At 40.5% G+C, this 57,671-nt stretch carries 51 protein-coding genes (1 of these 51 running past the window's edge); 37 read left to right on the top strand and 14 right to left on the bottom strand.

The window, feature by feature from the left end; translation table 11 throughout:
- The 3 genes from K339_RS0117425 to K339_RS0117415 form a co-directional block, all read left to right on the top strand.
- Positions 1–105, top strand: the final stretch of a protein-coding gene (locus tag K339_RS0117425; protein WP_028524735.1) for an EVE domain-containing protein. The gene continues 312 nt to the left of window position 1, outside the view; the window shows 105 of its 417 coding nt (coding positions 313–417); its start codon lies off the left edge, out of view; it ends in the stop codon at positions 103–105.
- On the top strand, positions 92–1,693 hold the full coding sequence (locus K339_RS0117420) for a hypothetical protein (RefSeq protein WP_028524734.1): 1,602 nt from the start codon (positions 92–94) through the stop codon (positions 1,691–1,693). The genes K339_RS0117425 and K339_RS0117420 overlap by 14 nt, the downstream gene beginning before the upstream one ends.
- A 119-nt stretch (positions 1,694–1,812) precedes the next feature.
- On the top strand, positions 1,813–2,694 hold the full coding sequence (locus tag K339_RS0117415) for a class I SAM-dependent methyltransferase (RefSeq protein WP_028524733.1): 882 nt from the start codon (positions 1,813–1,815) through the stop codon (positions 2,692–2,694).
- Positions 2,695–2,741: 47 nt separating this feature from the next.
- Here the strand turns inward: K339_RS0117415 and K339_RS0117410 are convergent, their stop codons facing one another.
- A complete protein-coding gene (locus tag K339_RS0117410; protein ID WP_028524732.1) occupies positions 2,742–4,127 on the bottom strand; it encodes a Gfo/Idh/MocA family protein in 1,386 nt (461 codons plus the stop codon).
- A gap of 170 nt (positions 4,128–4,297) precedes the next feature.
- On the opposite strand from K339_RS0117410, the gene K339_RS0117405 reads away from it, so the two are divergent.
- The 3 genes from K339_RS0117405 to K339_RS0117395 all read left to right on the top strand — a co-directional run bounded on the left by K339_RS0117405 (position 4,298) and on the right by K339_RS0117395 (position 8,751).
- Positions 4,298–6,019 (top strand): GMC oxidoreductase, encoded by a 1,722-nt coding sequence (locus tag K339_RS0117405; protein ID WP_028524731.1) that lies wholly within the window; start codon positions 4,298–4,300, stop codon positions 6,017–6,019.
- A gap of 85 nt (positions 6,020–6,104) precedes the next feature.
- The gene (locus tag K339_RS0117400; RefSeq protein ID WP_028524730.1) at positions 6,105–6,773 is read left to right on the top strand and encodes a hypothetical protein; all 669 of its coding nucleotides are present in this window, start codon (positions 6,105–6,107) and stop codon (positions 6,771–6,773) included.
- Between the two features lie 265 nt (positions 6,774–7,038).
- Positions 7,039–8,751, top strand: coding sequence for a GMC oxidoreductase (locus K339_RS0117395; protein ID WP_028524729.1), 1,713 nt, complete (start codon positions 7,039–7,041; stop codon positions 8,749–8,751).
- A 262-nt stretch (positions 8,752–9,013) separates the two neighbouring features.
- On the opposite strand, the gene K339_RS36070 is transcribed toward K339_RS0117395, so the two are convergent.
- Genes K339_RS36070 through K339_RS0117375 form a run of 4 tightly spaced genes read right to left on the bottom strand, consistent with a single transcriptional unit; the run spans position 9,014 to position 11,690 of the window.
- Complete coding sequence (locus K339_RS36070) at positions 9,014–9,781, bottom strand: c-type cytochrome domain-containing protein (RefSeq protein ID WP_051398079.1); 768 nt, start codon at positions 9,779–9,781, stop codon at positions 9,014–9,016.
- A 4-nt stretch (positions 9,782–9,785) separates the two neighbouring features.
- A complete protein-coding gene (locus K339_RS0117385) occupies positions 9,786–10,337 on the bottom strand; it encodes a YceI family protein (protein ID WP_028524728.1) in 552 nt (183 codons plus the stop codon).
- Between the two features lie 8 nt (positions 10,338–10,345).
- Complete coding sequence (locus K339_RS0117380; RefSeq protein WP_028524727.1) at positions 10,346–11,248, bottom strand: DUF5777 family beta-barrel protein; 903 nt, start codon at positions 11,246–11,248, stop codon at positions 10,346–10,348.
- Positions 11,249–11,261: 13 nt separating this feature from the next.
- Positions 11,262–11,690: a QcrA and Rieske domain-containing protein gene (locus tag K339_RS0117375; protein ID WP_028524726.1), complete on the bottom strand. Its 429-nt coding sequence runs from the start codon at positions 11,688–11,690 to the stop codon at positions 11,262–11,264.
- Positions 11,691–11,859: 169 nt separating this feature from the next.
- On the opposite strand from K339_RS0117375, the gene K339_RS0117365 reads away from it, so the two are divergent.
- The 3 genes from K339_RS0117365 to K339_RS0117355 all read left to right on the top strand — a co-directional run bounded on the left by K339_RS0117365 (position 11,860) and on the right by K339_RS0117355 (position 14,322).
- Positions 11,860–12,459, top strand: a complete 600-nt coding sequence (locus K339_RS0117365; RefSeq protein WP_028524725.1) for an RNA polymerase sigma factor — start codon at positions 11,860–11,862, stop codon at positions 12,457–12,459.
- On the top strand, positions 12,434–13,753 hold the full coding sequence (locus K339_RS0117360) for a hypothetical protein (protein ID WP_157607635.1): 1,320 nt from the start codon (positions 12,434–12,436) through the stop codon (positions 13,751–13,753). Before K339_RS0117365 ends, K339_RS0117360 begins: the two co-directional genes overlap by 26 nt.
- 62 nt (positions 13,754–13,815) lie before the next feature.
- A complete protein-coding gene (locus K339_RS0117355; protein WP_028524723.1) occupies positions 13,816–14,322 on the top strand; it encodes a DUF3592 domain-containing protein in 507 nt (168 codons plus the stop codon).
- A 147-nt stretch (positions 14,323–14,469) separates the two neighbouring features.
- Here K339_RS0117355 and K339_RS0117350 read toward each other — a convergent pair whose 3' ends face one another.
- The 3 genes from K339_RS0117350 to K339_RS36065 form a co-directional block, all read right to left on the bottom strand.
- Complete coding sequence (locus tag K339_RS0117350; RefSeq protein ID WP_051398078.1) at positions 14,470–15,642, bottom strand: efflux RND transporter periplasmic adaptor subunit; 1,173 nt, start codon at positions 15,640–15,642, stop codon at positions 14,470–14,472.
- Positions 15,643–15,655: 13 nt separating this feature from the next.
- Entirely contained in the window at positions 15,656–19,987 is a 4,332-nt protein-coding gene (locus tag K339_RS0117345; RefSeq protein WP_028524721.1) for a CusA/CzcA family heavy metal efflux RND transporter, read from the bottom strand.
- A gap of 102 nt (positions 19,988–20,089) precedes the next feature.
- Positions 20,090–20,437 carry a hypothetical protein gene (locus K339_RS36065; RefSeq protein WP_051398077.1) on the bottom strand — a complete coding sequence of 116 codons (348 nt, stop codon included), beginning with the start codon at positions 20,435–20,437 and terminating at the stop codon, positions 20,090–20,092.
- 171 nt (positions 20,438–20,608) lie between these two features.
- On the opposite strand from K339_RS36065, the gene K339_RS0117335 reads away from it, so the two are divergent.
- The gene (locus tag K339_RS0117335) at positions 20,609–21,868 is read left to right on the top strand and encodes an aminotransferase class V-fold PLP-dependent enzyme (RefSeq protein WP_028524720.1); all 1,260 of its coding nucleotides are present in this window, start codon (positions 20,609–20,611) and stop codon (positions 21,866–21,868) included.
- Between the two features lie 61 nt (positions 21,869–21,929).
- On the opposite strand, the gene K339_RS34030 is transcribed toward K339_RS0117335, so the two are convergent.
- From K339_RS34030 to K339_RS0117315, 3 genes are all read right to left on the bottom strand, one after another.
- On the bottom strand, positions 21,930–22,403 hold the full coding sequence (locus tag K339_RS34030) for a CHRD domain-containing protein (protein WP_064750988.1): 474 nt from the start codon (positions 22,401–22,403) through the stop codon (positions 21,930–21,932).
- Positions 22,404–22,487: 84 nt separating this feature from the next.
- Positions 22,488–23,246: an SH3 domain-containing protein gene (locus tag K339_RS0117320; RefSeq protein WP_051398075.1), complete on the bottom strand. Its 759-nt coding sequence runs from the start codon at positions 23,244–23,246 to the stop codon at positions 22,488–22,490.
- Positions 23,247–23,256: 10 nt separating this feature from the next.
- Positions 23,257–24,030: an SDR family NAD(P)-dependent oxidoreductase gene (locus K339_RS0117315; protein ID WP_028524718.1), complete on the bottom strand. Its 774-nt coding sequence runs from the start codon at positions 24,028–24,030 to the stop codon at positions 23,257–23,259.
- Between the two features lie 151 nt (positions 24,031–24,181).
- Between K339_RS0117315 and K339_RS0117310 the strand changes: the two genes are divergently transcribed.
- Positions 24,182–25,108 (top strand): alpha/beta hydrolase, encoded by a 927-nt coding sequence (locus tag K339_RS0117310; RefSeq protein ID WP_028524717.1) that lies wholly within the window; start codon positions 24,182–24,184, stop codon positions 25,106–25,108.
- A gap of 48 nt (positions 25,109–25,156) precedes the next feature.
- Here K339_RS0117310 and K339_RS0117305 read toward each other — a convergent pair whose 3' ends face one another.
- Positions 25,157–27,391: a T9SS type B sorting domain-containing protein gene (locus K339_RS0117305; protein WP_028524716.1), complete on the bottom strand. Its 2,235-nt coding sequence runs from the start codon at positions 27,389–27,391 to the stop codon at positions 25,157–25,159.
- Positions 27,392–27,503: 112 nt separating this feature from the next.
- Between K339_RS0117305 and rlmD the strand changes: the two genes are divergently transcribed.
- Complete coding sequence (gene rlmD / locus K339_RS0117300) at positions 27,504–28,916, top strand: 23S rRNA (uracil(1939)-C(5))-methyltransferase RlmD (protein WP_028524715.1); 1,413 nt, start codon at positions 27,504–27,506, stop codon at positions 28,914–28,916.
- Between the two features lie 285 nt (positions 28,917–29,201).
- Positions 29,202–30,572: a sugar transferase gene (locus K339_RS0117295; RefSeq protein ID WP_028524714.1), complete on the top strand. Its 1,371-nt coding sequence runs from the start codon at positions 29,202–29,204 to the stop codon at positions 30,570–30,572.
- Between the two features lie 6 nt (positions 30,573–30,578).
- On the opposite strand, the gene K339_RS0117290 is transcribed toward K339_RS0117295, so the two are convergent.
- On the bottom strand, positions 30,579–31,313 hold the full coding sequence (locus K339_RS0117290) for a tyrosine-protein phosphatase (protein ID WP_028524713.1): 735 nt from the start codon (positions 31,311–31,313) through the stop codon (positions 30,579–30,581).
- An 87-nt stretch (positions 31,314–31,400) separates the two neighbouring features.
- Between K339_RS0117290 and K339_RS0117285 the strand changes: the two genes are divergently transcribed.
- The 23 genes from K339_RS0117285 to rfbA all read left to right on the top strand — a co-directional run bounded on the left by K339_RS0117285 (position 31,401) and on the right by rfbA (position 54,737).
- Complete coding sequence (locus tag K339_RS0117285; RefSeq protein ID WP_028524712.1) at positions 31,401–32,216, top strand: polysaccharide biosynthesis/export family protein; 816 nt, start codon at positions 31,401–31,403, stop codon at positions 32,214–32,216.
- A gap of 17 nt (positions 32,217–32,233) precedes the next feature.
- A complete protein-coding gene (locus K339_RS0117280; RefSeq protein WP_028524711.1) occupies positions 32,234–34,549 on the top strand; it encodes a GumC family protein in 2,316 nt (771 codons plus the stop codon).
- 201 nt (positions 34,550–34,750) lie between these two features.
- Positions 34,751–35,044, top strand: a complete 294-nt coding sequence (locus K339_RS37900; RefSeq protein WP_028524710.1) for a GDP-mannose 4,6-dehydratase — start codon at positions 34,751–34,753, stop codon at positions 35,042–35,044.
- A 299-nt stretch (positions 35,045–35,343) separates the two neighbouring features.
- Positions 35,344–35,826: a UpxY family transcription antiterminator gene (locus tag K339_RS0117270; protein ID WP_028524709.1), complete on the top strand. Its 483-nt coding sequence runs from the start codon at positions 35,344–35,346 to the stop codon at positions 35,824–35,826.
- Positions 35,827–36,223: 397 nt separating this feature from the next.
- Entirely contained in the window at positions 36,224–37,261 is a 1,038-nt protein-coding gene (gene pseB, locus K339_RS0117260) for a UDP-N-acetylglucosamine 4,6-dehydratase (inverting) (protein ID WP_028524708.1), read from the top strand.
- 26 nt (positions 37,262–37,287) lie between these two features.
- Positions 37,288–38,436 carry a UDP-4-amino-4,6-dideoxy-N-acetyl-beta-L-altrosamine transaminase gene (gene pseC / locus K339_RS0117255; protein WP_037300857.1) on the top strand — a complete coding sequence of 383 codons (1,149 nt, stop codon included), beginning with the start codon at positions 37,288–37,290 and terminating at the stop codon, positions 38,434–38,436.
- Positions 38,437–38,992: 556 nt separating this feature from the next.
- On the top strand, positions 38,993–39,613 hold the full coding sequence (locus K339_RS0117245) for a pseudaminic acid biosynthesis-associated methylase (protein ID WP_028524706.1): 621 nt from the start codon (positions 38,993–38,995) through the stop codon (positions 39,611–39,613).
- A 17-nt stretch (positions 39,614–39,630) separates the two neighbouring features.
- Entirely contained in the window at positions 39,631–40,785 is a 1,155-nt protein-coding gene (locus K339_RS0117240; RefSeq protein WP_229598761.1) for an N-acetyl sugar amidotransferase, read from the top strand.
- A gap of 3 nt (positions 40,786–40,788) precedes the next feature.
- Positions 40,789–41,397 carry an imidazole glycerol phosphate synthase subunit HisH gene (gene hisH, locus K339_RS0117235; RefSeq protein WP_028524704.1) on the top strand — a complete coding sequence of 203 codons (609 nt, stop codon included), beginning with the start codon at positions 40,789–40,791 and terminating at the stop codon, positions 41,395–41,397.
- A complete protein-coding gene (gene hisF, locus K339_RS0117230; RefSeq protein ID WP_028524703.1) occupies positions 41,390–42,139 on the top strand; it encodes an imidazole glycerol phosphate synthase subunit HisF in 750 nt (249 codons plus the stop codon). Before hisH ends, hisF begins: the two co-directional genes overlap by 8 nt.
- A gap of 545 nt (positions 42,140–42,684) precedes the next feature.
- Positions 42,685–43,149: a GNAT family N-acetyltransferase gene (locus tag K339_RS0117225; protein WP_037300980.1), complete on the top strand. Its 465-nt coding sequence runs from the start codon at positions 42,685–42,687 to the stop codon at positions 43,147–43,149.
- A complete protein-coding gene (gene pseI, locus K339_RS0117220) occupies positions 43,146–44,177 on the top strand; it encodes a pseudaminic acid synthase (RefSeq protein ID WP_028524701.1) in 1,032 nt (343 codons plus the stop codon). Before K339_RS0117225 ends, pseI begins: the two co-directional genes overlap by 4 nt.
- Before the next feature lie 27 nt (positions 44,178–44,204).
- Positions 44,205–44,711: an acyltransferase gene (locus K339_RS34025; protein WP_051398073.1), complete on the top strand. Its 507-nt coding sequence runs from the start codon at positions 44,205–44,207 to the stop codon at positions 44,709–44,711.
- 15 nt (positions 44,712–44,726) lie between these two features.
- A complete protein-coding gene (locus tag K339_RS0117210) occupies positions 44,727–45,923 on the top strand; it encodes an oligosaccharide flippase family protein (protein WP_157607632.1) in 1,197 nt (398 codons plus the stop codon).
- A 22-nt stretch (positions 45,924–45,945) separates the two neighbouring features.
- On the top strand, positions 45,946–46,857 hold the full coding sequence (locus tag K339_RS36060) for a hypothetical protein (RefSeq protein WP_051398072.1): 912 nt from the start codon (positions 45,946–45,948) through the stop codon (positions 46,855–46,857).
- 7 nt (positions 46,858–46,864) lie between these two features.
- Positions 46,865–48,277: a capsular polysaccharide export protein, LipB/KpsS family gene (locus K339_RS0117200; RefSeq protein WP_028524699.1), complete on the top strand. Its 1,413-nt coding sequence runs from the start codon at positions 46,865–46,867 to the stop codon at positions 48,275–48,277.
- A 500-nt stretch (positions 48,278–48,777) separates the two neighbouring features.
- Positions 48,778–49,401 carry a hypothetical protein gene (locus K339_RS37730; RefSeq protein ID WP_028524698.1) on the top strand — a complete coding sequence of 208 codons (624 nt, stop codon included), beginning with the start codon at positions 48,778–48,780 and terminating at the stop codon, positions 49,399–49,401.
- Between the two features lie 786 nt (positions 49,402–50,187).
- A complete protein-coding gene (locus K339_RS0117190) occupies positions 50,188–50,472 on the top strand; it encodes a transposase (protein ID WP_169731871.1) in 285 nt (94 codons plus the stop codon).
- A 205-nt stretch (positions 50,473–50,677) separates the two neighbouring features.
- Positions 50,678–50,821 carry a transposase gene (locus tag K339_RS38125; RefSeq protein ID WP_157607630.1) on the top strand — a complete coding sequence of 48 codons (144 nt, stop codon included), beginning with the start codon at positions 50,678–50,680 and terminating at the stop codon, positions 50,819–50,821.
- Positions 50,822–50,907: 86 nt separating this feature from the next.
- The gene (locus tag K339_RS34015; RefSeq protein ID WP_051398071.1) at positions 50,908–52,017 is read left to right on the top strand and encodes a glycosyltransferase family 4 protein; all 1,110 of its coding nucleotides are present in this window, start codon (positions 50,908–50,910) and stop codon (positions 52,015–52,017) included.
- A 146-nt stretch (positions 52,018–52,163) separates the two neighbouring features.
- Entirely contained in the window at positions 52,164–53,300 is a 1,137-nt protein-coding gene (locus K339_RS0117180; RefSeq protein ID WP_028524696.1) for a DUF1972 domain-containing protein, read from the top strand.
- A 94-nt stretch (positions 53,301–53,394) separates the two neighbouring features.
- Entirely contained in the window at positions 53,395–53,856 is a 462-nt protein-coding gene (gene rfbC / locus K339_RS34010; protein WP_310586636.1) for a dTDP-4-dehydrorhamnose 3,5-epimerase, read from the top strand.
- A 23-nt stretch (positions 53,857–53,879) separates the two neighbouring features.
- Positions 53,880–54,737 carry a glucose-1-phosphate thymidylyltransferase RfbA gene (gene rfbA / locus K339_RS0117170; RefSeq protein WP_028524695.1) on the top strand — a complete coding sequence of 286 codons (858 nt, stop codon included), beginning with the start codon at positions 53,880–53,882 and terminating at the stop codon, positions 54,735–54,737.
- On the opposite strand, the gene K339_RS0117165 is transcribed toward rfbA, so the two are convergent.
- On the bottom strand, positions 54,734–56,209 hold the full coding sequence (locus K339_RS0117165) for a capsule assembly Wzi family protein (RefSeq protein WP_028524694.1): 1,476 nt from the start codon (positions 56,207–56,209) through the stop codon (positions 54,734–54,736). The two genes, rfbA and K339_RS0117165, sit on opposite strands and share 4 nt — an antisense overlap.
- Before the next feature lie 301 nt (positions 56,210–56,510).
- Between K339_RS0117165 and K339_RS34005 the strand changes: the two genes are divergently transcribed.
- Positions 56,511–57,632, top strand: coding sequence for an acyloxyacyl hydrolase (locus tag K339_RS34005; RefSeq protein ID WP_051398070.1), 1,122 nt, complete (start codon positions 56,511–56,513; stop codon positions 57,630–57,632).
- Positions 57,633–57,671 lie beyond the last annotated feature (39 nt).

Raw genomic sequence — 57,671 nt, 5'->3', positions numbered from 1 at the left:
TTGGATCAAATAGCGTTAATTAGGCAATCTCGATTGTCGGTAATGCCTATCCGACCCGAAGAGTTTGATGTCATACTAAGTTTAAGCCAAAATGAAAGCACATAAAAAAACGTCCATTGTGGACAACCCAAAATGGGTTTTTAGTACAGTTCTGATTGCGCTATTGGGAACACTTCTGTCGGGAGTTCAAGCCCAAACCATAAAACGCGTGGAGTTGCCAACGGTGGGAACGAGCGAGTCGTATCATACGATTTCGTTGGGTTCTCGTGGGGTGATTTTAGTGTCACAAATCGCGAAAAATGCCTTTAATCTCCAGAAACTAAACTCGAATTTAGAGCGAGATTGGAGTATAAACGGAACCATTGAAGATAACCTCGATTTTATCAAGTCATCATTTGATGGCCAATCGGTATATTTGTTGTTTACCCGTAGCCGTACTGATTTTTACCAAGTAGTGAAAGTTGGTTTGGCAGGGTATATGGAGACATTTTATCTGTCGTCGGTCGATAAGTTTCAAATTACCGATTTTCAAACCCTTGGTTATTCGGTCTTCATGGCAGGTACGGTTCGTGATGAACCCATGCTTTTATATACCAATTTAGCTTCTAAACAAAGCAAAGTACTGGCAGGCGTTACCCAAGCGAACACCGTGATTCAATCGGTGGATGTGGATACGCTCCATCATTTGGTGAATGTCTGCTATGCCGCTCGTAAGGGCAAGGAAATCAAGATTATTTTCCGAACTTTTGACGAATATGGGCAAGCAGTAGGGCAGGTGACTATCAGCCCCGAACCCGATTATTCTTTACTAAATGGTCGCTTGTTTATGCTCAACGACTCAACCAAACTGATGATTGGGACGTATGGCTTCCGCAATATGCAAGGCAATAACAACAGCGCTTCACAGGGCTTGTTTTTGAGTAAAATTGTGTATGATGAAGTCGAATTTACGCAGTACCATAGCTTCACTGATTTTAAAAACTTCTTCAATTTTATGTCGGAGCGGGAGCAAGAGCGAATGCAACGAAAGATTGAGCGGAAACGCGAAAATGGTGATGACGTTAAGTTGAATTACCGCCTTTTGGTACATGACATTATTGAACAGAATGGCAACTACCTGATTTCGGGCGAAATATTTTATCCAGAATACAAAAATAATAACATCGGGCCCTACGGCACGAGCTCGTGGTGGGGATCACCAATGATGTATGGTGGAATGGGAATGTATCCGACGATGGGACTTTTGAATCCGTTTTATTGGGATCCTTGGTACGGAGCTCGTCGGATGAATAATGGCCAGATTTTCAACGGATTTGTCTATACCCATGCCATCGTGGCAGGTTTTACGGCCAAAGGCGATTTGATTTGGGATAACTCGTTGCCTTTTGAGAATGTTCGTAGTATGGAGCTCAAGGAAAAAATGCGCATAAAACCCAACGATGACAAAACAGTTTCGATGTTTTACAGCAGCCGTGGCGCCATCAAAGCCAAAGTTTTTGACCGTGATAAAGTGCTCGAAGACCTTCGTCCGATTCCCATCATGACGGCTGATTTGGGTGATAAAGTACGTCAAACATCGACCGATGAAGTGGTGTATTGGTATGATAATTATTATTTGGCTTTTGGTTATCAGCGAATTACGGGTGACGACGGTCGCCGAAATGTCTTCTACTTAAACAAGATTTCTTTCTAATTTTGTTGGATAAATTAAAAGGTAACTCTGCAACGGAATGAAAATTCCAGTTTGCAGAGTTACTTTTGTGTTTGAATCATCCTAAAAAGCCCTTCGTACAATGGGCTGACGACTATTATATGCAACTTCTGACTCCTCTTCACTGGAAAGAATACGAACTGATTGACAGCGGAAATTTTGAAAAATTAGAACGCTTTGGGGCGTATGTGTTGGCACGGCCAGAGCCACAGGCCATTTGGGACAAATCCCTTTCTGATAATGAATGGAAACAAATGGCGCAGGCAACTTTTCTGCGTGATAAAGGTTCGCCAGAAAAAGGAGTGTGGAAACTTGCGCCCAATATGCCCGAAAAATGGTGGACGCAGTACCGCCACGGCGGATTAAATTTGCGCTTAAAGTGCTCACTGACTTCCTTCAAACACGTCGGAATTTTTCCTGAGCAGGCGGCCAATTGGGATTATTTAGATACTAAGCTCCGCGCAATGAAGGTGGAGCGCCCGACGGTGCTCAATTTGTTTGCTTATACGGGGGCAGCCTCGGTGGCGGCTCGCCAAGCAGGAGCCGATGTAACGCACGTTGATTCGGTAAAGCCCGTGGTGACTTGGGCGCGCGAAAACATGGAAGGCAGCGAAACGGACAACATCCGATGGATGGTGGAAGATGCCTTTAAGTTTGTGCAACGGGAAGTGCGCCGTGGTAAAAAATACAATGGTCTAATTCTGGACCCACCCGCCTACGGTCGTGGCCCTTCGGGCGAAAAATGGGTGTTGGAAGAGCAATTGAACGATTTGCTAAAATCGTGTGCGGAATTGCTTGATAATCAGGATTTTGTTTTTATTTTAAACTTATACTCACTCGGTTTCTCGGCGTTGATGGCCGAAAACTTGGTGCTTGATAGTTTCGGCGACGTTCCTAATGCGGAGAGTGGTGAACTCTTTTTGCCTGACCGTGCCAAACGAAAGCTACCCTTGGGTATTTTTTATCGTTTTGCGAGTGTGTAATATCAGAACCTTCCCGAAAGTTCAAAACTTTCGGGAGGAAGAGGTATTTACCCAATTTTAATCTCCATCGAACGGCCGTTTTTACGACTTTCTTCGGCCATAAAACCCATCAAATGACTCTCAATTGAGGCTTCGATGGTAGAGGTAAGCAATGCAGGATTATTTTGAGAAACGGCCTGCACAAAGTTTTGCATTAAGCCATGGTCACCACCGCCGTGCCCCGAGTTATTAAACTCTTTTTGAGCACTTGCTTTCCAAATCGTTACTTCTTTGGTTCGGAAATCAGTGACTCTAATGAGGTCGTTATCACCTTCTATTTCACCCATGCTGAACATAACGCGGGTTTTGCGCGCTTCCCAGCCCGTGAACGCTTCGAGCCCAAACGTGGCCAAAACGCCTTTGTCAAACTGATAAATGCTGGTATAATGGTCGGGTTGGTCGTTGTTCATTTTGTAAACACAACGGCCATAATTGGAGGTTTTTAAGCGTTCCAAAATCGCAGGCCCTTGTAAGGCGGGATCTTCAGGTACGTCCAAAACGTGAATTCTTTTTTTCTGTTCATAATACACCTTAATGGCCGAAAAAGGACACTCGCGTTCTACTTTACACCCTTCTACACATCGTTCGGTACTACCTGCGGGGGCGTTTTCGGCTTTAAACCACTTCAAATTACCATAAGCAGAAACTGTTTTGGCGGATTTGTTGGCAATCCAACGCATGATGTCGAGGTCGTGGCACGATTTGGCCAAAATAATGGGGTTCGTTTTTTTCGATTCGTGCCAATTTCCGCGTACGTAGGAGTGCGCCATGTGGACGTGCTCGATGCCTTCGAGGTGGTTGATGCTAATCATTTCCCCCAAATCTCCCGAGGCGCACAGCTCCTTTAGTTTTCGGAAATACGCGGTATAGCGCAAAACGTGACAAACCGCAATGATGCTTTTTGATTTTTTGGCAGCGGCCAATATCTCCAAACACTCTTGCATGGAGGGCGAAATTGGTTTTTCGAGCAATACGTGGTAGCCCATCTTCAACGCCTGAAGGGCAGGGCCATAGTGCAGCGTATCGGGCGTAGAAATGATGATGGCATCCGCAAACTTGGGGACTTTAAATACATCCTCCCAGGTGGTAAAGCGATGGTTGGCTTCTATCCCGTGGGTTTTGGAAAAACGCTCGTTTCTAAACTCGTTCGGTTCGGCCACGCCTACCATTTTAACGTCATTGGGGTACGCAACGGCATAACGTCCATAGACATTTCCACGGTTTCCTGCCCCCAACACGATGGCTGTAATGGGCTGGGCAATGGAAATATAATGAGGGTTAGGGGAGAACGTAATTTCTTTTACGGTGGTAGCTTCTGCGGAGGTTCCGACGGCGGTAGCACCTGCTGTGAGGCCAATGGCTTTTAAGACTGAACGACGATTAAGGGTTTGCATAAGAATCATCAAGTAGTAGATAGACTGGGAAATATGGTATCTAAAGTATCGAATTCTACGGGATTAACCAAAGAATGAGAAAAAAACAAAACCATCAGTAATAAACATCGGATATTGCTTTTCTAACGTAGTACTTATCAGAAAATCAGCAACTAAAACGCTTACTCATTATGTCTTTCCTTAACATTGATTCGGTCAAAGAACGTACGTTTGATGCCATTGTGGTGGGCTCAGGAATCAGTGGAGGTTGGTCGGCCAAAGAGCTTTGCGACCACGGCCTCAAAACGTTGGTATTGGAACGCGGTCGTGACGTCAAACACGTAACCGATTATCCAACCACCCTTAAAAATCCGTGGGAGTTTCCGCATTTAGGAACGTTGCCCAAAGAAGTTACCGACGCCAACCCTATTGCGAGCCGTTGTTATGCGTTCGGGGAAGAATCGGCGCATTTTTTTGTGAAAGACAACGAACACCCGTACATTCAAGACAAACCTTTTGACTGGATTCGGGGATACCAAGTAGGTGGAAAATCGTTGATGTGGGCACGGGGAACGCAGCGCTGGTCAAAGTATGATTTTGAAGGCCCTGCCCGCGATGGTTTTGCCGTAGAATGGCCGATTTCCTACGCCGAGTTGGCTCCTTGGTACAGTCATGTGGAAATTTTTGCGGGGATTTCGGGAAATAAAGATGGATTAGCACAATTGCCCGATGGGGAGTTTTTGCCACCTTTTGAACAAGCCTGCGTGGAGAAACACTTTGGTCAACAAATGGCCAAGTATTATAAGGGAGCTCGTCCCGTGATTGTGAGCCGTTGTGCGCATTTGACCAAGCCACAACCGATTCATTACAAACAAGGCCGAGCACAGTGTCAGCAGCGCGATTTGTGCGTGCGCGGCTGTCCGTACGGAGGGTATTTTAGTAGTAATTCTTCGACCTTACCGTGGGCAGCGCGAACGGGAAAAATGACTCTTCGGCCGCATTCAGTGGTACATTCGGTGATTTATGACGAAAAGCTGGGAAAAGCGACGGGCGTGCGGGTGATTGATGCCAACACCAAAGAGATGATTGAGTACTATGCCAAAATCATTTTCCTCAATGCTTCGACGTTGAATACCAACTTGATATTGCTGAATTCTACTTCGAGTCGCTTCCCGAACGGCTTGAGCAATGACAACGGCTTGTTGGGGAAATACATTTCTTTCCACAACTTCCGAACCACCATATTTGGCGAATACGAAGGGCTTTTGGATACGACTCAGGAAGGAACACGTCCTGGAAGTAGCTACATTCCTCGATTTAGGAACGTGTTTCAGCAAGAAAAAACGGACTTTTTGCGGGGTTATGCCGCAGGTTTTTCGGGCGAACGCGTGATGGATTATGACACATCGGGCATGGGTGAATCCCTGAAAACCAATTTGGCAAATCCCAAATACGGTAACTGGCGCGTAGGCTCTTGGATGATGGGCGAGACGATTCCGAAAGAAAGCAACTTTGTGACGTTGGACAAAAATCAGAAAGATGCGTGGGGGATTCCGTTGTTGAGAACTTCTGTCGCTTACGACCAAAACGACGATAACATGGTCAAAGATTTTCACGAACAAATGACCGAAATGCTGACGTTGGCAGGTTTTAAAAACATAAAAACGAACGACGTACCTAGCAAAGCTCCAGGGCTGGATATTCACGAAATGGGCGGGGTACGAATGGGAAAAGACTCCAAAACCTCGCAGTTGAACAAATGGAATCAGTTGCACCACTGTAAAAATGTTTTCGTGACCGACGGTGCTTGTATGACTTCCAATTCTACCCAGAATCCGTCGCTTACCTTTATGGCGATTACGGCACGAGCCACCAACTATGCTGTGAAACAGTTGAAGGCAAAGAATTTGTAATATGGAGGAGGAGCTCAATAAAATCAACCATTGTTACTTATCTTTGTAACAGTAACCCAGTAAAATTGGCTTTAAATGTAGTATTATGGCTCAAATTGATAAATCGTTTGGTGATTGTACTTTGCTCTATCTCGAAAAAACATTTGGATTAGTGCAAGTGGATACGTTACCTAGCCTTACTAGCTGGCTACAACATGCGCAACAAATGGAGCTATCTGACTTTGAAAATGAAGATTTGGCTCTTTTTCAGAGTTTGTTGAGCGATAATATTTTACATTGGAACGAACAAGAGCTATCCCTTCATTTTATTGGACCCATGTTTTCGTTGGTACGTTTTACCAATCGTCAGCATTATTTTAATCTTTTTGCAGAGCGGCCCATCGAGACCACACTTGAAGACCTGAATCATCAATCTATTCGTCTATATGGTAAGCCCGATGGGCTGATTGCCACGGGCTACCGAGAACCTGAGTCGCCTTTTTTTTGCTTTACGGAATATAAAAAACACCGAGAACCCAACGGCGAACCCGAAGGGCAATGTTTGTCGGCGATGCTGGCGGGGCAGGCTATTAATCAAAAACCTGAGCAAGCCATGTATGGTTGCTTTGTGATGGGGCGAGACTGGTATTTTATGACCTTAGAAAACCAGTCGTACTGTTTATCGCGAGGCTATGATGCCACTACAGAACACCTCTACATAATTTTCAAGATGCTCAAAGCGTTGAAAGAAATCATTAAAACTCTGACCTCATAAGTTGTATTTCAACAATCAAAAAAGCCGTTTGCAATCGCAAGCGGCTTTTTGCTTTCAACCCTTTAAGATTCCCAAAAACTTGTACTAAGTACTATGTAATGTTGATGAAGTGAATTGTGGGTACAAAGGTAGGGGGAGAATGCGGGATAAAGGAGAGAAATGTTGGCAACTTGGTATAGAGACTTTTTTGAGGGCTTTGCCCTTGAATTGAAAGTATGAAACAGGGTTAAAACACTTTTAAAAGAAACATTTGTCTTTCGGAAGTATGTCAAATTTTAACATAGATTCAATCAAAGAACGCACGTTTGATGCGATTGTGGTAGGGACAGGAATTAGCGGTGGCTGGGCGGCCAAAGAACTTACCCAAAAGGGACTTCGTACGCTGGTATTGGAGCGAGGACGGGATGTGAAGCACGTTGTTGATTACCCCACGGCCATGAAAAAACCTTGGGAGTTTCCGCATTTGGGGGATGTGCCTTTAGAATTGAAACAAAGAAGCCCAGCGTCGAGTGGGCACTATATCTTCAAAGAACCGACATTGCATTTTGTGGTGAAAGACTTTGAACATCCCTTTGTCCAAGAAAAACCCTTCTCGTGGATGCGCGGGTATCAAGTGGGGGGGCGCTCGCTTTTGTGGGCACGTCAGGCGCAACGTTGGTCAGATTTTGACTTTGAAGGCCCTGCCCGCGATGGTTTTGCGGTCGATTGGCCCATTCGTTACAAAGACATTGCCCCTTGGTATAGCTACGTCGAAAAATTTGCGGGTATTTCTGGAAACAAAGACGGGCTTCCGAACCTCCCCGATGGTGAGTTTTTGCCGCCGCACGAGTTAAACTGCGTTGAAAAGCATTTTAGCCAACAAGTAGCCAAAAATTACAACGACCGCCAAATTATCATTGGCCGTACGGCGAACCTATCCCAAGCCAAGCAAATTCACCACGACCAAGGCCGTACCCAATGCCAACATCGGGTGCTGTGTGAGCGCGGTTGTCCGTACGGGGGGTATTTTAGCAGTAATTCTTCGACGCTACCGTGGGCGATGAAAACGGGAAAAATGACCCTCAAACCTCATTCGGTAGTGCATTCGTTGATTTATGATGACAAATTGGGCAAGGCAACGGGTGTGCGGGTGGTAGATGCCAATACCAAACAAATGACGGAATATTATGCCAAGGTGATTTTCTTAAATGCCTCGGCGCTTAATTCCAATTTGATTCTGTTAAACTCAAAATCAAATCGTTTTCCGAATGGTTTTGGCAACGACAGTGGAGTGTTGGGCAAATACATTGGTTTTCACAATTACCGTGGTCGGGTATCGGCCGAATTTGACGGGTATCATGATTCCACGTATGAAGGAAAACGCCCGAACGGCGCTTATTTACCGCGTTTTAGAAATGTGACCAAGCAAGAAACTGATTTCTTGAGAGGATATGCGGCCTCGATTAGTGCTTCTAAACTAGGGAACTCAACCGAAAATAGCTGGGGAGAAGACCTTAAAAATACCCTTGCAACACCTTCCACCTCGGGTTGGAGTATCGGGGCGAACATGATGGGGGAGGTGTTGACCAAAGAAAGTAATCACGTACGCTTGCATTCGGATTTAAAGGATGACTGGGGCATTCCACAAATGGTCATGTCGGTCGATTTTGACGATAATGACATGAAAATGGTGAAAGATTTCTACGAACAGTTTTCCGAAATGTTTGCCAAATCAGGGTTCATCAACATCAAAACTGCCGATACCAAACGCGTACCAGGCAATGAAAACCACGAAATGGGTGGCATTCGGATGGGAAATGACCCCAAAACGTCGATGTTGAACCGCTGGAACCAAATGCACGCCTGTAAAAATGTGTTTGTCACCGACGGCGGGTGTATGACTTCTACTGCAACCCAAAACCCATCACTGACCTACATGGCACTTACCGCCCGCGCGGTGGATTATGCCGTGAAGGAGTTTAAAAAAGGGAATTTGTAACAGCACGCAGAGCTGCTAAGTACGCTGTTAAGTAACTATTTACCCGCAGAAGTTCGCTGAATAGTACAAATGCAGATATTCGCTGATAAATGACTTAATGAAGCTATTCTCATCAGCGCATATCTGCGGCTCTTAGTCTGCGCCAATCTGCGGGTAAAACTTAAAAAGACGTAGCTAACAATGCACGAAGGCACAGCTTTAATTCTTTGTGAAGAATACTATTTTCGTGGTGGCGTATCGTATCCATTGTATTTTGGGAAAGTTAATTGTTGAGCATACCCGAGTCAATCCACTTTTTGACCAAACCAATCTGGCAATCTGAGAGTTTTAAACTACTACTAGGCATGGGCTGATAGCCCGATGCGTGCGTGACTGCCCCGTATAATTTGCCGTTTTTGGCCAAAGCTTGTACGTTGGCATAGCCTGTTAAATTGATGTTTCCCGATTGTGTGGTGCTATTGTGGCAACCCGTGCAATAATAGTCAAAGATAGGAACTAAGTGCTTTGAATAACTCGCTACCTGTGTAGAATTTGTGGTGCCGCTGGTTTCGCACGTGATATTTTTGGCACCTTGGTCAATCCATGACGCTATCAGCTGAATTTTATCGCTGCTCATGGGTGCGTTGGGGGGCGGTGGCATTCGCTCTTTGCTAGTATCAATGATGACTTGATACAATTTACTTTTCTTGGCGTTTCCTGCGGTAATGCCTTTACGGACTATTTTTTCGTAGGAGGTAAGGTCATAACCTTCTTCTGCGGTTTTGGAATCATGACAGCCACTGGTTGCGCAGTTGGCTAAAAAGAGGGGCAAAATTGCCGTGTTAAAACAAACCTGATTCTGGGCGTTGGTTGTTGTAGGAGCGCCGCAAGGCAACGAATCAAGTGCTGCGGTACTTCCACCTCCTTCGTTAGTATCGGTTCCGCCGCTGGTACTTGTGTCAGATGGAAGTGGCCCACCTTTTTCGTACAAACAACCTCCCAATAAACCCATTAAAACAGCGAAAAAAAAGATGTTGATAAATACTTTCATGTGCTTACTTTTTTTGTTCGTACGGGACAAATGAAAAGTTGGTTTTGATTGCGATGACTTCGGCAATTTTCTCAAAAACGAGTTTGGGAACTTCAATTTTATGGTCGGTTAGCGGAACGTTGAATTCATAGACCAACGATGCACCCGTTTTGGTTACGGTCAGCTTTCCAGTCATCGTACGTTCTTTGGCGACACCGTGCATGTTCAGAATTCCTTTGGCCGTGATGGTTTGCGTTCCTTCTTTTCCAAAATCAACTTTTTCCTGAATTTTGCCCGTAAATGAGGCCGCAGGGTATTTGTCTGATTCTAAGTAGTTTTCGTTGAAGTGCTCTTGCATCAACTTGTTTGGAAATTCAAATTGGACTACTTGCATTTTTACGGCTATGTCGTTGGATTTGGTATTCAAGATAGCCGTGACGTTTTTGTTCAAACCCGAAATATTTTCAAGGGGTGTTTCAGAAAAAAAACTTATCTGGGCGTTTCTTGCAATCAGGACATCTTGGGCTAAGACATTGCTCATCACCAAGCAGAAGAAAAAAATCAGTGGAAATTTCATAGTGGTAGTTATTTGTGCGTTTTTTTAGCGTCTCTGTCAAAACTAAATACGCGTGAAATGTTGAATCCGTAGAAAATATCGCCTTTGCCCCAGCTCCCCGTGGTAGCTCCAATAAATTGGTTTTCAATCATCCCGCGTGAATTGGACAAATGCAGTTGGAAAACGTGCCCGCCTGTTTCGATGTCAAATCCAAGCGAAAGACAATCTTTGTACTGTAGATCACGAACGTAGGCCGTACCGATTTTTTTGACGGTATAAAAATATTCGGCGTTGAAAGAGGTACGTTTGCTAAGTTTGAAACGTCCCCCAATGCCCGTTCCAAAAACGTCGTTTTCGTCGATTTGACTTTCGGTTTTGTTGCGGTGTAAAAACGTGGGGCTCAATTGCAGAGAAACTCGTTCGTTGAACTTTCGAGCGATGAGCAACTGACCCACGTACATTTGGCGTTCGAGGTTATTGTAAAATTTCACGTCGGGGGAAGTGGGCATCGTATTGGTGTAAGCCCCCGCAAAAACGGCAATGCTTACAGGCTCAAACCAGCGATTGGATTGACGCAGGAGTTTATATTTGGCAAAATAATCGTACGTTTTTTGGTACGAACTACGCCCCGCCCCAATCATCAAACGGTCGGTAACGCCGTATTCTAGCCCAATCCGAATGCGAGATTCGTCCAGCCCCCACAAATTGGAAAAACCTGAATTGAGCGCGCCAAATCGGTGAGAAATCCGAAAATCGAGGTGCTTTTTGGCGATGGTTTCAATGGATTGGCCATTGATGACCCGCGTCGATTTGAACGTCGCCGTTGCATACAGCGGGCCTGTCGATTCGTTGTCAAGCATTTTGAGGAGGTCATCTTGGGCCATGGCGCTGCCATAGCTCAAGATACAAAGAGCTAAGATAATTTTCTTCATGACCAATTATCAATTAGGCAGCTGTAACTGTTAGGGTGGAATTCAAAAGTGTAGTTTGGTATATCTTCAACCCTTTTTTTCCTTCCGTATTTAATCCTTTGCCCGTTTGGTCGAAGCGAGCGCCGTGGGCAGTACAATACCATTCGTTGTTCCTAAACGTAATTTGGGTTTTACCCTCGTGACTACACGTAAGGGTAGCGGCAATGTAAGTGGTTGCGTTTACGCGGGCAATTACCACCCCGTTTTTAATGACATAACCACCGTTCGTTTTTAGTTGGGCGTTGGACGCATCGGCTAAATCGACGGTAATATCACCAGTGAGAGGTGCCACGTTTGATTCATTTTGGCAGCTGTCGAGGGTGTAAAGGGCAAAAAGAGCCGCGCCAGAGAATCCAAGTTTTTTCAAAAACTCGTTTCTTTTGATTTTTTCATTCTGGGTCATAGACAATTGGATTAATGTTAAAAAAGAGGAAGGAATTCATAATTGCATACGAAAAGGGGATGGGCAAACGCTTCTTCGGTATCCCATTATTTTTTTATTTTTTTGAAGAAGCATTCTGCGTATCTTTCTCGTATAGGTTAATGTAGGAACCTCAAAGCAGCAAGAAAGGGTGATTTTCAAAAGAAAAAGTAGCGCTACTACGTGGCAAGAAATACTGGAAGGGTGTCTTAGGCGAGATACAAAAGCGCAGCGTCAGTTGTATGAACGCTACGCCAATTTTGCCAAGAATACCTGCCTTAGGTATGCTCAAAATGAGGTGGAAGCGGAAGAGATGGCCAGTGACGGGTTTTTAAAAGTATTTGATAAAATAGAAAAGTACGACCCTACTCAGCCGTTTGAAGGGTGGCTGAAGCGGATTATGATTAATACCGCTATTGATCATTATCGACGGAACTCGCACAAAATCAGCTGGTCTGATTTGGACGAAGCATCGCAAGTGCCTTATTCGGATAGTTATTACAAGGATGAATACCTGGTAAATATTACTGCTGACGAAATAATGACGTTTGTCCAACGGCTCCCAGCATCGTACCGCGCAGTTTTTTCGCTGTCGGTCGTCGAAGGATACAACCATAACGAAATCGCAGAAATGCTCGGAATTAGCGAAAGTGCATCACGCTCCAACCTGTCGAAAGCCAAGGCAAAACTGCAAAGTTGGATTAGTGCGTATGTTGTTCAACAAGATGAAATCACACACAAACATGAATAATGATTTTTTTGAACGGAGAATCAAAGAACAATTGGAGTCTGTCAACCGCCCGATGAGCCCCGAGGGCTGGGAAACGGTCAAAAAGAGATTGCCCGTTCCTTGGTATTTGTCGTTTTTAAGAGAGTGGGGATTGCTGACCATGGGCGGACTTATTTTTACGGGTTTGCTCGGGAATCTTTATTATCAGTTTAAAAATCAGCAGCTTATAAAACGACTCTATGAAGAAAATTCTATCTTAAAACAAGATGTAGCAACGCTGCGCCGAACGACTTCCTCATCGGCACAATTCGTCACCGCTCACCAAGTGGATACGGTGTATATCATCAAAAAAATGGTGGTAGAGCACCGCTATGTGTCTAACACTGACGAAAACGGTTATCAATTGGCCAGTACGAATGCCAGTTCAGAAGGGACTAAAAATCAGCGATTAAAAAAGGAAAATTTAAAGAAAAGCCCAGCGCAATTATCGCTCGAAGCTCGTGGTGCAGAAGCTACGGATACACTGGCGGCAACGACTACGGAGAAACCGCTCGAAGCTCAGGCGACGGAAGCTGTACCAACCGAGCCAACACCGAATGAAACCACTGCGAAGGAAGATTCTTTGACCACAGAACCAAAACCAGTGGCGCAGTTGCCTACCTCAAAAGACACCACGGCCAAAGCCGCACCTCCCTTGGCAAAGAAAACGTTCAAATTTCCAACACCACGCGTACGGGTAGGTATAGAATCGGAGTTTGGACTCAGAAAAATAGGCGTCGGACCGAGTGTAGAACTGTTTTTATCGCCCAATTTTAGCATTTCAGCAGGCTTACACGCCCATTCATTTTTGAGCCAAGAGTACCAGACTGTCAAAGAGTATAATGCAGCAACAGGGCTAGATTTTGTCAAACAATTTGCCGACGTCATTCCGCCTAATGATCATTTGGAAGAAATCGAAATGCACGTTTCAACGGTTGAAATGCCGATTGGGTTCAAATATTATTTGCCACTGCGGCGCGATTTCTCCTTGGTTTTTGCCACGTCCACCAACGTGGATTTACGGGCTTTTAATCAAGTTAAGTTTGAAGCGTATAAAGACGGAGCAGAGCAATACCTTTCTGTCGAAACCAAACACGTACCCAAATCATTTTACGAATATACGTTTGGGCTGGGTATTCAGAAGAAATGGAAACAAGGCATTGCGCAGGTACAGCCTTTTGCCAACTTTTCGTTTCGTCAGCCCGAATATGCCGTTGGGGGGAACAATGTATTTGGAATAAAAGCCTCGTTGTGGGTAGAGTTTGGGAAAAAGTAAGTTGCTTCTTTGGCTAAAAACAACGGCTTAGGCGCTCATTTTGAAGGTTCAATGGAAAAAAATTGAGCGAATTGTTTTCGTATCGCAACTTTGGCGTCATAAAAAATGGACTGCACAAAGCAAACGGCTGGCGGATGAAAACGAGCGAAATTTCTTGGAGTTGGGTAATTTTTAGTGGTGTATTTTCACTGGTAGGACTGGTGTGTTTGGGGTTTGCCTACTATTTCTGGAACAAAAACAGAAAACTAAAATCAAGCGGGGTAGAAACAACCGCGTTGGTGATTGCTCATTATAAAAAACCGCAAATTCCCCCTTCTACGGCGAAGGCCGTTGTGATTCAATACACCGATAATCATAATCAAACAAGGGTATATTACTCAACACTTTACACCACTCCCGTCCAATTTCAGGTGGGTGAAACCATCCGAATTTGGTACCAAAAAGGCAACCCCAACGAGGTATTGATGGAAGGCAAAGACGAATGGCTACTTCCTACCGTGTTGGGGGCCTTTGGGGTAATATTTTCGTTGATTGGGCTGCCTAGCCTACTTAAGGAGTTGTTTTTCTAGCTAATAGTTTAAAATTTTACCCGCAGATTGACGCAGATTTAAAGTCGCAGATTGACGCCGATGAATGGATTCATTCAGTTATTTTCAGCGAAAATCTGCGCTTGCATTATTCTGCGGACTTCTGCGGGTAAAGAATTAATGTACTAACTATTCTTCCGACTTGTTTTTCAAGCTCATCAAAAGCGTATAAGCGCCTTTTACCACAAAATTTTGCTGACTGGGCGCTGGAGATAAAATCTCGGTAAAGCCATTTTCGGTATTGCCTACTTTGACTTCATTCATCAAATATTCTTTATTTGATTTCTGGACAAAAGCGTACTGTTTTCCTTGGTATCTGACGATGGCATCTTCGGGAAGCACATACGCTTGATTGTTTTTAACCTCCACTTCCGCGTTCATGTACGTGCCTGGAATGAGGGCTTTGTCGTACTGTCGAAAATGGCATTGTACTTCCGTCGCACGGTCAGAGGTTAGGTCTTTCCCAATCATAATTACTTCTGAAAGGTGTTTTCGCTCGGGCTGATTGTTGGTGTAAGCCCAAATTTTCTGCCCGATGTAGAGTTTATCCACGTCTTTTTCAAACACTTTCAGTACCAAGTGAATATCCGAAGGGTTCACCAATTCAAACATTACTTCGGTAGGCGAGACGTACTTACCGATGTTGGTATTAATTTTAGACACATAGCCGTTGATGGGTGAAATGACCTTAACGGTGCGCGTAATGTTATTTTCGCTCAAATGGTCGGGATTGATGCCTGCCAACCGAAGTTTTTGGGCCAAGGCACTAATCAACACTTTTTGGCTCCGAAACTCAGCCTCCGAAAGCTGATACACTTTATCGCTGCTGGCTTTGCTTTGGTTGAGGTCTTTTTGGCGCAAATACTCGTTTTCGAGGAAGTTGATTTTGGATTTTGCCGTCAAATAATCTTGCTGCAATTGGATATATTGTTGGTCTTCCATTACGGCCAACACTTGCCCTTTGCGAACGTTCATTCCCACCAATAAATCGGTTTCTTCCAAATAACCACCCGTAGGCACGCTAATGGAAACCACGTTTTGGGGAGGAACTTCAACGCGTCCGTTTACTTTCAACACCGATGAAATAGGCCGTTGGGTCAATGTTCCCGTTTCAATCTCGGCGTTTTTGAGCTGGGCATCGCTGAGTTGAATCAAGTTTTCATCCGCTGGGGCAGCGGTCGCGGTGGTTTCGGACGTTTTTTCACTGCAAGCCGTCAAAGTAAAAACAGCCGTAAGAATGAGTAAAGCCCCCAAAAAAGAGGGAGCGAAAGCGATTTTATTGAATTTTATTGTACGTTTCATTGAAGTCGAAGGATTAATTGGTTTGACTAAAATACTGGAGCTGGATGGCGGCGTTGTTGAGGTTTTTGACCGCCTCTACGTAGTCATTTCGCACCGTGGTGGCTTGATTGACGAGCAAAACCCACTCCAGATAATTGATGTTTCCTGCCAACAATTGTTGGTTGGCGGTGGTCATAATCAATTGCGCATTGGCCAAAGCCGTATTTTCAAAATAAGTGACCGTATTCAAAAACTTCTGGTACTGGGCTTTGGCCGTTTGGTAATTGGTTTGAAGCGACTGGATACCTACTTGAACGTTACTTTCGGCGATGAGTTTTTGAACTTTGGCGCTGTTGATTTGGGCTTTTTGAGCCGCTGCAAAAATCGGGATTCCTACCCCCAACTGCACCGACTGAAAGCGATGGAAGCCTGTATAGGATTGATTGTCAGCGCCTGTGCCTCGGATGCTTCCGTTGTTGTACAGTACCGAAAGATTCGGTAATAACCGCGCTTTTTCAACCTGAAAACTAGCTTCGGCTACTTGTTGCTGTTGTCGCAACCACCGTAAATAAGGGTGGTCGTTGGGGGCAAGGAGCTGAGAAGGGGAGGCGAGTTTGAACGCCAAAACGGTCGGAGTAAAAATGGTCGTTGTATTCAACAGCAGTTGAAATTGCCATTGAAGCGCCTCGGAATCAAACTGAAGTTGGGTAAGCTGCGTCGTAATTTGTCCCAATTGCGTTTCGGCCGTGGCTTTTTCAAGGATGTTACTTTCGCCTTTGGCAAGCCGTAATTCCGCCCGTTTGAAGAAGTCGGTATAAAGGGTATCGGCAAACTGTAGCAACCGTTTCTTTTGTTGTAAATATACCAATTCGTAAAAAACTTGAGCAACTTGCTTCCGAACGTCCACCTCCCGAACATTGACGGCCAACACACTACGTTGCCACTCGGCGTTCAATAAGTTTTGTTGGGTTTGATACACTTTTGGAAAGCTAAACGATTGGCCAATACCGACTTTGGAGTCAAAATAAACGCTATTGATTTGTCCCAATTCGGCCGTGACGGTCATTTGGGGGAGCGCTTTGGCGGTTTTTGTCAGGGCTTGTTGGTAAGCCGAAACGAGCTTCTCGTTTTTGATTAACAAGTTGTTTTTCAGTGCAGTATCAATCGCTTCCTCCAACGTAATGGGCGTTTGGGCTTGCGTTGAAAAACTAAGAAACCCTACCACCACGAGAACAGCTAAGGGAGGCTTTTTCCCAATTTTTTCAAACGTCATGTATAAAATAGGCAAGACAAACAACGTCAGAAAGGTAGCAATCATCAGGCCGCCAATCACTACCGTAGCAAGTGGCCGTTGGACTTCGGCACCTGCACCGTTGCTAATGGCCATGGGCAAAAAGCCTAAAGAAGCCACAAATGCCGTCATCAATACGGGGCGAAGCCGAACTTTGGTGCCGTTGATGACAATTTGTTTGACGTCTTCTAGTCCGCTCGCTTTGAGTCGGTTAAATTCGGCAATGAGTACAATTCCGTTTAAAACCGCTACCCCAAACAAGGCAATAAACCCAACACCCGCGCTGATACTAAAGGGCATTCCGCGCGCGGCCAAAAGCAAAATACCACCAATGGCCGACAGAGGAATGGCAGAATAAATGAGCAGCCCGTGCTTGACCGAATTGAAGGCGAAAAAGAGCAACAGAAAAATCAACGCCAACGAAACAGGTACGGCAATCATTAGCCGCTCTTTGGCCGCGTTGAGGTTTTCAAACGCTCCTCCATAAGTAATATAATAGCCCGTTGGGAAGCGAATTGTTTGGGCTACTTTACCTTGGAGTTCATTGACAATACTTTGAACGTCGCGACCGCGAACATTGAACCCTACGACAATGCGTCGCTTGGCATCCTCCCGCTGAATTTGGTTTGGCCCTTCTTTGATTTGAACATCGGCCAATTGATACAGAGGGACTTGCGGGCCGTTGGGTGTGGGAATAAGTAAGTTTTGAACCGAGGCCAGGTCTTTCTTTTGCGCGCCACTAAGGCGGACGACCAAGTCAAAGCGTTTTTCGCCTTCATACACCATGCCGCTACTTTGCCCCGCAAAAGCTGTGTTTACAACCCGATTGATGTCAGTAATGTTAAGGTTGTATTGGGCAATGGCGTTTCGGTTGTATTGAATGACAATTTGGGGAATCCCCGACACGGTTTCCACGTAGAGGTTTTTAGCACCGTCGATTTTTTCGATGAGCGCACCTAGTTTATTGGCGTAGGTAGCGAGGGTATCTAAATCTTCCCCGAAAATTTTACAAACTACATCTTGCCGCGCGCCCGTCATCAATTCGTTGAAACGCATTTGGACGGGAAACTGGAATCCTGCCGTTACGCCAGGGATTTCGGCCAAGGCAGCCCCCATTTTTTCGGACAATTCACTAAACGATTTGGCAGAAGTCCATTCTTTTTTGTCTTTCAAAATCACCATCATGTCGCTGGCATCCATGGGCATGGGGTCGGTGGGCACTTCGCCGCTCCCAATTTTTGTGACCACTTTTTCCACTTCTGGAAAGCGACTTTTGAGAATATGTGCTGCTTTTTGGGTGCTTTCAACGGTCGTAGAGAGGCTACTTCCCGTAAGCACGCGGGTGTCCACGGCAAAGTCACCTTCTTCGAGTGCGGGGATAAATTCGCCGCCCAAGGTGCTAAAAACCAGGATTGAGATAACAAAGAGGGAAATCACACCGACTAAAACCATTTTTGGGAACTCAATGATTTTGGTAAGGGCATTTTGGTAAAACATTTCCACTTTTGCCATAAATCGGTCGGAGAAATTGGGAACGTGTTGAATCTTTTTACTCAAAAACACCGAACTCATCATCGGGATATACGTCAGAGAAAGTAAAAATGCTCCCAATAAGGCAAAAGCCACGGTTTGAGCCATGGGCTTAAACATCTTTCCTTCAATGCCTTGAAGGGTAAAAATGGGTAAATACACCACCAAAATAATGACTTGCCCAAACACGGCGCTGTTCATCATCTTACTGGCCGATTGTTGTACCTCATCGTCCATTTGGGGCTGGCTGAGGTGCGTTAGTTCGGTGAATTTTTTGTTGTGGGAAAGTTGGTGCATGACCGCTTCCACAATAATCACCGCCCCATCGACGATAAGCCCAAAATCTAACGCGCCCAAACTCATCAGGTTGCCACTTACGCCAAACAAATTCATCATTATGATGGCAAACAGCATGGCCAAGGGAATCACCGATGCGACCAGCAAGCCCGCGCGGAGGTTGCCCAAAAAGAACACAAGTACTAAAATGACTATTAAGGCACCCTCTAAGAGGTTTTGTTCAACCGTTCCAATGGCATTATTAACCATTTTGGTTCGGTCCAAAAACGCTTCAATGACCACACCTTCGGGTAGGGTTTTCTGAATTTGGGCAACGCGCTCTTTGACGTTTTTGATTACCTCGCTGCTATTTGCGCCCTTGAGCATCATCACTACTGCACCCGCTACTTCCCCTTGGTCGTTGTAGGTCATGGCGCCAAAGCGGGTGGCGTATCCTAGTTTAACATCGGCTACGTCTCCAATAAATAAAGGCGTACCGCCGCTGAGACTTTTGATGGCAATGTTTTTGATGTCATCCAACGTACCTACCAGTCCCTCACTGCGAATATACAGCACAGTCGATGCCTTTTCGATGTACGAGCCGCCTGTATTTTGGTTGTTGGTTTCGAGGGCTTTGAAGACATCATTGATGGTAATTCCGTACGCTTGTAACTTGTTCGGATCTACCTCAATGGAATATTGTTTGAGTTTGCCTCCAAAGCTACTAACTTCCGCAACGCCCTTTACACCAAGGAGTTGACGGCGGACTATCCAGTCTTGGATGGTTCGTAAGTCGGTTTCGTTGTACTGTGATTCGTAGCCTTCTTTGGGACGTACTACGTACTGATAAATTTCGCCTAAACCCGTAGAAACAGGGCCTAATTCGGGCACGCCAATGCCCTGAGGGATTTCGGCTTGGACTTTTTGCAAACGTTCGGCGACCTGTTGACGCGCCCAATAAATATCGGTATTGTCGTCAAATACGGTAGTTACCAATGATAATCCAAAACGTGAAAAGCTCCGAATCTCAATAAGTCCCGAAATGTTGTTATTGGCTTGTTCGATTGGAAAAGTAACTAAGCGCTCAATGTCGGTAGCCCCCAACGACGGCGCAATCGTAATGACTTGTACTTGATTGTTGGTGATGTCGGGGACGGCATCAATGGGGAGTTTGGTTACTTCGTACGTTCCGTAACCGATGAGGGCAAGGACAAATAGCCCAATGATGAGTTTGTTCTTAACAGAAAACTCAATGATTGAATTTAGCATGGCAACAAGAAAAATAATGAAACAATAGCATCAGCCCACTGCTATTCGGTAGCAGGGTGGGTGTGCGCAAAAAAGAGTCATCGACGACTCAGAGGTGTTTCATTAAGCGCGTTGGGGCGGTTGCCAGATAGCCGAGAGATAGGTGGCTAAAAGATGAGAATCCGAATAAAATGAAGGCTTTTCGGCCTGTAAAATGGCTACGTGAGGCGCAAGCGGCTCAAACGTTGGGAAAAGGTAAATGGGAACTTGAAACGACCCACAGTCATCGTGTGATTGAAAGGGTAACTGCTGGTCGCGGGCGGTATCGCCATCATCGGCATGGTGGATGGCGTAGTGGTGATAAATAAAGCTCAGAAAGGAAGTGGAAGCATCGCGGTATTGGTGTTCTTGAAAGTGCATCACAAGCACAGGCAACTTTAGCAACTGACTACAAGGAGTTGCTGAAAGCATATAAATTGCCAAAAGAAGCCTTGAGAGGAATACTTTCACAGAGGAGGTTGATGTCTTAATCTTCTGATTATAATTGGCGAACGTGCGAAAGAATAAAAAAGTGCTGAGTTGGTCAAATTTAAGGAAGAAAAATTTACTTTTACTTTTTAACCTTACCCCCTTACCATTATCATGCTTCTCAACAAACGTGAATTTCTCCAGTCTGTGACAGGATTGGTCGCATTGAGTCAAACAACAGCAGATACGGCTTTGGCAGCTTTTCAACATCAATCACCCGAAGAAGTAGCCCAAAATGAAAATTTTTGGGCAGAAGTTCGTAAAGGCTTTACCGTGACTTCGGAGTTTATTCACCTCGAAAACGGCTATTATGTTTTGGCATCCGACGAAGTGCTAAATACGTATATCCAGCACGTTAGGGATATAAATAAAATTTCATCGCGTTATATGCGGACGCGACAGTTTGATGACAAGCTAGCGGTTCGGAAACAACTGGCGGAGCTGGTGGGGGCTTCGTACGAAGAAGTAATTATCACCCGCAATACCACCGAATCGCTTGATACCATCATTTCGGGGATTGACTGGAAAGCAGGCGACGAAGTGGTGATGGCTTTACAAGATTATGGTGCCATGGTTGATATGTTTAAACAACAAGCTCGTCGTTATGGGATAGTGAACAAATTTGTTTCGGTACCTAATCACCCCGCCTCCGACGACGAAATCGTGAAGCTTTACGAACAAGCGATTACGCCCAAAACCCGTTTGTTGATGGTGTGTCACATCATTAATATCACGGGGCATATTTTACCCATTCAAAAAATCGCTGATATGGCGCATACCCGTGGGGTAGAGGTGATGGTGGATGGCGCGCATGCGGTGGGGCATTTTGATTTTAAAATTCCTGATTTGCACTGCGACTATTACGGTAGCAGCCTTCACAAGTGGTTGGGATGTCCGCTGGGGGCAGGTTTGTTGTACGTCAGAAAAGAAAAAATAAAGCAAATTTGGCCTTTGTTGGGAGAAACGGGCTATCCCGACGACGACATTCGTAAACTCAACCACACGGGTACGCATCCCGTTCATACCGATTTGGCCTTGGCCGATGCCATCAATTACCACAAAAAAATAGGCATTGAACGAAAAGAAGCACGGCTGCGGTATTTGCAAACATATTGGACGTCCAAAGTCAGGAATTATCCAGGTATTGTCGTCAATACTTCTGCGGATCCTACCCGCCACGGTGCGATCGGAAACGTGGGCGTAGCCAAGCTTTCGCCTGCGGATTTGGCAAAAACGTTGATGGAAAAATATAAAATTTGGACTGTCGCGATTGACTATGCCAACGTACACGGCGTGCGCGTAACTCCGCATTTGTTTACCACTACGCAGGAGTTGGACGTGTTTGTGAAAGCCTTAAAAGAACTAGCAGGCTAAAAAAAAGACCTTCCAAGTTGACGTTAAACTTGGAAGGTCTAATAAAAAAAGTAGAAAGCGATTATTTACGACTTGCTTTCCAAGCGTTGAAATCTACCATGTTAACTTGGCCACGAATTTCTCCACCTTTGTTTACTGCTGTGTGAATGTTTGCATAAAGCAATCCTGAAAAGAGCAGATTTTCTTGTTGTTGGTTTAAATCCCAAGAACCAGAAATAGGAGAATTTAATGTACTGCCAAAGTTATAAACTACTGGCCCAGCTTCCCAGCTATTGCCGCTATGGAAGTGCCCCGCAGTAGCAGTAAGACCAGAGTAAGTGATTGTATAAGTGAGCTTTTTGGTCTCTTTGTTGTAAACACCCTCCATACGGCCTGTGGCACTGGTAGTGACGGGAGGTACTTCATTGGCACCTGTCAGCGTTGCTTCAAATTTGACCTCAGGATTAGTGTGTGGACCTTTTTCAGTACAGCTGACCATAACTCCCACAATCAATAGAGCGATGAAAAAGGGTAGAGCTTGCGTCAATTTCTTCATGGAATTTGCTGATTTGTTTTGTTTGAATATGCAATAATATTGTTTTCCGTGTCAATATCCAATAGTTTAGGGAGAAAAAATCCGTTATTGGATGGCCCAAACATCTAACTTTCTGGCATAGAGGGCGTGTTCGTCCCACCAAATTTGTAACCATTCATCGGTTTCACTGAGGACAATGACTTTATTTCCTCGGGAAATCGCCTTTTTGACGGGTGCTGCCGAGGAGGGAGATTCGCGCAGGAAAGCAGTCTCCTTGTTAATAATACCAATTTGGTAAAAGTCAGGCAAGTTGAGTAATATAAGCAAGGTGCTTAGATACAAAATCACTACCCAAGTGTGGCGTCGTTGTATGAGTTCGTTGTGCCTTTTTTTCTGTACAAGCACCACGAAAGCATATATCCCAACAATCAACAAAAACAACGTAAAGTAAAGGGAGTATTTCCTAAAAAATAGAAAAATGAAACTAAAGTCATCAACTTCGTAACCCGATAAATTGTAATTAGCTGCTGTTTCCGTAATTTTATTCAAAACGGCTTGCCTTGGTTGGCGGTTGTAAATCATACTCAAATAATACAATTCACGGGCATAGTCGTTTTGCTTTTCGTTGATGTACGCCAACTTATAATAAATAGGCAGGGGAGCGAGCGTTGTGTTTTTGAAGCTAGACAAGTAGCGTTCGTATAAAATCTCCGTTTCTTCGATTTTACCATTCAAAAACAACGAATCAACTTTACGTAAATTGACGGTCTGGGCCTGCGCCGACAAGGCACAAATACACCCTATCGCCGTCAATATTTTGATGAACGTTTTAGCCGAAAATTCGATATTTTTAGAAAAATTCAAGACCTAATTATTAGTTGTTAAGTTTTACAAAACCACCATCAATCAAATAATCACAACCAGTAATAAAACCAGCTTCGTCTGAGCAAAGATAAAGCGCGAGACTGGCAATTTCGGACGGTTTTGCCATGCGTCCAATCGGCTGAGATTTTGATAATTTCTCAAACATTTCAGCTTCTTTGCCAGGGTAATTTTTGGCAATAAAACCATCCACAAACGGCGTATGAACGCGGGCAGGGGAGAGACAATTGCAGCGAATATTGTCATGCAAATAATCTTTGGCCACCGAAAGCGTCATCGCAATCACCGCACCTTTGCTGGTCGAATACGCAAACCGATCAGGAATACCAACGGTACCTGCAATGGAAGCAGTGTTTAAAATGACGCCACCACCTTTGCTTTGAAAATGAGGAATAACCGTAAAGAGACAATTATACATCCCTTTGACGTTGACGTTCATCACCCGTTCAAAATCACTTTCGCTGGTTGTATGGGCTTTCCCAACGTGCGCCACCCCCGCGTTGTTGACCAAAATATCAATGGGATGTTTTTGGATAATGGCTTGAATCGTTTCGACTACATCTGCTTGTTTTGAGACATCTACCGCGTGTGCTTCTGCCTGAAAACCCTGTTGAACCAATTCGTCGGCAACGGTTTGGGCTTGGGCTTGATTGAGCTCAAGAATGTGAACATAAGCGCCTTGTTGCGCAAACAACTGGCTGATTGCTAGTCCGATACCACTGGCTCCGCCAGTTACGAGGGCTACTTTATTTGTGAGTGTGAACATGAATATTGAAATGCGGCTTTATAAAAAGTAAGTCATCAAGTGGGCAAAAATACCGTGATTTTGCCGAAAAGACCTATATTTCAGGAGCAATTTTAAAGAAAGCCCGCAAAACACTGATTTAATCTTTCTTTTCGTTTAACCCGTATATATATTGAACGTAGCACACCCCAACCCAATGGCGCAAGCCGTACAGACTGAACGTATGATTACTTGTTTAAAAATGATTTGGAAACTTAGCCGTGTCTTATTGGCTTTTTATCTGGTGGCAATGGCCTTGCTTGGCTGCCAAAGCGAAACGCTAACCCCTTTTATTGATGAACAAATTGCTTCTTACAAAGACCTTTACGACCAGTCGTATGGTACTGATCCACTGCAACGTTTTGATATTCACTACCCCGAAACTGTTTCGGGAAAACCCTCTGAAGTGTTGATTTTATTGCACGGAGGGTCTTGGTCGGGTGGTGATAAATCGTTTTTGACTCCCAGTGTAGAACAACTAAAAAAAGCACAAAAAAACTTGACCATTGTCAATGCCAACTACCGCGTAACCAGCAAAACAGGGGTAAGAATTGGGCAACAAATCGAAGATATTCAACAATTAGTGGCTTTTTTGAAGCAAAAGGCGGTAACTTATCACCTAAACGAGGGGGCTTTTGTCATCGGAGGAGTGAGTGCGGGAGGGCACTTGGCGATGCAGTACAGTTACACACATCCCACGGATGGCGTACGGGCGGTAGTGGGCATTGTAGCACCCACCGACCTGACTTCCAAAGCACTCCGTGAAGCAGGTTTAGAAAAATCAATTGTGCAGCTCATTGGAAAATCGTACGAAGAAGCGCCGCTTGATTTTTTGCAAGCAAGTCCCTTAAATACGATGACACCCTCCGCACCTAGAACCATCCTTTTTTACGGTGGACAGGATAACATCATCACGCCTGAGCAACGGGTATTGACCGAAGCAAAACTGACGCTTTACGGCATCAACCATCAAGTTTATTTTTACCCCGAACAAACCCACGACTTTTCAGCAGAACTGTTGGCCGATAAACTGATTAATGTGTTTAGAGGGAGATATTAACAAAATGTGGTTTAGACTTTCCAAGTTTATAAAACTTGGAAAGTCTATCTATTTTATAACCGCTAAAGTTCCTTTAATGGTTTGATTGGTGAATTTTAAACCATAGTAATATTGACCAGATGGTACTCCGTCAGCACACCACTTAAACTTTGTGTCAATAGAACTATAAACCAATTTTCCCCAACGATTAAAAATTTCTATTTTCTCAAACTGAGGACCACAAGCTACACTCGAAATACCCTCAACAAAAAAGCAATCGTTTTTGCCGTCGCCGTTGGGCGTGATGACATTCGGGGTATTTTGCTCAACATTGGTAGCCGTCGGTAAATTGCCTAAGCGCATTCTTACGGCGAGGGTGTCGTTTTTGTTGGTACCGCAGCTATTGTCTTGGGTGATAAAATGCACCACCATTTCTTTTCCTGCCATTGCGGCGTAGTCGGCACAGTTGGGCTTCCATTCAAAACGAGAAGTAAGGCGAGGATTTCCCGTTTTTTCATCAAACTTCATTTGGTATTGCGATAGGTTAAAGCCTTGTCCTTGGGCATACAAACGCAATTGGTCGGTTTTGTCGGCATCGTCGGAATAAACGTCAAAAACCACCGAACCACTCCCGTCGGCGGCGGGCAAAGGAACGTCAATAATAGCTGTAGAGGTAAGACTTGTCGATACCTTGGGCTTATTGTTGGGTAGGGGAGAGGCTTGCAGCCGAACCGTGACTGTATCCTTCACTTGGCGATTGCAGGCCACGTCGGTGACGATAAAATCAACAATGTACTCTTGCCCGACGGCGTTGCAAGGAGGAATCCACGTAAAAGGTTGTGTTACAGTGCCTTTTCCCGTGGCGTTGTTGAAAGTCATACCCACCTGATTGAGTTGAAAACCCCGCCCTCGTGCTTCCAGCACCAGTTCATCGTTGTCTTTATCGCTGCCTATTACATTAAAATTGAGGGTTGTTCCTTGGGCAATGGCCGCCCGATTATTGGTTAAGTTAGTCACCACGTCAGGGTTATTGTTGAGGGCACCTTCAATAAAAACTCGGATGCGCAACGTGTCAAGCAGCGGTTGGGGACAGCCGTCGTCGGCCACGATGACTTCAACAATAACGGGTTGGTTATTGCGGCTTTCGACGCATTTTTCAAAGCAAATTTGCGCTTTCAAAGTATCAGTTGCCGACTTGGTGACGTAAGTAAGCGGATTGGCTGACACGCTGGCGTCGTCAAAATTAATACCAATCGTACGCAGCGTCAGGCGCTGATTAGGGTCGCGGTCGGTGATTAATATGTCCAAACATTTCGACTGGTCGCGCTTGATAGTGAGCGTTTCGCCTTCTTTATAGAAAGCGGTTTTACCTGTTTCTCGGTAGAGAGCCGTTGGTGCAAAATTTTGGGGACAATCCACCACTTTAAACTGAAATTCTCGCCTAACAGCCCCAATTTTGACGCCTTTTCGGTATTCTTCAACCAACACCGCAAAAACATAAAGCCCTGCTTTGTCGGCGGTTACGTTCAGGATGCCCGTTTGCCGATTGATTCGCAACGGCACGGGGCCAGGAATCATGTTTTGGTCGCTGATACCCGATGCCCAAATAACCTGTGGATAAGTACTGCTTCCACGCGCAACGGGTTCGGGGTTGCTGGTATTGGCATAACCTGCCCAAGGACGCGTCAGTGAATAGACCAAGCTATCGCCGTCGGCATCTTTACCGCTAAAATCGAAGGTAAAAGGGCGATTGAGACAAATATAGTCGCCTTTCAATTCGCCAAATTTTGGGGTAGAATTGGTATAAGGTTGGTTGTTTTGTACCAAAGCAGGAAATTCGGTATAAAAAGTTTCGCCTGTACTTGCTGGATTGAGAATGTTGGTAATGATGCTATTTCGGCAGCAGCGTTCCCAGACGATGTAATAACCGCGCGGGTCATTGAAGTTTTGGGTATTGATAATAATTTCGCTGGAGTACCTAATAAATAACGTGCGTAAATCGGCGTTCAACGCGCCACAAGTTGGATTAGTATAGCTAATGAGCTTACGGGTTGTTTGAGGAAGTTCAATACTACCCATGGAGGCGTTGTCAGATTTGCGGAAGAAATAAAGCGTAACTGTTTGAGTCTCTGCGGCGGGACGACCATTTGCTTGGTCAAAATAAAAATTTAGCCCAACGTAAAAACGGCTGGCTGATTGGTTGGTTGGGTAGAACTCAATTTCGCCTCCCACTATGTGCGACGCCCACGAGAGGCTTGGCACAAACATCAAAATCCACAATGTGCGAAGTAGAATTTTTTTCATTTGGTTTTAGGGCTAAACTTCTCGTTGTACTTTTGTCGCGGTGTATAAATCGGATATTCAAACTGATAAGTAATTACGCAAGAATGTTCTTTGGCGTTGCTTAAACAATACGATGAAAAATTACAAAAAAAATAGACAAGTTGTAGAAAATCTACTCATTGAGGATTTTGCTGCTGAGGGAAAGTGCATCGCCAAGCACGAGGGCGCGGTGGTATTTATCGAAGGAAACGCGGCCCCAGGCGATGTGGTGGACGTTGAAATCTTGGCTTTCAAGAAAAAGAAATTTTACGAAGCGCGGGTGCTGCACACCCATTCGTGGTCAGAAAAAAGGGCTACGCCGTTTTGTAGTTATTTTGGTACCTGTGGTGGCTGCAAATGGCAGCACATTCAGTATGCAGAACAACTTCAATTTAAGTGGCAGCAAGTAAGTGATCATTTGCACCGAATTGCCAAAGTAGCGTTGCCAACCATTGACCCCATTGTTCCCTCCAAAGAAACGACGTTTTACCGCAATAAACTGGAGTTTACATTTTCAAACTTCCGTTGGTTTACTTTTGAAGAAATGGGGGATGGCACCGAGCTCGACCGCGACGCTTTGGGCTTTCATATACCAAAACGTTTTGATCGAATTTTGGACATCGAAAAATGTTACCTCCAGCCCGACCCTTCCAACTTAATTCGTAACGAACTCAAAGCATTTTCTAAATCAAAAGGATTTCGGTTTTACGACCAAAAAAACAACGTTGGTTTTATGCGGAATGTGATTCTGCGCACGGCCAATACGGGAGATGTCATGGTGATTGTGCAATTTGCCGAGCCTAATCAAGAGGACATAGACGCAACGATGGAGTTTTTGAAAGACCGTTTTCCCGAAATCACGTCTTTACAATACATTATCAATACCAAAGGAAACGATTCGTATTACGACCAAACGGCCATTTTGTACGCGGGTAAACCCTACATCGAAGAGCGAATGGAAAACCTGACATTTCGCGTGGGGCCAAAATCGTTTTATCAAACCAACTCCGACCAAGCATACGAACTTTACAAAGTGGCGCGCGAGTTTGCGGGTTTGACGGGCAACGAACACGTCTATGACTTATATACTGGAACGGGCACCATTGCCAACTTTGTGGCGCACCAAGCAAAGTCCGTCGTGGGAGTAGAGTACGTGGCGGAGGCCATTGAAGACGCCCAGGTCAACGCCCAAATCAACGGCATCACGAACGCGCGCTTTTACGCAGGCGACATGAAGAATGTCTTGAACGAGGAATTTATTCAAGAAAACGGACATCCCGATGTCGTCATTACCGATCCACCGCGCGCGGGTATGGACGAGCCTGTAGTGCGTACCCTTTTGCGCATGGAGCCGACCAAGATTGTCTATGTAAGCTGTAATTCGGCGACCCAAGCCCGCGATTTGGCGTGGCTCGACGAAAAATACGCCGTCACCAAAGTGCGCCCAGTGGATATGTTTCCGCACACGCATCACGTAGAAAATGTGGTATTGTTAGAGAAAAAATAGAAAAGTCGCTTTCCAGTGCATAGAGGCGGTTTTTTAGGGGTTTTTGTTGAAGAATTGGACTGCGGGGAGATTCGTTCTTTTACCGTTTGATAAATTCTTCAATAAAAACACCACCGTATTGGTTGGTTTTCAAAACGAATAAATTATTATTGCAAGGCATAACGATACTTTTTAAGGTAAAACCTTCTGTTGGACAAAGAAAATTCTTTGCTAAAGGAATGTTAATGCTTTTTAAAAAAATTGTACTATGTCTTGTTGAATCACCACATCAAACTTGAATGCGCTATGACTCAGACCACCTCATTGCCCATGATGGCGCCGAGTTATTCGATTGAGAGTCGCCACAATTACACGAAGTTGTCAGCCGATTTGCTGATTGTTATGTTTTCGTTTTTGCTGGCCACCCAGCTTTCCCACCGCTTTTGGATTGGGCGAGACTTGCTGGTGGTTGGTGGACTCTTGGTGGGCTGGTATGCCGCTTCCAAATTTACACCACTTTATAATGACTTCCGAACCCTCACCTTCATTAACGAAGTGTGGGCGCTACTCCCCAACCTGCTTTTCCAGTTTGCAATCCTGACGGTTTTTTTGTTCTTTCTCAATGATACCAACCACGCTCGTACTTTTTCACTCATTTACGTTTCGCTGTTGGGCACGCTGATTACCTTAAAAATGTATGGGGTGCGCAAAATATTTCATTACTGGAATGGCAAAGGCATTTACCAAAAAACATTGGTGGTGCTTGGGGACTCGGAGAAAATGAATGGCTTTGTTGATTTTGTTAAAAAAAATAGCCAATTTAGGTACAAGGTGGTAGGCGTTGCCCCGTTGCCCAGTTCAGTGACGAGTGCTGCTCAATTAAATCAAACCATCCGCTTTTTGGAGAAAGCTCATTCGTCGCATTTGCTGGATGAACTGATTGTTATCTCAGAGAATTTTGAAGAAGATATTGCTAAAAAAATCACCCAATGGGCTGATTCTAAGGGGATTTTGTTGCGTTTTACACCCCGCTTTCTACAGTTTAGGTCATCTCGTTTTACGTTAGAGTTGTTGGGTGGAAAACCCCTCATTTCGGTGCGAAATACCTTGCTTGATACCGATTACTACTGGTTGATAAAGCGTTTGGCGGATGTTATTTTAAGTACGTGTGTACTTCTTTTGGTAGGTCTGTGGCTGATGCCATTGGTAAGTCTCGCGATTGTGTTGGAATCAAGCGGGCCGATATGGATCAAAAAGAGACTGCTTGGCCAAGGAGGAAAAGAATTTGACTCTTGGGTGTTCAGAACCCAGATTGAAAATCAAAAAACGTGGGTTGGACGCATACTTTTGCAAACAAAATTGGATAAATTTCCGCGTTTGTTGAATGTTTTACGCGGCGATATGTCGCTGGTGGGGCCCCAGGCGCACAAACGTTCAGAGTATTACCAATTACAGTTGGCCACCCAAAATTACAAAGTTCGCTATCGGGTAAAACCTGGTTTGATGGGCTGGGCAGAAACCAACGAGGTTGAGACAGCATCGGAGACAGCCCCTGCCGTACTCCAACAAAAAGTGGATTACGACATTTGGTACATCGAAAATTGGAGCTTGTTGCTCGACGGAGAAATCATGCTCAAAACCTTTTATAAGGTGCTCAGGAGCGCAATTTTTCGGTAAAAAAGTTTACAAAAGGGCATTTTTAAAATTACCCTTTTGAATTAATTTGGCGAGTTCGGCGTCAAACTGATGGGCTATAAAAAGCTCCAAGTGGCGGTCGTGGTGCAAATCAGTACCCAAAAAATCAACCAAATCGAGCTTAATAAGCTGTTGCGCGATTTTTTTGGTGGCGGGGCCGTAATAGCCGCACAACGAAGGTAAATTAACCTGCAACATACACCCCAATTCGTGGATGTGTTTGTAGGTGTTCATGGAGTGGTGAAGGTAATTGTAGCGCTCAGGATGCGCCAAAATCGGTTGGTAGCCTTTGGTAAGTAGTTGGAAAATAACAGTTTCTAATTGCTGACTAGGGGCAACAAACGACATTTCGATGAGTACATACTGCCGCGTCCCAAACGACAACAGGTCGTTGGACGCTAGGAGTTGTTCAAAATGTTTGTCCACGAAGTATTCGGCAGCGGCTTCGATTTTGATGCCTAGCCCTTGCTTGCTGACCTCTTGTTGAAGCTGAGTAAGGCCCGATTGAATGATGGACGTGGTATTGTTGTAGAGGCCGTCGTAGATGTGCGGGGTGGTAATGACGCGTTGAAATCCCATCTCCTGAAAACGTTTCAGGTAGCGGAGGGAAGTGGCGAGGTCGGGGCTACCGTCATCAATGCCAGGGATGAGGTGAGAGTGAATATCCGTTTGGAGGAGTTCGAGAATGGATACCGAGGATTTTCTTTTAAAGAATGAAAACATACAAGTGTATTAAAGTCTCAAAAGGGATATCCTTTTGACTAAGAAAGGCGCAAAAATAACGTTTTATACTATTTTTTACTTTTTTGAATGAATTCTAACCAACCAACTCGATTTACGGGTATTCTGTTTTTGCTCTTGTGCGCGTTTGTAAGCGCGTTTTACGGCTGCGTGAGCCCCAAACAAATTGTGTATTTCCAATCGGCAGATACCTCCCAAGTGACCAACTTGCCCCAACTCAAACCCGTGGTAACCCGTATCCAGTCCAGTGATATTTTGGCCATTACGGTAGGGAGTTTTAACCAAGAGTCCAACGAAATATTAAACTTTGCCAACATTAATGCACTGACAACCACAAGTTTCCCCAATACGCAAGCCGCAATGCGAGGACAACCACTAGGTTATTTGGTCGATTCAAGCGGGCACGTTGAAATTCCTTTTGTAGGGCGCGTAAAAGTAATAGGGCTTACTCTAGACCAAGCGGGTAATCTCGTTCGTGCCGAAGTCGGCAAATCACTCAAAGAACCTGCGGTCAATGTACGCTTCTTGAACCATAAATTTTCCTTGCTGGGAGAAGTTAATCGGCCAGGAACTTACAACCTACTGGATGACCATACCACGTTGCCCGAAGCGTTGGCGATGGCGGGGGATTTGACCATTTATGGCCAGCGAACCAACGTAATGCTGATTCGTGAAACCGAAAATGGCCGTACCATGACAAGGATTAATCTTTTGAGCCGTGAGATCTTTGCTTCTCCCAATTATTACTTACGCAATGGTGATGTCATTTATGTAGAACCCAGCAAAGCCAAAGCTACCTACACCGACCGATCGGTGCAGTTGGTCCCAATCATCACCAGCGTTGCCACGGCAATTGTGGTTTTCCTTAATGTAATTCTTAAATAATTCATCCAAATTTACCTATGGAAAATATAGAATTTTGGCAAGAAAAAGAAGAAGAGTTCAACCTACGACTGTTTCTTTTAAAATATTTGCGTTACTGGTATTGGTTTGTTATTGCCTTGGCCGTGGCACTGGGCGCTGCTTTTTTCTACCTCCAATACACAACCCCCATCTACAAAGTTAGTGCCTCTATACTCATCAAAGATGAAAAGAAGGGCATGGGAGGAACCAATGAAATGCTCAAAGAACTTGATTTGTTCAACGGAAATAAAATTGTTGAAAACGAAATGGAGGTGCTCAAAGCGCGTTCATTAATGGAAAAGGTGGTAGATGGACTGAATTTGACGGTATCTTATTTCGAGGAAGGGACGTTTCGTGATACCGAATTGTTTCAAAAATCGCCAATAACCCTCAATTACACCCAACTACAGGAAATTGCGTACAAAGAGCCGCTCTATGTACGTATTGTTGATGGCCAACACTATGAACTCTTATCAAAAGAACAGCAAGTAATTGGGACTTATTTGTTTACTCAACCTGTTTCGTCGGTTTATGGTCGGTTTAGAATTTTTCTTGTCCAACCAAAATTGGCGACCAAAGGTCGTTTGATTAAAATAAAGTTAAGCCCTCGCAATCTCCTCGTTGAAAACTACCTCAAGAATTTACAGATTGAATTGGTCAATCTTAAAAGTACACTCATTCAGCTTTCGGTAGAAACAGGTTTACCTGAAAAAGGCCAAGCCATCCTCGCGAAACTGTTGGATGTTTATACTTTTTCGGCGTTGGAAGATAAAAACTTGGAGGCAAGCAATACACTGCGCTTTATTGAAGACCGCCTCAAACTCATTACAGGAGAACTGACAATCGTAGAAAAGGACGTTGAATCGTACAAAACTTCCCAAGGGATTACCGATTTAAGTACCGAAGCGAACTTATTTCTCGAAAAAGTCAAAGAAAACGATACCAAACTTAACGAAGTGGACATCCAATTGAAGGTCTTGGAAGGGGTAGAGCGTTATCTCCAAAGTGGTCAAGGAACGGTGGCGCCTGCAAGTTTGATGGTAACTGACCCCATTTTGACTTCTTTTATTGAGAAATTGAGCGAGTTGGAACTGCAAAAAGAAAAAATGTCGCGTACCGTACAGCCTGGTAATCCCTTTTTAGAAACCCTCAATACTCAGGTATCTAACACCAAACAAGCGATTCGGGAAAACGTGAGTAATCAAAAAAATAGCTTATTGGTGACCCGGTCGAGCTTGGCAGGGTTAAACAAACGCTTTGAAAGCTCCATTAGCCGCATTCCGCGCAAAGAACGAGAGTTTGTCACCATCCAACGCCAACAAAATATCAAGGAAAATCTTTATTTGTTGTTGCTTCAAAAAAGGGAAGAAACCGCGTTGTCGTATGCTTCTACGGTGACTGACAGCCGAATTGTCGATAAACCTTATTCGACACCGCTCCCTATTAAGCCTAACAATAGATTAATTTATCTGATTGCGTTGTTGGTAGGTGTGGTTGTGCCTGCGGCTGTCTTGAACATCCGAGAATTATTGAACAATCGGGTGCAGTCGCGCAAAGAAATTGAAGTAGCCACGGGCTTGTCGGTGTTTGGGGAAGTGTCGCTCAAGCCTAAAGACTTGAAAACAAATATACTAGACCCGCAGAGCCGAAGTTTTATCACGGAGCAATTCCGTATTTTACGCACCAATCTTCAGTACATCACAACCGAAAACCGCGACAAGGGGCAAGCGTATTTATTTACCTCTTCCACCAGTGGGGAAGGAAAAAGCTTTATTACCCTCAACTTGGCGATGAGCCTTGCCACTTTGGGGAAAAGGGTGGTGATTTTGGAACTTGACATGCGGAAGCCCAAATTGACCAAGTACCTGGGCCTTACCCGAGAAAAAGGGCTGTCCAATTACCTAGCGGGCGCGGCCGACGCCATGGATGTAGCCCAAAAAACGGACTTTGAGCACCTATTTTTGGCTTCTTGTGGCCCTATTCCCCCCAACCCCGCCGAGTTATTGTCCAACGGAAAAATAGAAACCTTGCTGGCGACTTATCGGGAGTATTTCGATTATATCTTGCTCGATACGCCACCAGTGGGTTTGGTCACTGATTCGTTGATTCTGAGTCCGATGGTAGATGCCTGTTTTTACATAGTTCGCCATGAAGTCACCGTGCAGAAAGATTTAAACATTCTTACGGACCTTAAAAAGTTTAATAAGTTTAAATCATTAAACGTCATATTTAACGGGGTCAATTACCGAAATAGTCAAGAGTATCGCTACGGGTATGGCTATGGCTATAAATACGGGAAGGGATACTACGGCTAACCCCCCTTTTTATCTAACCTGCTGAACTCAATTTACTTCGTATCGGGAGTTCTGTGGGTTGTCCAATGTGGTCTAAGGATAATTATGTTTTTTACCGTTTGATAAATTCTTAACTAATTTTTCGTTCAAAACTTGGCGCTTTCACTAGTTCGTTTGTATATTTGACATGTTAAACACCTAGTTACGCCACCCACAAGTTGTATGATTAACAAAGTTGCACTTATTACGGGAGTCACAGGCCAAGACGGAGCATACCTGAGCGAGCTTCTCTTGGAAAAAGGCTATACCGTTCACGGCATCAAGCGGCGGAGCTCGTTGTTTAACACCGACCCAACCAAAGCAAAGCAAAGCAAAGCAAAGCAAAAACTGGGCTGGACGCCGAAACACACGCTTGACATGCTCATTGCCGATATGGCCTTGGCCGACTTGCGTTTGTTCCAAAAAGATAAATTATTACAAAGCGAAGGGTTTTCTATCCTAAACTACTACGAATAGTACTCCTCTTCTTCGCTCTGGTACCCACACGGAGTAAAAAGAGGACAATAAAATAAAAAGTATATACATCTTGTTAGGTGCCATCCGGGACTGAAAGGGCGAAGCCGTAGGAAAAGTATATCTCAAGCTAAAAATTTTGAGTTAAATGGGATAGGTATATGGTTTGCGTATATACTATAGGGTTAGTAACCTCGCCCGCCTGCCCCCCCTCTCCTTTTAGTAGAGGGGGAGATTAGTAGCCCGCAGGGCAAAGGTATTTTATTCGACAATTTGCATTTAAACACTCGACACTCAAAAATATGCCTTGGTTTGTAATATATACAAAGTCTCGAAATGAGAAGCTGGTGGCGGAAAGGCTGACCGAAAAAGGAATTGAGGTGTATTGTCCCATGCTTAAAACCAAACGAAAGTGGTCTGATCGAATCAAGATAGTAGAAGAACCACTTTTTCGGTCCTATTGTTTCGTACGGCTCGAAGAACACGAACGCAGCAAGGTATTTGATGTCCCAGGCGTAGTGCGCTATTTGTTTTGGCTCAAAAAACCCGCCATCGTGCGCGATTCGGAGATTGATACCATTGAACGAATGCTGGGGACTTACGACCACCAAGCCATCAAAGTGGAGCGTTATGAGCTCAACACACCCGTTACGATCAACTCGGGAGCATTTGCCAATGCCACGGGTGAGGTGGTAGGGCAGCAAGGTTCAGTACTAACGATACAATTGGACTCGCTGGGGATGGTGTTGAAGGTGGATTTGACGAAGACGACTGTAACGGCATAAACCCATCAGGGTGGGGTTCAAAAACACTATCAAGAACAAAAATTAAAATTATTCAAGTAAATTTGAAATCTCATTTAAGATTTACTTGAATAATGATACAAAAGAGGTATGCAAGTTATAATTATTGTGGGGCATTTGATTTCCTTAAAGTTGTTCAAATGAAAACCATCCACATCATCATATCGGGAGGAGTAGGGAGTGGCTTTGGCCACCTTTGCGCAAATCTCGCCCTAAGCAATACATCCAGATGTTTAACGACAAGTCGTTGTTTCAACTTATAGAAAGACCGACTGAATAGATCATCTATAAGAGTAAAATAGCACATTAGTAATTGAAAAGAGCTAGGTAGTAGTACATACTATAGTTTTTTAGGGGAATACAATTCAAATAATCTTGTATGAATAATAATAATTTAACCGGTAAATCAATACTGATAACTGGAGGAACAGGCTCATTAGGGAAAGCCTTGACGAAGTATATACTTACCAATCATCCTGATATAAAACGGTTAGTTATTTACTCCAGAGATGAACAAAAACAATTTCAAATGGCTCAGGAATATCCAGAGTCAGAATATCCATGTATCCGTTATTTTATTGGTGATGTAAGAGATTATGAACGCTTAAAAAGAGCATTTAGTGGAATTGATTATGTTATTCACGCTGCTGCAATGAAGCATGTACACATCGCAGAGTATAATCCTGATGAGTGTGTAAAAACAAACATTGGCGGTGCAGAAAATGTAATTAGAGCATCATTAGAAACAAATGTTGAACGAGTAGTAGCTCTCTCAACAGATAAAGCGTGTGCTCCTATTAATCTTTATGGGGCTACGAAATTAACTTCTGATAAACTCTTTATTGCTGCCAATAACATCAAGGGGGATAAAAAGCTAAAGTTTTCTGTGGTGCGTTATGGAAATGTCATGGGGTCAAACGGGTCAGTAGTTCCCTTCTTTTTAAAGAAAAAAGAAGAAGGAGTTTTACCAATAACTGACCCAAATATGACACGGTTCAATATTTCATTAGCAGATGGTGTACAAATGGTAATGAATGCTTTGGATATTGCTTGGGGAGGGGAATTATTTGTTCCTAAAATTCCTTCATATCGAATTACGGATGTAGCAGAGGCAATTGGACCAGAATGTGTTCATAAGATAGTAGGTATTAGGCCAGGTGAGAAAGTTCATGAAGAAATGATTGCTAGTTCGGATTCTTTTACAACCTATGACTTAGGCAAGTATTACGTCATTTTGCCTCAAGTTCCATCCTGGGATTTACAAGAGTATATTAAATACTTCAACGCAAAGAAAGTTCAAGAAGGCTTTAATTATAGTTCTGGAGAAAATTCAGAGTGGTTAGGTGTAGAAAAATTGCGTGACTTAATACAAACTCATGTTGATTCTACTTTCAATATTAGCATAGAAGTCGTTTGATATTAAAAAAGTAAGTGGTTGAAAATATGGATTCTATACCTTATGGCAAGCAGAATATAACGCAAGATGATATTGATGCCGTCGTAGCAACTCTACAATCAGATTACTTAACGCAAGGGCCGAAAATCAAGGAATTTGAAGAAGCTTTTGCCAGTTATATTGGTTCAAAATACGCAGTTGCTGTTTCAAATGGTACAGCAGCATTACACTTATGTGCTTTAGCATTGGGGGTAAATAGCGAATCAAGAGTCATCACTACTCCTATTACTTTCGCAGCATCCGCCAATTGTGTCAGATATTGCGGTGGCGAGGTTTATTTTGCTGATATTGATCCAAAAACACTCACATTAAGTACTGACAAAGTATTAGAATTGATAGAAAGCCATCCTAAAGGTTATTTTTCAGGGATTATACTGGTAGATTTTGCGGGACTACCTGTAAATTTGGAAATATTTCGTGAGCTAGCCGATGAGCATGGCCTATGGATAATAGAGGATGCATGCCATGCACCAGGCGGTTATTTTGTTGATAGTAAAGGAATTAAACAAAATTGTGGCAATGGTAATTACGCAGATTTAGCCATATTTTCTTTTCACCCAGTTAAACATATTGCTTGTGGAGAAGGTGGAATGATTACTACTAATTCTAAAGAGTTATATGAAAAGTTGTTATTATTGAGAACACACGGTATCACTAAAAATCCGGCCTTAATGTCTCAAAACCACGGAGATTGGTATTATGAAATGCAGGAATTAGGGTATAATTACCGACTTTCGGACATCAATGCAGCACTTGGTCTTTCACAACTGACTCGTGCAGAAGCAGGTTTGGCGCGAAGGAGAGAAATAGCAAAAACATACTATCAAGCTTTCAAGAATACTGCTTTAGTAAGCACATTTCCAACAGAAGGGCACGCATTTCACCTGTATGTCATTCAAACTAAGCAACGTTTTGAACTCTATAATTTTTTAAGGAGTAAAGGTATATACGCACAAGTACATTATATTCCAGTCCATAGAATGATTTACTATCAGCAATTAGGTTGGAATGAAGGAGACTTTCCACTTGCAGAACAGTATTATAACGATTGCCTTAGCCTACCTATGTACCCAAGTTTATCAGACGAAAAACTGAATTTTGTGATTAATACGGTAATTAACTTCTTGAATAGCTAATTTATGTATTATATATACCAGCGAGAGGAGGAAGCAAACGAATTCCCAGAGAAAATATAAGGCTTTTTTGGGAAAGACTATAATTGATTATTCGATAAAACTATCCCTATAATAGCCAGATTTTTGATGAAGGAAGGGTTTCAAAAGAGAGTTGCAAAATAAAATAAAAGCCCTCAAATACAGAACTAAAGCTGTTTTTATGTACGATAAAGAATGTATATGATTTCGCATCGACATTTGATGTAATTGAGAAAGTAATAGATTATTACAACTGCCAAAATTAAAATTTGCACAGTATTTGTTGCATTTATCCTTGTGCTCTGTTTATTCGAAAAAATGTATTCATTATTAATACGAGAAAACAAAATTTAGAAAAAGTCTTTTTCGATGCAGGTCAATTCTATTGGATGAATACCAAATATGTTTTAAGCAATCGAAGTATTTATTCGCAAAATTCAAGCGAGATAGTTATTGAAAATCTATTTATCCAAGACATAGACAACCAAAATAACTGGGATATCGCTAAAATAAAATATCAACTAATTAATAATTTATAATGAATAATTTTCAAACAGAACAAGAAAGTTTTTGGGCAGGTGAGTTTGGAACAGACTACATCGAAAGAAATAAAAGTCAACAACTCTTAGCATCCAATCTGCATTTTTTCTCAAAAGCTTTAAAAGCGACTGGTCAGCTTAATTCATGCATAGAGTTTGGGGCAAATATAGGGATGAATCTGAAGGCTCTTAAGTTATTGTATCCTGAAATTCAATTAAAAGGAGTAGAGATAAATACAGGTGCTGCTAAGGTACTTGCCTCACTAATAGGTGATGACAACGTTATTAATGACTCAATATTTAATTTCGTAAACGACTATCAAGTGGATTTGTCACTCATCAAAGGAGTTTTAATACACATTAACCCAACCATGTTACCAACAGTTTATCAAAAACTTTATGAAGCATCTTCCAAATACATTCTCATAGCTGAATATTACAATCCATCGCCTGTAACAATTCCCTACCGAGGTCATAATGAACGCCTTTTTAAACGTGATTTTGCAGGTGAATTTTTAGCGATATTTCCAGATACAGAATTGGTGGATTATGGCTTCTCTTATAGAAAAGACCCTGCATTTCCTCAAGATGATATAACCTGGTTCTTAATTAAAAAATAATAATCCACTTTGAGAAAATGGAAATTCGTTACTGCAAAACTTGCTTATTCCCCGAGACCAAACCTGATTTGTTATTTAATGAAAATGGAGTATGTTCTGCTTGTATAGCAGCAACAGATAAAAATAATGGAATTGATTGGAATCAAAGAGCAAAAGATTTCCAAGAGATTATCAATTACTACAAAAAACCTGATGGGGATATAGGCTGGGATTGCATAGTTCCTGTAAGCGGAGGTAAGGATAGTACTTATCAAGCATATTTTATGAAGTATGTTTGTGGTATGAATCCTCTTTGTGTATGCTTTGAAACTACCAGTGTAACAGAATTAGGGCAAAAGAATTTAGATAATTTATCTAAAATGGGTATGGATGTAATCCATTTTAAGAAGAATTATGAAGTATATCAAAAAATGGTTGTTGAAAGTTTCAAGCGGGTCGGTGATGAAATGTGGCCAAACCATATTGGGATTTTTACCATTCCTGTCATGTTTGCAGTTAAATTTAATATCCCGCTCATAATTTGGGGTGAAAATTCTCAGCAGGAATATGGCGGTCCCAATTTAGAAAGTGTAAAAAATAGAACGTTAAACAGAAGGTGGTTGGAGGAATTTGGCGGGCTATTGGGTAATAGAATTCAAGATATGATAGGAGTTCAAGGTATTACAAAAAAAGAACTGACGCCCTACTTCTACCCTAACGATGAAGATATAGATAGAGTTGGGGTAACAGGAGTTTTTCTTGGCCATTACTTCTTTTGGGACGCCAGAAAACAACTTGAAATAGTAAAAAGACATGGATTCAGCGTAAAACAAGACGGTAATACAGAAGGAACATATACTAACTTTGAAAATCTAGATGAAAAATTAGTAGGTCTTCACGATTATCTAAAATACGTTAAGTATGGGTTTGGGCGAGCAACGGATCATGCTGGAATAGACATTCGGAATGGTCGTTTAAGTAGAGAGGAAGCTATTAGTTTAGTCAAGGAGTTTGAAGGTAAATATCCTTATTACGCGGTCGATGAGTTTATTAACTATTCAGGAATGAGTAAAGAAGAAATTGATAAAGTAATTGATTCTTTTACTAACCCTTTTATTTTTAAACAAAGAGATGATGGTACTTTCGAAAGAGATGCCGAAGGAAACTTAGTTAAAAACTTTTCAATCCATTAAATTATGACTGCCGCTATCATTGAATATGGAATGGGCAATGTTGCTTCTGTTCAAAAAGCTTTAAACGTGTTAGGCATTGACAGCCAAATTACTGGTAACACAAATGATATTAAAGCGGCAAAGTATATTATTTTACCTGGTGTAGGCTCATTTGCACAGGGGATGGAAAACTTACGAAATTCTTCATTGGATAGAATAATTAGGGAAGAGGTACTTCTGAAACAAAAGCCTTTTTTAGGTATTTGTTTAGGTATGCAACTTATTGCTACAACTGGGACAGAGCCTCATGAGTCACATGGATTAAATTTAATTGAAGGTAAAGTAATAAAAATACAAGATCCTAATACTAGGGTCCCTCACTTGGGTTGGAATTCTATTACATCTTCTGCGAATTTATTTTTCGATAATTTTAATCAAAAAGATTTTTATTTTATTCATAGTTATCATTTTCAAGTTAGCAACTATAATAAGATAGGGGCAACCGTTGATTATGGAAACAAATATGTGGCAGCTATTCAGTATGAAAATATTTTAGCAACACAATTTCATCCTGAAAAAAGTCAAGAAAATGGGCTAAATCTTCTAGATAATTTTTTTAAACTATATGCTTAAAACTAGAATTATTCCTATTTTAACATTTAATGGATGGAGTCTTGTAAAGACTAAAAGGTTTTCTACTCCAAGAATGCTAGGAAATCCTGTGCAAGCTGCCCGTGTATATAACAGTAGAGGAGTAGATGAACTAATTTTTCTTGATATATTTGCATCTAAACAGAAAAGAAAAATTAACTTAAAAATAGTTAAAGATGTTATTGACCAGTGTTTTATGCCAGTAGGGATTGGAGGTGGAATATCTACTATTTCTGATATTAAAGATATGCTGAAAATTGGGGCCGATAAGGTAGTCCTAAAGACCGCAGCTTTGTTAAATCCTGATTTTATCAAAGAATCTTCTGATTTTTTTGGTAGCCAATGCATATCTGTTTCTGTGGATGCTGTCAAAAATAATAATGGTATTTACACTGTTTATAATGAATGGGGGGTTAATATTACCATGAATGATTTTATACAAAAAGTACAGAATTTAGGTGCAGGAGAAATTATCTTAAACTCTGTTGAGAATGATGGGGTCATGGAAGGTTTCGATAGAGTTATGTATAATGAAGCCCAAAAAGTTACCAACATACCTATCGTATGTGTTGGAGGAGGTGGAGAGTTATTTCATTACGATGAACTATTTGCCGAAACCAACTGTGAAGCAGTAGGCTCTGCAAGCATTTTTCATTTTACTCAATATACTCCCTTTGACATAAAAGACACCTTAAAAAGACTTGGAAAACCTGTCAGAATTTGATGACTTATAATATAAATGCTTAAATACGCAAATCTTTGAAATTGATTAATATAAACTTGTTCCTATTCGTGATGAAGAAAAATTCGACATCGTCGTGGAGTCGCGAAACGAACAAATTTACCATTTAAGATAAAGTAAACCTCTTTTTAAACAAAAATAGTATATTAGAAACATAGTTATTGAACTCTTTAAAGAAGAAAAGTAGAATCAATTATTGTTTTCTCATTTCGAAAATAAAGTTTGTATAGGTTAGGGTGGGCTGGCGCATATCAATTGGCTAGATAAAAATACTGAAATATCCTTTATAATTAATACTGTATTAAAACAGAAATATTTTAAATTTCATTGAGTTGCCTATCTTTTACTAATCAAAAAAGTAGCTTTTGAAATACTAATACTACTATAAGGTATTCACTTATGCTTTTGACTTACGGTTGCATTTTACCAAATTATAGAAAAAGCATGACTTATGGAAGAATAATAAATTAAAAAAATAATGTTTTTTGAAGAAAAATATATTGATGTATTCTAAATGTAATAACGACATGATTATTAGGCAAGCAACGATAGATGATTTGAGTCTTTACTTTGAATGGGCAAACGAAATAGAGGTGAGAAAGCAATCATTTAATAGTGATATTATTAATTTTGAAAGCCACCAAAAATGGTTTAAAAAAAAACTTAATGATAATAGCTGTATGTTGCTTGTAGGAGAATTTAACAATATACCTATAGGGCAGGTAAGATTTGAAAGCGATTTTCAAGCTAAAACAAGTAGTATTGGGATATCTATAGATAAAAATAGCCGAGGAAAAAGTATCAGTAGTGAGTTATTGATAAAAGCATCAAATCATTTTTTGAACGCTTATCCTGAGTTTATAATAAACGCCTATATAAAAGAAATAAATCACAAGTCTATCTATGTTTTTACGAAAGCAGGCTTTAAGTTTTTAGAAAAGATAATTTATCAAGGGCATGATTCGGTACTATATACCAAGAATGTAAAATGAAAATAGCAGATTATCAAATTGGCTGTAACTATAAGCCATTTATCATTGCCGAAATGTCGGGCAATCATAATCAGTCCCTCGAAAGAGCCTTGAAAATAATAGAAACGGCCGCTCAATGTGGTGCTGATGCTATTAAATTGCAAACTTACACAGCAGATACGCTAACAATAAACCATAGTGGAGGCCTTTTTGATATTAACGACCCAACTTCGTTATGGAAAAACCGTAATTTATATGAATTATACCAAGAAGCATATACTCCTTGGGAGTGGCATGAGGCCATGTATAAGTGTGCGGCGGACAATGGAATTATTTGCTTTTCTACTCCTTTTGACGATACTGCAGTCGATTTTTTAGAAAATCTCAAAACTCCAGCTTATAAAATAGCATCTTTTGAAAATAATCATCATCCTTTACTTAAAAAAGTTGCCCGTACGGGTAAGCCCGTGATTATGTCCACAGGGGCCAGTGATTTGGCTAATTTAGCTGAATCAGTAGAGGTATTAAAGGAGAATGGATGTGAAGATTTAATACTTTTAAAATGTACAAGTAATTACCCGTCAACGCCTGAAAATTCTAATTTACGTACCATTCCTCATCTAAGAGAGCTATTCAATTGTGAAGTGGGGTTATCAGACCATACAATGGGCATTGGAGCTCCTATTGCCGCAGTGACATTAGGCGCAACAGTCATTGAAAAACATTTTTGTTTGAGCCGTTCAGAAGGAGGCGTTGACTCTGCATTTTCCTTAGAACCGAATGAATTAAAAGCCTTAGTTATTGAAACAGAACGAGCATGGCAGTCACTTGGTATTGTTCAGTACGGTGTTCAAGAATCTGAAAAAAAGAGTTTATTGTTTAAACGCTCTATTTATGTGGTAAAAGATATTCAAGTAGGAGAGACCTTTACAAAGGAAAATATTTGTGTTATTCGCCCAGGTGATGGACTGCTCCCGAAGTACTATGAAGACCTGATTGGAAAATTGGCGAGAAAGAGCTATACGAAAGGAACTCCTTTTATAGGTTAATTTTTTATTGAAAAGTATGAAATTTAGATGAAAAAGTTTTTTATTTTTATTGCTAATCAAACATCTGTCCATTTTGTAATAAAATTAATTGTAGGGATACACTCATTTTATGATAGATATTGGGGGTTTCTTCGTTTTAAGGCATTCGTCCCAATGTCTGGTAAGGGGTCTTTTTATAATTCAGATATTCAAATTAAGTACGGCCAAAATATTAAAATTGGTGATTTTGTTAAAATTGGAGGAGGATGTGTATTAGGGGCAATGAGCAATATAGTTATAGGCGACTACGTTACTATATCTAAAAATGTTACTATTGAGACTGCGGGATTAGATATGACGACTCCAGTTCCTTATAAGCACAAATCAAAGCCAATTATAATAGAAGATGGTGTTTGGATAGCTTCAAATGTTATTATTTTAGGAGGAGTTACAGTTGGAACTAATAGTATAATTGGTGCGGGAGTTGTCATAACTAAAAATGTTACACCAAACACTATTGTTGTTGGTCAAGGAAATAGATTTATTAATAAATAAATGTCCTATAAATTCGTGGATTTAAAATTACTTTTAAAGTATCTAAGTAATAATTTTATACTCCAATTATTGGGGGTAATATTTTCTGGTGTTAGTATTAAATTATTAACTTTGCCTGAATTAGGCGTGTTTAATTTAGGTAAAAGTTTAGCTGGGAGTTTTCAATACACACATATAGGTTTTAGGTACAGTTTAGATAGATTACTTCCTGAAGGAGACTTAGAATCTAACCTAAAAAATATGCGTATGACGTTAATAATAAATAGTGTAATTTCGCTTGTACTATTTATTGTTTATTGTTTTGTTTATAGTTTCAATTTTTTTTTTCTTTGCTATGTTTTAGGAGGTTGGTTTTTTGCAACATTTACACTTGCTCGCATTTATAAAAGAGGAATAGGACAACTAGATAGTTTTATTAGGTTAACTTTTATTAGTAATTTATTAGTTATCATTGTGCCACTTTTGGGTATGGTCATAGGAGGTGTAAATGTGCTATTTATTAGTTATTTATTCATAAGTCTATTCTTGCTTATAAGATACTTTCCACAAAAATTATTTCTTGCAAAGAAAAGGTATAGTAAAACAGATTTTTTTAAGTTACTCAAAATTGGGATTCCAATTTATATATCAAACATAGCAATATTTATTGGAGATAACATAGATAAATTTCTTATTAACTATTTTTTGGGGTTGAAGGCCGTTGGTGAATTCGGTATTGTTACTTTATTTTATTCTGTTATTTTAATGCTCCCTTCATTAGTAGTTGAACTATCATTTCCTGAGTATATCAAAGAGAAAAAATCAAAAAAAGAAATTAAAAAATTAACATTTAGACATCTTGTAATTGGAGGTGTATTGATAATTAGTGCTATTGTATTGTCTTATTTTATACTTCCATTTATTCTAAACATGTTTTACTCTAAGTATAATTATTTAGAACCTCTAATAAAACTTATTGTATTAGCACTTATTCCATATATTTTTATATCGCCAACATATTGTTTATTGTTCGCCAATGATCAATCTTCAAAGATTTCATTTGTAAATATATTTGCTTTATTATTTTATTTTTTAATAGTTTACTTATTGTTAAAAAATAAATATGGCTTGGAGTATATTATTTATGCTAAAATATGTTACTCATTCCTGCTTTCTATTGGTCTAATATTTCTTGTATGGAAAACTGGTTTAATTAAAATGTATTTTTTTTAATCATTTAATCAATATTTTACAAATGGATTTTACTCTTAAAAAGTTCAAAGTAAATAAAACTCTTAATCATACACCTCGTTTTATTGCCATCTTTAATTTGTTTTTTCAGCAATATCTCAGAAATTATAAAATTAGGTTGTTAATAAATAAGTTTATGGTATATTTTATCCATAAATTCCATTTTTCAAATGAAAAACACTTGATTTTTGTTAAAGAATTAGAAAAAAATGGGTATAGTTTTATTGATGGACTTTTGAATTCAATGCAAATTGATTTATTAAAGGAAAGAATCAAGGTTCTCCCATGTACTAATCCTTGGAATAAAGATATGGGAGAGTTTTTTTATGATAATCCCCCAGCAGGGGTTCATGTTGGTTCTATAAAAAATATAATAAGTATTCCTGAAGTTATTGAAATTGCAAATAATCCTCAAATACTAAATATTGTTGCAGCATATTTGGGGTGTAAGCCTACCATAGATAATGTACAAGCTTGGTGGTCATTCCCAGGTAATGATAAGGCAGAGGAAGCCGAAAATTATCATAGAGATAATGATGCCATAAGATTTGTTAAACTTTTTATATACCTTACTGACGTAGATGAAGAGAGTGGCCCTCATAAGTATATTGAACAATCACATTGTTCGAATATTTTGAATCAGAAGAGTCGGATGGATGATGATTTAGTGGAAAATACCTATGGCAATGATAAAGTAAAAGTCTTTACTGGAGCTAAAGGGCTGTCTTTTCTTGAAGATACATGGGGTATTCATAAAGGTCAGTTACCTAAAAGTAAACTACGATTACTACTTCAAATACGTTATACAAGTATTCCAAGTATTTTTGTGTCGCGAGAATCAGTCGTGTTATCAAAACAAGATAAAAAAAGCTTTGATAGCTATATTAATAGATATATCATACAAACTGAGGACTAATAAAGCCATGAAAGATAATATATTGATTCTTATAAATCAAGCTCCTAACTATGCTTTTACCTATAAAATGATAGGTGATACACTGGAAAAAAAAGGAATAAATGTATACTATGCTATTGATAGTTATATGACATACTTATACTTTGAAAAAGTATTGAAGACAATTCCAAAAGACCGTTTGTTTATTTTTAGTTCATTTTTCAAAGTACACTATAAAGATAGTATTGAAGATGTGCCTGTAAAATATAATTCGTCATTCAATCTTTGGCAAATGTTTTATAGTGATTTTGATAGATTTACTGTATATGGGCTTCATAAATATAAGAGCAAAAATTATTTTAAAAAACTTATAGCTAACTTGTTAGCTTTTTATGAAGATATATTTTCTAAATATCATATATCTCATGTTATTTATGAGAATGTAAGTAATACGTTTGCATATGCTGGCTATGTAGTAGCTTGCAAAAGAAGCGTATCTTATTTGGGTATTTGTGCAACTGCGTTACCAGGACGTTTCGCTATTCAACATACACCCTATTTTGATAAAATAAAGGAAAGTTTTAATCAGACGGAGAAAACTTTAGAGGCTAATATCTGGATACAATCTTATTTGGAAAAGTTCACAAATACAGAGCCAGATTATATGAAAGCTAATCGGGAAGAGCTAAAGGAAAGTATTATATCCCGTTATCTAAATTTTCCCAAAATAATACAGTTTTATACACTTCTTCGTTATTTGGTTCAATATCCCAAAGATAATTTTTATAATTTCCAGTACCCTGTTTTTTCTATTAATATAGCATACATAAAACGGGCTTTATTCAGAAAACTGAGGCTACCTGTTATTAACCGACTATATGAAGCTTTAGATAATGGAGAAAAATATTTTTTATATCCTATTCATTTTCATCCTGAAGCATCTACGTCTATATTTGCGCCTTCTTATAACGATGAATATCATAATATTGAGCAAATTGCTTTTAACATACCTTTCGGTACTGTTTTATATGTAAAAGAACATCCATGTGCGGTCGGTTTTTCGCCAATTAGTTTTTATAAAAAAGTAAAAAGGATACCTAATGTAAAATTGATTTCTCATAATCATAATGCAAAGGAATTGGCTAGAAATTCAGAAGGTGTTATTACTGTTACCAGCACAGTTGGTTTTGAAGCACTTATCTTAGGGAAACCCGTATTTTTATTAGGTGAGGCATTCTATTCTGAGCATCCCAATTGTAGAAAAGTTTCTTTTTCTAAATTATTCGATGCTATTCAAAATAATAAAGTGTTAGAAAACAACCCAAATATTTTTTTAAGCAGCTTTATTGAGAATACCTATGATGGAAGTATTGAATATTTGAAAAAACCTAGTAAAAGAGAAGTTTCAAAAATTGTTGAAGCTATTTTAAATGAACTTTAAACCTTCAAAACTAATATTCTGTAGTGTATAATAATAGGAGTAAACATCCATTCCATCGATTATTAAAATACTTATTGCTAATAAATTTGGGATTATTCCCTCTCTCTCTCTTAATTATATTGTCAGAAGATAGCAATATTAAATTAATTATATATTACCTAAGAGTATGTTTAGTGTTAGGTTCAATTTTCGTGCTTATTTTATCTAAACCTAAAATTGCAGTTAATTTTTTTGTTTTGATTGTCCCAGTATTCATCAGCCTTGTGCTATTTTTTAATAAAGTATCAATTGATTTTTTTACACTTTATTTTTTGGCTCTTTGTTTTTATAATTTGCCTCATTGTCAAACGGAAATAATAAGAAAATCTAGCCATTTTTATCTGTATTTTTGCGCTTTTATTTCACTTTGTTCGTACATTGATTTTCTGCCTACCTATAAAGGTACTGATTATATGGGTATTTACTCTAATAGTTTTTGCTTGATACACCCAAACTATTTTATGTTTTTTTTATTTTACTCATTTACTGGATATCTTATTTTGAATAATAAAAAGTTAAAGTACATTACTTTAGTTTTTATTATTATCTTTTACCAATACACATGGACAAGAACAATATTATATTTGGGTATTATCTCGATATTTTGGGATATTTATAGATATAAACCATTTAAAATTAATATTTATCGTATTATTCCGTACTTATTATCTTTTGTAACCTTTTTTATAGCAATATTTTACGAAAATATACTGGATTTTCTTTTAAATAATGGGAATTTAGAACGTGATGACCACAATCTTTTCATAAGAGTTATGGACATAAAGAATAGTTTAAAGATTATTTTTGGCAATTACGAAACTGCTTTATTCGGTGGTGTTGATATAAAGATGGATAGTTTATACATAAATTTACTGGGAGGGTTGGGTACTGTAAGTACTATGTTGATTGTTTTCTTTCTTATAAAGGAAACTGGTATTCAAATTAAGAAAAAAAACTTTGATGCGCTATTTGTTGTACTGTCTTTTATCATACTTGGAATCTTTGAATATGCGATGTATTCGACAACGATATTATCTATTTACTTAATTTCATTGATATATCAATCAGGGCGCATTTTATCATGACGTAAATTGCTAATTCGCATTTAATTTGCCTGATTGCAAATGATACGTTGCTATTTTATAACTAAATAAATATATTATTGAAAAAATAACTATTAAATTAAAAAAATAATTATAAAAAATATAGATTAATTGTCCTACAAAAAAAGTTTGTCATTTGGTTCATGCTTAGGTAATTTCAACTAAATTATTTATAAAAATAACCGTAATTTTTACTTATTGAAATAATATATTTTTAGACATTTTAGTTTTATAGGAAATTTCTGGGAGTAACCTGTTAAAGTTATCTTTGCCACCAAAAAGGCAATGGAAATATCGGACTTATTCAGAAACCTCTTAGGGCTGATTTTCCCTATCAAGTAATAAGCGTTGAAAGTTTTTTAGATACTAACCAAAAGCAAATAGTAGTCATCAAGATATAAATAGATAAAACCTATTAGCCCAATAGCAAATCTTTGGATACAAAGCTACTATGAGCGAGAATGGCGGCATCTAAATTTTTTTCAATACCCCTTCCTATCTACGCTGTAAAGTATCGTCTTATTTTGACAAAGACACCCAAAAAAGCTTCATCTTAGAGGTTCCTTGGTCTCGTGAGGATTCTGGTTTTAGCCGCGCGGCGGCTCGACTAGTCTTTGAACAATATGTCTTGGCACTCATTAAATTAAGTCATCAAGTCAGTAGTATGGTTGACTATAGTGGGGGAATATCGACAACGACTTTGGGACATTTTTAATGCTTATACCAACGTCGAACAACCTATTCTACAAACTCCAACCCAAGTGGGTATTGATAAAACATCTACTCATAAAGGTCAGGAAGGGTGCGCCGCTGCAATATATCACGTTGTTTGTGGATATGAATACCACTCAAATAATTGATATTGAGGAAGGTAGGGGCTCTGAAGCCGTAAAACAGTTTGTTCAAAAATTGTCTAATCCCCAAGAGGTCAAACAAATTAGTATTAATATGTCACCTGCTTTTATCAAAGCAGTTAAGGATTATTTAATTAATGCTGACATCACCTTTGATAAATTTCATATGATCAAACATCTCAATGATACTATTGATTAGTTAGAAGCCAAAAGCTTTGGTAATGGCATCGTTACTTACTTCCCAAACTTTGGCACTAACCTGACACTGAATCTACTGCTGCTTTTTTATGCTTTTGGAGTGATTTCTCCAAAGAAAGCCTCAACGGTGAAAAAATAGCTAAAAGCATTTATGCTCTTTTTGACGGCATTATCAATTACTTTAACACTAAACTTGCCAACGGGCTTTGGAAGGAATTAATAACAAGGTACAGCTCATCAAAAGAACAGCCAGAGGTTACAAATACAAAAAGAACTTTACTGCCATGATACGCCTTTGTTTTGGTAGCCTCACATTAGCAAACTTTCATAGTCCCAGACCAGTCATATAAAATCAAAATTTAATACCTTTTGTTTCGTACAAATTGAATTTGTGATTTTAGTTTACATCTATTTAATATCCATATAACAAATTTTCATGAAAATATTTATCGATGCTCATGTGTTTGATAATGAATATCAAGGTACAAGAACATATATTAAGGAAATTTATAATATATTAGTTAAAAGAAACGATATAGAGTTTTATTTTGCTGCTTTTGATATTGAAAATCTCAGAGCAAATTTCCCTTTAGAATCAAATGTTTATTTCATAAAATATAAATCAAAGTCAAAATTTTATAGACTTGGAATAGAAATACCAATATTATTGAAAAAGTATAAAATTGATTATGCTCATTTTCAATACGTTTCTCCTTTAATTAAAAATTGCAAAACAATTATAACAATTCATGATATTTTATTTTTGGATTTTCCTAAAGAGTTCTCTCTATTCTATAAACTATCTAAAAAGATTCTTTTTTATATTTCCTCAGTTAGGGCAGATATATTAACTACAGTTTCAGAGTATTCTAAGCAAAGAATTGAACATCATTTTAAAATATCAAGTAAAAATATTTTTGTTGTCCCTAACGGAGTTAATGAGTTATATTTTAAAGAATATGATAAGTTTATTTCTCAAAAATATATTTATGAAAAATATGGTATAAAAAATTACATTTTATATGTTAGCAGGATTGAGCCAAGAAAGAATCATGCATCATTATTAAAGGTTCTCCCCGATATTTGTGAAATAGACAAATCAATTTCTATTGTTTTTGTTGGTCATAAAAGCATTAATTCAAAAGATTTTGAAGACACTTTAGACTCATTGCCCGATAATTTAAAAGGGTGTACAAAATTATTAAATCATATTCCAAATAATGATTTGATAATTTTGTACCAAGCTGCTAGATTGTTCTTTTACCCTTCAAAAGCAGAAGGTTTTGGGATACCTCCATTAGAGGCAGGTGCAATAAAAATTCCAACCTATTGTTCTAATACAACGGCTATGGGTGATTTTCGTTTTTTTAAAAATACTTTTTTTAATCCTAACGACCAGAAAGAAATCACAGATATTTTAATAAAAGCACTTAATTCTACGCCTGACAAGGATAAATTGAACGATATTTCATTAGAAATTAAAGAAAATTACTCTTGGGATTCTGCGGCTAATAGCCTAATTTCACTAATACCTTTAAAGGGTTAGATTATAAGAATATAATAATTTTTTTCTTTAGTTTATTCTTTTATTACTATGCATTAATTTCTAATTCTAACTACTTAGAGTTACTTATTATTTTTCGTTTTTGCTACTCTTAATAATAAGGTTCAGTTATAGATAATTTCTTATATATGAAAATAGCTATCTTAGGCACCAGAGGTATACCTAACTGTTACGGTGGGTTTGAACAATTTGCCGAGTATTTATCTGAGGGGCTGGTAAATAGAGGTCACTTGGTAACAGTTTATAATTCTCATTCTCATCCCTATCAACAATCTGAATGGCACAAGGTTAGAATTGTTCATTGTTACGACCCTGAGGATAAATTCGGTACGATTGGGCAATTTATCTATGATTTTAACTGTATTCGTCATACTAGAACCCAAGATTATGATATCATTCTACAATTAGGTTATACAAGCAGTACCATTTGGGGATGGCTTTTGCCAAGAAAAACAAGCATTGTCACTACCAATATGGATGGTTTAGAGTGGAGCCGCAGTAAGTATTCAAAACCAGTTCAAAAATTTCTACAGTTTGCGGAATATTTGGGTATCAAGTTTAGTGATTATTTAATCTCGGATTCTATTGGTATTAAAGAGTATCTAAAAAAAAAATACAAGATAGATTCTACGTATATACCTTATGGTGCATTTGTTTTTGAAGATACTAATATTTCGATTTTATCTAAATACAATCTTGAAACTTTCGGATATGATATGCTAATTGCTCGCCTCGAACCAGAGAATAATATTGAGATGATTTTAGAAGGTGTAAAAAATGCAGACACCCAACGACCTTTTTTAGTAATTGGCAAGCATGAATCTAATTTTGGTACGTATTTAAAAAATAAATTTAGAAATAATAAAAATATTCATTTTTTAGGGGGGATATATGATATAAATATTCTAAATAACTTACGTTTCTATTCTAATTTGTATTTTCATGGTCATTCAGTGGGTGGTACCAACCCCTCTCTTCTTGAAGCGATGGCTTCTCACACATTAATTTGCGCTCATAATAATATCTTTAATTCTTCTATACTCGGTGAAGATGCTTTTTATTTTTCTACTTCTTATGATATTAGAGATGTTATAAATACAAAACAAAAAGTAGATTATTCTGAATACTTAGCATCAAATTGTGATAAAATAAAGGAATATTATTCATGGGACACCATCATTGCTCAGTATCTCCATCATTTTAATTCTATTTTGAAAACTTCGTCTTCAAGAGTTGCTAAACCAAATTTGGCCATTGATTTATGAAAGTTACTGGAACTACTTTAAATGATGTGTTCGTAATAACGCCAATTCTTTACCAAGATGAGCGTGGTGTTTTTTTGAGACATTCAATGAAAATGTGTGGCGCAATAATGGGCTACCTACCCAATTTGTTCAAGATAATCAGTCCTTCTCAACTAAAGGGGTATTGCGTGGGTTACATTTTCAAACTGGGGCACACGCCCAAGGGAAGTTAGTAAGGGTTATTTATGGTAGGGTATTGGATATTGCTGTTGATATTCGCCCAAGTTCTTCTACTTTCGGGCAATATGAGTTTTTTGAGCTTGATGGACTTTCCAATACGATGGTTTATATTCCACCTGGATTTGCGCACGGATTTTTAGCTCTTGAGGATAGTGTATTTAGTTACAAATGTACTCAAACTTATCATAAGCCAAGTGAGAGCGGTATTGTCTGGAATGACCATACATTGAACATTAAATGGCCTATTTCAAACCCAATTATTTCTGCGAAGGACTTGTCATTGCCAACATTCAATAAGATTATGAATCAGACTGAGTTAGTAGGCGTATCTGCCTAAAATCATAGAGAATTACTATAAGTATGAAAGGAATCATTTTAGCAGGCGGCTCAGGCACCCGTTTACATCCACTTACTCTAGCAGTTAGTAAACAATTAATGCCTGTCTATGACAAACCCATGATTTATTATCCACTTTCTATTTTGATGTTAGCAGGTATTCATGATATACTAATTATTTCAACACCAAATGATTTGCCTCATTTTAAAAAATTGCTAGGGGATGGCTCAAGGGTAGGTTGTCGATTTGATTATGCAGAACAACCTGAACCCAATGGGTTAGCACAAGCGTTTGTTATTGGCGAAAAATTTATTGGAAAAGACAAGGTTGCATTGGTTTTGGGGGATAATATTTTTCATGGTAGTGGCTTGAGTAAACTTTTACAAGCAAACAATGACCCCGATGGCGGGGTTGTATATGCGTATCAGGTTCAAGACCCTGAGCGCTATGGTGTAGTTGAGTTTGATGTTTATGGAAACGTTCTTTCAATTGAGGAGAAACCTACTTCGCCAAAGTCAAATTATGCAGTACCTGGCCTCTACTTTTATGATAATGAAGTAGTTCAGATTGCCAAAAACATTCAACCATCAGAAAGAGGAGAATATGAAATTACTGATGTAAATAAAGAATATTTACGTAGAGGCAAACTTAAAGTCGGGGTGTTGAATAGAGGCACTGCTTGGCTAGATACTGGTACTTTTTTATCATTAATGCAGGCAGGCCAATTTGTCCAAGTAATCGAAGAAAGGCAAGGCTTAAAAATTGGCTGTATTGAGGAAGTGGCTTATCGTATGGGGTACATTTCAGCAGAACAGTTGAAAGAAATTGCCCAACCTTTGGTAAAAAGTGGCTACGGTAATTACCTGTTAAACCTACTTTAAAATCCTATTCCTTGTTTTTTGAGGCTTATTAGAAATCCAAAGTTATTGGGTAACCATTTGCCCATATCAGAAGCAAGTAATGTATGTAGGGATAGACCCTTGGATTTTACAAATAAATGGTTAATCTCTAATGCGGTCGAAAGTTGAGTGATAGGAAAAATATAATCGGTAAAGATAGGGCGGCCATGATTCCAACTAGGTGAAATTTTTAAACCAAAAGAAGTCGTAGCGTGTATCTTACCGTAAATACTTAGATGTAACGCTTGCACTCTATTGTTACTAATTTCTGCCTTTTGATATGTCCCTCCTTTTACATTTTGCCACTCTGGACGCGCGTCGGCCCTTAATGTAACAAAAGGAGTTCCAATAATACGTTGTTTATACGACCAACCTTCGGTGTATTGATAGTTGACAAAATAATCATCAGCCCCATCAAATCTCCTTTTATTAATTTGAATCGTAAACCCGCTCTGGTTCATTGTACTCAGAAATTCAGCAGTGACCCGTGTAATGTGAATTGAACGTTTAGATTGTTTTATGGAGTGCCAGCTAATTCCTGTAAGCCCATCTGGGAAATTGACAAAAAATACGCCAGATTTATCCTCATACGCGTGTTGGTGATACAAAGACCACTTAGCTTTGGGCGAAGTATAAGTAATCGCAAAATCAATAGAGCCTAAATGGTTGCCAGTGCGGTTAAGTGCATCCATGATACTTACTGCATCTGGATTAGTGGGTTCGGCAGCTCTGAAAACTGACAGGAAATCTGAAAAGCTACTTGGTAATTTTCCATTTTCTAATGTTTGGTTGCTTCCCTTCACAGGATTTCGCCACTGCCCGCCCCACTGAGCTAGGTGATGTACTCCACCGTAAAAATGTACTTTCCAAGTGGGTTTGCCAAAGCGTATATAAACGGCTTTTTGGTGTAAAAATGAGTTTTTAACGGAATCGGCATTGATAAACCAGCCGTGCGCCATCATCGCGTGTACCGCAAACAGCCCTTTGGTAAAGCCTAATGGCACAAAACCCCGCGTGCCCACTTGGACTTTAGGCAGCGGCAGGGCATTGCCCGACCAAGCGTACGAGCCCGAGGTCAGCAAGGTATCGCCGAGGCCAAAAAACTCCTTCCGTCGGCCCACGTACGCTTCAAAACGGCGGTAACGAAACGTAGCTGCCGCCACGGGAAGCACCACCAAAGAAGTACGGCCTGCGTTGGCTACTATTTCGGTTTGCAGGTGGAGTTGTGGTTTGCGGGGATTTTTACCGATAAGCGTCTGTCCACCCGCTTTCACAAACACAAAAGGGTTTTCAAGCGGAACCGTCCCAAATTGGTTGGCCCTCAGCCAAAAAGGAGTTCGTTGGGAAGTTGCTGCCACGCCCCCCGCTTCTACAAACAAACGAGTCGTGTCTTCTTGCGCTACGCACAGTGTACTGAGAGAAAGCAATAAAGAGGTATAAAGTAATAATCGCATAGTAAAGCTGGTTTAGCCCCCCGCATCAGCGGGGTAAAAAAACAATACTCCCCTCTCCAGAAAGGAGAGGGGCAGGGGGTGAGGTTAAAGAGGTTAAAATAGTATAAAACAAATTTTTATTCACTCCATTTAAAATTTTTATCCACAAACATACTTGTTTTTAATTTGCTGCAAATCAATTTATTGTAAAAAAATATTTGCCTATTAATCGCCAGTTTTTTGAAAAAATTGAATGAATAATTATTGTATAAATCAAAGAAAAATACTGTACAATGAAACACTTTTTACTGTTGTCGTATAAATGAAAAATTACTCTACTCACCTCATTATTAGTTTTTGTTTACTCTTTGAAGGAATTGTCGCCCAGGCCCAGCTTCGCGATAAATTAGAAGAACTTGAAGTCACGGCCACGGCCCACGTGGGTTTTGTTCGTCCTGAAAAAATAATCCCTGCCTCGGAGCGGGCACCCATTGGGGGGGAGATTACAATCGGAAGCCTCAAAACCACCGAAAAGGCGTGGCAATTGTGCAATTGTTTTCACCGTTCGGGCTGGTACGCCAACTATTATAATTTTCGAAATCCCTACGGATTGGGAGAAACCTTTGGCACGGGTTTTTATTTTGAACCCCTCTTACTGCATCGCCCCGATTATAATCTCTCGGTGCGCTTTACGATGGGGTTGTCGTACGTCAATCGGTTGTATCATCCTGTTCGCAACCCTAACCGTAATTTTAGTTCCCACATCAACGGGATGACGGGGATTGGGGTGTATGGACGCAAACGTATTTCGGAACGACTGGAACTGGTGGGAATGTTGGCGCTTGATTACCGCCATATTTCCAACGCTGGAATCCGTAACCCGAACCAAGGGATTAATATTCCGAGTATTGTGGCGGGGATTGCCTATGGCCCACCGACGGCACGTTTGCCTGAGTCGAGGTGGTGGCGGCCAGCGAGTTTGGATAAACGGTGGTTTGGGCGGGCACTGCTCCTTACTTCCGTTCGGGTGTATGCCGCCGATGACCAATACCCCGAAACTCCCAGGGCGATGGTGGGGGTAAATGCCTATGCGGGCTACCGTTTTACGCAATCGCACGCTCTTTCGACGGGTATCGAAATCATTGACGATGGCTACATGAGAGAACAAATGATGCGACAGAACTACAAAGGAACAACGCAACAAGCGACTTGGCTAGTGGGCTACGAGCTTTGGCAGGGCCGCGTTTCGTTTACGGCGCACTTTGGGTGGAATTTTTTGCGCCCAGGAACGGTGATTTTTGGAAGAAGAGGTTATCGGCCAGCTACTTATGAAAAGTATGGATTGCTGTATCGGTTCAATAATGGCCTTACAGCGGGCGTAATTGTCAAGGCTTTTGGGGAAGATACCAAAGGGTTTCAGCTGGCCGTGGGAGGGAATTTTTAGTAGTTGCGTCAGAGACGCGTTGCCGTTAGTGACCCAAAT

It is taken from the genome of Runella limosa DSM 17973 (assembly GCF_000482465.1).
Classification (GTDB): Bacteria; Bacteroidota; Bacteroidia; order Cytophagales; family Spirosomataceae; genus Runella; species Runella limosa.
Note: the sequence above shows the minus strand (reverse complement) of the source record. Positions and strands in the feature narration are given on the sequence as shown.

Bases quoted from the DNA above. Each gene is read 5' to 3' on its own strand.
- K339_RS0117420 (WP_028524734.1), top strand. From the start codon at position 92: ATGAAAGCACATAAAAAAACGTCCATTGTGGACAACCCAAAATGGGTT.
- K339_RS0117415 (WP_028524733.1), top strand. From the start codon at position 1,813: ATGCAACTTCTGACTCCTCTTCACTGGAAAGAATACGAACTGATTGAC.
- K339_RS0117410 (WP_028524732.1), bottom strand. From the start codon at position 4,127: ATGCAAACCCTTAATCGTCGTTCAGTCTTAAAAGCCATTGGCCTCACA.
- K339_RS0117405 (WP_028524731.1), top strand. From the start codon at position 4,298: ATGTCTTTCCTTAACATTGATTCGGTCAAAGAACGTACGTTTGATGCC.
- K339_RS0117400 (WP_028524730.1), top strand. From the start codon at position 6,105: ATGGCTCAAATTGATAAATCGTTTGGTGATTGTACTTTGCTCTATCTC.
- K339_RS0117395 (WP_028524729.1), top strand. From the start codon at position 7,039: ATGTCAAATTTTAACATAGATTCAATCAAAGAACGCACGTTTGATGCG.
- K339_RS36070 (WP_051398079.1), bottom strand. From the start codon at position 9,781: ATGAAAGTATTTATCAACATCTTTTTTTTCGCTGTTTTAATGGGTTTA.
- K339_RS0117385 (WP_028524728.1), bottom strand. From the start codon at position 10,337: ATGAAATTTCCACTGATTTTTTTCTTCTGCTTGGTGATGAGCAATGTC.
- K339_RS0117380 (WP_028524727.1), bottom strand. From the start codon at position 11,248: ATGAAGAAAATTATCTTAGCTCTTTGTATCTTGAGCTATGGCAGCGCC.
- K339_RS0117375 (WP_028524726.1), bottom strand. From the start codon at position 11,690: ATGACCCAGAATGAAAAAATCAAAAGAAACGAGTTTTTGAAAAAACTT.
- K339_RS0117360 (WP_157607635.1), top strand. From the start codon at position 12,434: ATGAAATCACACACAAACATGAATAATGATTTTTTTGAACGGAGAATC.
- K339_RS0117350 (WP_051398078.1), bottom strand. From the start codon at position 15,642: ATGAAACGTACAATAAAATTCAATAAAATCGCTTTCGCTCCCTCTTTT.
- K339_RS0117345 (WP_028524721.1), bottom strand. From the start codon at position 19,987: ATGCTAAATTCAATCATTGAGTTTTCTGTTAAGAACAAACTCATCATT.
- K339_RS36065 (WP_051398077.1), bottom strand. From the start codon at position 20,437: ATGCTTTCAGCAACTCCTTGTAGTCAGTTGCTAAAGTTGCCTGTGCTT.
- K339_RS0117335 (WP_028524720.1), top strand. From the start codon at position 20,609: ATGCTTCTCAACAAACGTGAATTTCTCCAGTCTGTGACAGGATTGGTC.
- K339_RS34030 (WP_064750988.1), bottom strand. From the start codon at position 22,403: ATGAAGAAATTGACGCAAGCTCTACCCTTTTTCATCGCTCTATTGATT.
- K339_RS0117315 (WP_028524718.1), bottom strand. From the start codon at position 24,030: ATGTTCACACTCACAAATAAAGTAGCCCTCGTAACTGGCGGAGCCAGT.
- K339_RS0117305 (WP_028524716.1), bottom strand. From the start codon at position 27,391: ATGAAAAAAATTCTACTTCGCACATTGTGGATTTTGATGTTTGTGCCA.
- rlmD (WP_028524715.1), top strand. From the start codon at position 27,504: ATGAAAAATTACAAAAAAAATAGACAAGTTGTAGAAAATCTACTCATT.
- K339_RS0117295 (WP_028524714.1), top strand. From the start codon at position 29,202: ATGACTCAGACCACCTCATTGCCCATGATGGCGCCGAGTTATTCGATT.
- K339_RS0117290 (WP_028524713.1), bottom strand. From the start codon at position 31,313: ATGTTTTCATTCTTTAAAAGAAAATCCTCGGTATCCATTCTCGAACTC.
- K339_RS0117285 (WP_028524712.1), top strand. From the start codon at position 31,401: ATGAATTCTAACCAACCAACTCGATTTACGGGTATTCTGTTTTTGCTC.
- K339_RS0117280 (WP_028524711.1), top strand. From the start codon at position 32,234: ATGGAAAATATAGAATTTTGGCAAGAAAAAGAAGAAGAGTTCAACCTA.
- K339_RS37900 (WP_028524710.1), top strand. From the start codon at position 34,751: ATGATTAACAAAGTTGCACTTATTACGGGAGTCACAGGCCAAGACGGA.
- K339_RS0117270 (WP_028524709.1), top strand. From the start codon at position 35,344: ATGCCTTGGTTTGTAATATATACAAAGTCTCGAAATGAGAAGCTGGTG.
- pseB (WP_028524708.1), top strand. From the start codon at position 36,224: ATGAATAATAATAATTTAACCGGTAAATCAATACTGATAACTGGAGGA.
- pseC (WP_037300857.1), top strand. From the start codon at position 37,288: ATGGATTCTATACCTTATGGCAAGCAGAATATAACGCAAGATGATATT.
- K339_RS0117245 (WP_028524706.1), top strand. From the start codon at position 38,993: ATGAATAATTTTCAAACAGAACAAGAAAGTTTTTGGGCAGGTGAGTTT.
- K339_RS0117240 (WP_229598761.1), top strand. From the start codon at position 39,631: ATGGAAATTCGTTACTGCAAAACTTGCTTATTCCCCGAGACCAAACCT.
- hisH (WP_028524704.1), top strand. From the start codon at position 40,789: ATGACTGCCGCTATCATTGAATATGGAATGGGCAATGTTGCTTCTGTT.
- hisF (WP_028524703.1), top strand. From the start codon at position 41,390: ATGCTTAAAACTAGAATTATTCCTATTTTAACATTTAATGGATGGAGT.
- K339_RS0117225 (WP_037300980.1), top strand. From the start codon at position 42,685: ATGATTATTAGGCAAGCAACGATAGATGATTTGAGTCTTTACTTTGAA.
- pseI (WP_028524701.1), top strand. From the start codon at position 43,146: ATGAAAATAGCAGATTATCAAATTGGCTGTAACTATAAGCCATTTATC.
- K339_RS34025 (WP_051398073.1), top strand. From the start codon at position 44,205: ATGAAAAAGTTTTTTATTTTTATTGCTAATCAAACATCTGTCCATTTT.
- K339_RS36060 (WP_051398072.1), top strand. From the start codon at position 45,946: ATGGATTTTACTCTTAAAAAGTTCAAAGTAAATAAAACTCTTAATCAT.
- K339_RS0117200 (WP_028524699.1), top strand. From the start codon at position 46,865: ATGAAAGATAATATATTGATTCTTATAAATCAAGCTCCTAACTATGCT.
- K339_RS37730 (WP_028524698.1), top strand. From the start codon at position 48,778: ATGTTTTTTTTATTTTACTCATTTACTGGATATCTTATTTTGAATAAT.
- K339_RS34015 (WP_051398071.1), top strand. From the start codon at position 50,908: ATGAAAATATTTATCGATGCTCATGTGTTTGATAATGAATATCAAGGT.
- K339_RS0117180 (WP_028524696.1), top strand. From the start codon at position 52,164: ATGAAAATAGCTATCTTAGGCACCAGAGGTATACCTAACTGTTACGGT.
- rfbA (WP_028524695.1), top strand. From the start codon at position 53,880: ATGAAAGGAATCATTTTAGCAGGCGGCTCAGGCACCCGTTTACATCCA.
- K339_RS0117165 (WP_028524694.1), bottom strand. From the start codon at position 56,209: ATGCGATTATTACTTTATACCTCTTTATTGCTTTCTCTCAGTACACTG.
- K339_RS34005 (WP_051398070.1), top strand. From the start codon at position 56,511: ATGAAAAATTACTCTACTCACCTCATTATTAGTTTTTGTTTACTCTTT.